50 protein-coding genes, 1 tRNA gene and 2 riboswitches (1 of these 53 cut by a window edge) are annotated in these 57,671 nt (G+C 45.2%); of the genes, 3 read left to right on the plus strand and 48 right to left on the minus strand.

Features of this window, described 5'->3' with window-relative positions; translation table 11 throughout:
• Nucleotides 1-219: 219 nt before the first annotated feature.
• The 11 genes from CCC70_RS09345 to CCC70_RS09395 all read right to left on the minus strand — a co-directional run bounded on the left by CCC70_RS09345 (nucleotide 220) and on the right by CCC70_RS09395 (nucleotide 9,682).
• Nucleotides 220-307, minus strand: a tRNA-Ser gene (locus tag CCC70_RS09345).
• 798 nt (nucleotides 308-1,105) lie between these two features.
• Complete coding sequence (locus tag CCC70_RS09350) at nucleotides 1,106-2,791, minus strand: sulfate adenylyltransferase subunit 1 (RefSeq protein WP_287084719.1); 1,686 nt, start codon at nucleotides 2,789-2,791, stop codon at nucleotides 1,106-1,108.
• Between the two features lies 1 nt (nucleotide 2,792).
• The gene (gene cysD, locus CCC70_RS09355; protein ID WP_173738052.1) at nucleotides 2,793-3,695 is read right to left on the minus strand and encodes a sulfate adenylyltransferase subunit CysD; all 903 of its coding nucleotides are present in this window, start codon (nucleotides 3,693-3,695) and stop codon (nucleotides 2,793-2,795) included.
• Between the two features lie 56 nt (nucleotides 3,696-3,751).
• Nucleotides 3,752-4,063 (minus strand): 4Fe-4S dicluster domain-containing protein, encoded by a 312-nt coding sequence (locus CCC70_RS09360; RefSeq protein ID WP_015526617.1) that lies wholly within the window; start codon nucleotides 4,061-4,063, stop codon nucleotides 3,752-3,754.
• Nucleotides 4,047-5,753: an adenylyl-sulfate reductase subunit alpha gene (locus tag CCC70_RS09365; protein ID WP_330577168.1), complete on the minus strand. Its 1,707-nt coding sequence runs from the start codon at nucleotides 5,751-5,753 to the stop codon at nucleotides 4,047-4,049. The genes CCC70_RS09360 and CCC70_RS09365 overlap by 17 nt, the downstream gene beginning before the upstream one ends.
• 5 nt (nucleotides 5,754-5,758) lie before the next feature.
• Nucleotides 5,759-6,175 carry a M67 family metallopeptidase gene (locus CCC70_RS09370; protein ID WP_059086473.1) on the minus strand — a complete coding sequence of 139 codons (417 nt, stop codon included), beginning with the start codon at nucleotides 6,173-6,175 and terminating at the stop codon, nucleotides 5,759-5,761.
• A 76-nt stretch (nucleotides 6,176-6,251) separates the two neighbouring features.
• Complete coding sequence (gene thiF, locus CCC70_RS09375; RefSeq protein WP_015526615.1) at nucleotides 6,252-7,058, minus strand: thiazole biosynthesis adenylyltransferase ThiF; 807 nt, start codon at nucleotides 7,056-7,058, stop codon at nucleotides 6,252-6,254.
• The gene (gene thiS / locus CCC70_RS09380; RefSeq protein WP_021650460.1) at nucleotides 7,058-7,267 is read right to left on the minus strand and encodes a sulfur carrier protein ThiS; all 210 of its coding nucleotides are present in this window, start codon (nucleotides 7,265-7,267) and stop codon (nucleotides 7,058-7,060) included. The genes thiF and thiS (CCC70_RS09380) overlap by 1 nt, the downstream gene beginning before the upstream one ends.
• 12 nt (nucleotides 7,268-7,279) lie before the next feature.
• Nucleotides 7,280-7,525: a sulfurtransferase TusA family protein gene (locus CCC70_RS09385; RefSeq protein ID WP_015526613.1), complete on the minus strand. Its 246-nt coding sequence runs from the start codon at nucleotides 7,523-7,525 to the stop codon at nucleotides 7,280-7,282.
• Nucleotides 7,518-8,381 carry a 4Fe-4S binding protein gene (locus CCC70_RS09390; RefSeq protein ID WP_287084721.1) on the minus strand — a complete coding sequence of 288 codons (864 nt, stop codon included), beginning with the start codon at nucleotides 8,379-8,381 and terminating at the stop codon, nucleotides 7,518-7,520. Before CCC70_RS09390 ends, CCC70_RS09385 begins: the two co-directional genes overlap by 8 nt.
• A 62-nt stretch (nucleotides 8,382-8,443) precedes the next feature.
• Entirely contained in the window at nucleotides 8,444-9,682 is a 1,239-nt protein-coding gene (locus CCC70_RS09395; protein ID WP_287084749.1) for an O-acetylhomoserine aminocarboxypropyltransferase/cysteine synthase family protein, read from the minus strand.
• Nucleotides 9,683-9,986: 304 nt separating this feature from the next.
• Here CCC70_RS09395 and CCC70_RS09400 point away from each other — a divergent pair, with 304 nt between their 5' ends.
• From CCC70_RS09400 to CCC70_RS09410, 3 genes are all read left to right on the plus strand, one after another.
• Nucleotides 9,987-11,177, plus strand: a complete 1,191-nt coding sequence (locus CCC70_RS09400) for a sensor histidine kinase (protein ID WP_278604016.1) — start codon at nucleotides 9,987-9,989, stop codon at nucleotides 11,175-11,177.
• Complete coding sequence (locus tag CCC70_RS09405; RefSeq protein ID WP_278604015.1) at nucleotides 11,178-11,891, plus strand: response regulator transcription factor; 714 nt, start codon at nucleotides 11,178-11,180, stop codon at nucleotides 11,889-11,891.
• Between the two features lie 199 nt (nucleotides 11,892-12,090).
• Nucleotides 12,091-13,401 (plus strand): hypothetical protein, encoded by a 1,311-nt coding sequence (locus tag CCC70_RS09410; protein ID WP_287084722.1) that lies wholly within the window; start codon nucleotides 12,091-12,093, stop codon nucleotides 13,399-13,401.
• A gap of 104 nt (nucleotides 13,402-13,505) precedes the next feature.
• On the opposite strand, the gene CCC70_RS09415 is transcribed toward CCC70_RS09410, so the two are convergent.
• The 37 genes from CCC70_RS09415 to CCC70_RS09595 form a co-directional block, all read right to left on the minus strand.
• A complete protein-coding gene (locus CCC70_RS09415) occupies nucleotides 13,506-14,522 on the minus strand; it encodes a sulfate ABC transporter substrate-binding protein (RefSeq protein ID WP_287084723.1) in 1,017 nt (338 codons plus the stop codon).
• A 232-nt stretch (nucleotides 14,523-14,754) separates the two neighbouring features.
• Nucleotides 14,755-14,964 (minus strand): hypothetical protein, encoded by a 210-nt coding sequence (locus CCC70_RS09420; protein WP_278604013.1) that lies wholly within the window; start codon nucleotides 14,962-14,964, stop codon nucleotides 14,755-14,757.
• 55 nt (nucleotides 14,965-15,019) lie between these two features.
• Nucleotides 15,020-16,261, minus strand: coding sequence for a 2-iminoacetate synthase ThiH (gene thiH, locus CCC70_RS09425; RefSeq protein WP_118515990.1), 1,242 nt, complete (start codon nucleotides 16,259-16,261; stop codon nucleotides 15,020-15,022).
• Between the two features lie 166 nt (nucleotides 16,262-16,427).
• On the minus strand, nucleotides 16,428-17,213 hold the full coding sequence (locus tag CCC70_RS09430; protein WP_015526604.1) for a thiazole synthase: 786 nt from the start codon (nucleotides 17,211-17,213) through the stop codon (nucleotides 16,428-16,430).
• A 179-nt stretch (nucleotides 17,214-17,392) separates the two neighbouring features.
• On the minus strand, nucleotides 17,393-17,596 hold the full coding sequence (gene thiS / locus CCC70_RS09435; RefSeq protein ID WP_118515991.1) for a sulfur carrier protein ThiS: 204 nt from the start codon (nucleotides 17,594-17,596) through the stop codon (nucleotides 17,393-17,395).
• A 263-nt stretch (nucleotides 17,597-17,859) separates the two neighbouring features.
• Nucleotides 17,860-17,967: riboswitch (TPP riboswitch) on the minus strand.
• A gap of 207 nt (nucleotides 17,968-18,174) precedes the next feature.
• Nucleotides 18,175-19,293, minus strand: coding sequence for an Ig-like domain-containing protein (locus CCC70_RS09440; protein ID WP_287084724.1), 1,119 nt, complete (start codon nucleotides 19,291-19,293; stop codon nucleotides 18,175-18,177).
• A 230-nt stretch (nucleotides 19,294-19,523) separates the two neighbouring features.
• Nucleotides 19,524-20,582, minus strand: coding sequence for an ABC transporter ATP-binding protein (locus CCC70_RS09445; RefSeq protein WP_021651677.1), 1,059 nt, complete (start codon nucleotides 20,580-20,582; stop codon nucleotides 19,524-19,526).
• The gene (gene cysW / locus CCC70_RS09450) at nucleotides 20,572-21,408 is read right to left on the minus strand and encodes a sulfate ABC transporter permease subunit CysW (RefSeq protein ID WP_287084725.1); all 837 of its coding nucleotides are present in this window, start codon (nucleotides 21,406-21,408) and stop codon (nucleotides 20,572-20,574) included. Before cysW ends, CCC70_RS09445 begins: the two co-directional genes overlap by 11 nt.
• Nucleotides 21,408-22,247: a sulfate ABC transporter permease subunit CysT gene (gene cysT, locus CCC70_RS09455; RefSeq protein WP_144092220.1), complete on the minus strand. Its 840-nt coding sequence runs from the start codon at nucleotides 22,245-22,247 to the stop codon at nucleotides 21,408-21,410. The genes cysW and cysT overlap by 1 nt, the downstream gene beginning before the upstream one ends.
• A gap of 95 nt (nucleotides 22,248-22,342) precedes the next feature.
• A complete protein-coding gene (locus CCC70_RS09460; RefSeq protein WP_287084726.1) occupies nucleotides 22,343-23,368 on the minus strand; it encodes a sulfate ABC transporter substrate-binding protein in 1,026 nt (341 codons plus the stop codon).
• Nucleotides 23,369-23,623: 255 nt separating this feature from the next.
• A complete protein-coding gene (locus CCC70_RS09465) occupies nucleotides 23,624-24,808 on the minus strand; it encodes a LacI family DNA-binding transcriptional regulator (protein WP_287084727.1) in 1,185 nt (394 codons plus the stop codon).
• 222 nt (nucleotides 24,809-25,030) lie between these two features.
• Nucleotides 25,031-25,405 (minus strand): HEPN domain-containing protein, encoded by a 375-nt coding sequence (locus CCC70_RS09470; RefSeq protein ID WP_287084750.1) that lies wholly within the window; start codon nucleotides 25,403-25,405, stop codon nucleotides 25,031-25,033.
• Nucleotides 25,406-25,442: 37 nt separating this feature from the next.
• Nucleotides 25,443-25,784 carry a nucleotidyltransferase domain-containing protein gene (locus CCC70_RS09475; protein ID WP_287084728.1) on the minus strand — a complete coding sequence of 114 codons (342 nt, stop codon included), beginning with the start codon at nucleotides 25,782-25,784 and terminating at the stop codon, nucleotides 25,443-25,445.
• Nucleotides 25,785-26,028: 244 nt separating this feature from the next.
• Nucleotides 26,029-29,214 carry a leucine-rich repeat protein gene (locus tag CCC70_RS09480; RefSeq protein WP_287084729.1) on the minus strand — a complete coding sequence of 1,062 codons (3,186 nt, stop codon included), beginning with the start codon at nucleotides 29,212-29,214 and terminating at the stop codon, nucleotides 26,029-26,031.
• Nucleotides 29,215-29,724: 510 nt separating this feature from the next.
• The gene (locus CCC70_RS09485; protein ID WP_287084730.1) at nucleotides 29,725-31,023 is read right to left on the minus strand and encodes a leucine-rich repeat protein; all 1,299 of its coding nucleotides are present in this window, start codon (nucleotides 31,021-31,023) and stop codon (nucleotides 29,725-29,727) included.
• 95 nt (nucleotides 31,024-31,118) lie between these two features.
• Nucleotides 31,119-32,441: an alpha-L-fucosidase gene (locus tag CCC70_RS09490; protein WP_015526585.1), complete on the minus strand. Its 1,323-nt coding sequence runs from the start codon at nucleotides 32,439-32,441 to the stop codon at nucleotides 31,119-31,121.
• A gap of 67 nt (nucleotides 32,442-32,508) precedes the next feature.
• On the minus strand, nucleotides 32,509-33,975 hold the full coding sequence (locus CCC70_RS09495; protein WP_287084731.1) for an alpha-L-fucosidase: 1,467 nt from the start codon (nucleotides 33,973-33,975) through the stop codon (nucleotides 32,509-32,511).
• A gap of 182 nt (nucleotides 33,976-34,157) precedes the next feature.
• Nucleotides 34,158-34,871: a lysophospholipid acyltransferase family protein gene (locus tag CCC70_RS09500; protein WP_015526583.1), complete on the minus strand. Its 714-nt coding sequence runs from the start codon at nucleotides 34,869-34,871 to the stop codon at nucleotides 34,158-34,160.
• A gap of 23 nt (nucleotides 34,872-34,894) precedes the next feature.
• Nucleotides 34,895-35,524 carry a hypothetical protein gene (locus tag CCC70_RS09505; protein WP_270390068.1) on the minus strand — a complete coding sequence of 210 codons (630 nt, stop codon included), beginning with the start codon at nucleotides 35,522-35,524 and terminating at the stop codon, nucleotides 34,895-34,897.
• A 15-nt stretch (nucleotides 35,525-35,539) separates the two neighbouring features.
• Complete coding sequence (gyrA, locus tag CCC70_RS09510; protein ID WP_287084732.1) at nucleotides 35,540-38,092, minus strand: DNA gyrase subunit A; 2,553 nt, start codon at nucleotides 38,090-38,092, stop codon at nucleotides 35,540-35,542.
• A gap of 14 nt (nucleotides 38,093-38,106) precedes the next feature.
• Nucleotides 38,107-40,032 carry a DNA topoisomerase (ATP-hydrolyzing) subunit B gene (gyrB, locus tag CCC70_RS09515; RefSeq protein ID WP_015526581.1) on the minus strand — a complete coding sequence of 642 codons (1,926 nt, stop codon included), beginning with the start codon at nucleotides 40,030-40,032 and terminating at the stop codon, nucleotides 38,107-38,109.
• A gap of 348 nt (nucleotides 40,033-40,380) precedes the next feature.
• Entirely contained in the window at nucleotides 40,381-41,382 is a 1,002-nt protein-coding gene (locus tag CCC70_RS09520) for a hypothetical protein (RefSeq protein WP_287084733.1), read from the minus strand.
• A gap of 442 nt (nucleotides 41,383-41,824) precedes the next feature.
• Entirely contained in the window at nucleotides 41,825-42,688 is an 864-nt protein-coding gene (gene rsmI, locus CCC70_RS09525) for a 16S rRNA (cytidine(1402)-2'-O)-methyltransferase (protein ID WP_044962018.1), read from the minus strand.
• Nucleotides 42,689-43,430: 742 nt separating this feature from the next.
• Nucleotides 43,431-44,171 carry a tRNA1(Val) (adenine(37)-N6)-methyltransferase gene (locus CCC70_RS09530; protein ID WP_059086497.1) on the minus strand — a complete coding sequence of 247 codons (741 nt, stop codon included), beginning with the start codon at nucleotides 44,169-44,171 and terminating at the stop codon, nucleotides 43,431-43,433.
• The gene (locus CCC70_RS09535; RefSeq protein ID WP_287084734.1) at nucleotides 44,161-45,054 is read right to left on the minus strand and encodes a PSP1 domain-containing protein; all 894 of its coding nucleotides are present in this window, start codon (nucleotides 45,052-45,054) and stop codon (nucleotides 44,161-44,163) included. The genes CCC70_RS09530 and CCC70_RS09535 overlap by 11 nt, the downstream gene beginning before the upstream one ends.
• Before the next feature lies 1 nt (nucleotide 45,055).
• The gene (gene holB, locus CCC70_RS09540; RefSeq protein ID WP_015526578.1) at nucleotides 45,056-46,045 is read right to left on the minus strand and encodes a DNA polymerase III subunit delta'; all 990 of its coding nucleotides are present in this window, start codon (nucleotides 46,043-46,045) and stop codon (nucleotides 45,056-45,058) included.
• Nucleotides 46,046-46,146: 101 nt separating this feature from the next.
• Nucleotides 46,147-46,734, minus strand: a complete 588-nt coding sequence (locus CCC70_RS09545; protein ID WP_287084735.1) for a guanylate kinase — start codon at nucleotides 46,732-46,734, stop codon at nucleotides 46,147-46,149.
• A gap of 76 nt (nucleotides 46,735-46,810) precedes the next feature.
• Entirely contained in the window at nucleotides 46,811-48,250 is a 1,440-nt protein-coding gene (locus CCC70_RS09550; RefSeq protein ID WP_287084736.1) for an aminotransferase class I/II-fold pyridoxal phosphate-dependent enzyme, read from the minus strand.
• A gap of 66 nt (nucleotides 48,251-48,316) precedes the next feature.
• On the minus strand, nucleotides 48,317-48,853 hold the full coding sequence (locus CCC70_RS09555; protein WP_278604054.1) for a Uma2 family endonuclease: 537 nt from the start codon (nucleotides 48,851-48,853) through the stop codon (nucleotides 48,317-48,319).
• Nucleotides 48,854-48,953: 100 nt separating this feature from the next.
• Entirely contained in the window at nucleotides 48,954-49,643 is a 690-nt protein-coding gene (locus tag CCC70_RS09560; RefSeq protein WP_015526575.1) for a response regulator transcription factor, read from the minus strand.
• Nucleotides 49,636-50,793 carry a sensor histidine kinase gene (locus CCC70_RS09565; protein WP_287084737.1) on the minus strand — a complete coding sequence of 386 codons (1,158 nt, stop codon included), beginning with the start codon at nucleotides 50,791-50,793 and terminating at the stop codon, nucleotides 49,636-49,638. Before CCC70_RS09565 ends, CCC70_RS09560 begins: the two co-directional genes overlap by 8 nt.
• A 474-nt stretch (nucleotides 50,794-51,267) precedes the next feature.
• Nucleotides 51,268-52,455: a methionine adenosyltransferase gene (gene metK / locus CCC70_RS09570; RefSeq protein ID WP_173754324.1), complete on the minus strand. Its 1,188-nt coding sequence runs from the start codon at nucleotides 52,453-52,455 to the stop codon at nucleotides 51,268-51,270.
• A gap of 86 nt (nucleotides 52,456-52,541) precedes the next feature.
• Nucleotides 52,542-52,643: riboswitch (SAM riboswitch) on the minus strand.
• An 89-nt stretch (nucleotides 52,644-52,732) separates the two neighbouring features.
• Nucleotides 52,733-53,953, minus strand: a complete 1,221-nt coding sequence (locus CCC70_RS09575) for a Fic family protein (protein ID WP_278604053.1) — start codon at nucleotides 53,951-53,953, stop codon at nucleotides 52,733-52,735.
• A 171-nt stretch (nucleotides 53,954-54,124) separates the two neighbouring features.
• Nucleotides 54,125-55,714 carry a pilin N-terminal domain-containing protein gene (locus tag CCC70_RS09580; protein WP_278604049.1) on the minus strand — a complete coding sequence of 530 codons (1,590 nt, stop codon included), beginning with the start codon at nucleotides 55,712-55,714 and terminating at the stop codon, nucleotides 54,125-54,127.
• The gene (locus CCC70_RS09585; protein ID WP_118608770.1) at nucleotides 55,704-56,621 is read right to left on the minus strand and encodes a class C sortase; all 918 of its coding nucleotides are present in this window, start codon (nucleotides 56,619-56,621) and stop codon (nucleotides 55,704-55,706) included. The genes CCC70_RS09580 and CCC70_RS09585 overlap by 11 nt, the downstream gene beginning before the upstream one ends.
• Nucleotides 56,622-56,624: 3 nt before the next feature.
• Entirely contained in the window at nucleotides 56,625-57,485 is an 861-nt protein-coding gene (locus CCC70_RS09590; RefSeq protein WP_278604048.1) for a class C sortase, read from the minus strand.
• 141 nt (nucleotides 57,486-57,626) lie between these two features.
• On the minus strand, nucleotides 57,627-57,671 hold the final stretch of the coding sequence (locus CCC70_RS09595) for a SpaH/EbpB family LPXTG-anchored major pilin (protein WP_287084738.1). The gene runs 1,449 nt beyond the window's last position; 45 of the gene's 1,494 nt are visible here — the last part of the coding sequence; the start codon falls outside the window, past its right edge — the gene reads right to left on this strand; its stop codon occupies nucleotides 57,627-57,629.

The following is a 57,671-nucleotide window of genomic DNA, read 5'->3' on the forward strand; positions in this document are numbered from 1 at the left end:
CACTGTTTAGTTATCAAGGTTTGTTGTGTCTGTCTCTCAGACAGCTCGTTTATTTTATCTCATCTCAAATCGTTTGTCAAGTACTTTTTTCAACTTTTTTCAAACTCTTTTTTGATGAATCTCTGTCTCGCTGACAGCTTGTTTACTTTATCACATCCACAAGCGTTTGTCAACAAGTTTTTCATTTTTTTGAAAAATTTATTTTTTTCAAAAAAATAACGGAGAAGGAGGGATTTGAACCCTCGCGCCGCGTTAGCGACCTATACCCTTAGCAGGGGCACCTCTTCGGCCTCTTGAGTACTTCTCCAGACTCCGAACTTATAATTTCTTATTAAATTGGAGTGCATTTCTTCTGTGTTTTCATCCGAAACGCATGGTTAATTATATCCGAAAGATATAAGTTTTGTCAACACCTTTTTTTCATTTTTTTTACATTAATTTTATCTTAGCGCGATTGACCAATCATATTATCCCCTTAGACAGGTGGCTACGCACGACACGCTGTCCGTGTGGACAGCGCAGGGGAAGTCCATCTCAGAGTTCCGAAGTCCGAGGGCTTCCCTGCCCCCCACCCTCTTGGGCACGGAACAAGCGCTACATCTTCGATATATAATGCGACTGACTTTTATTGTGGAATCTTATGCCAAGCTGATTACTGTCTGAGCCGATATTATTCCGGAACGTTGTGCCGAGCTGATTCTTAGATACAACATTCCTCCTGAACAATTTCTGTATGACACTCTACTGCCATGCATCATTGAATACTATCTCGAACTGTTCACTTTCCGCAACCGGCCTGTATGCACAGCCGAGGAGCTGGCATATGAGCGGGGCGCTCTGCAGGAGGTGTGACAACTACTTAGGCTCTGGAAGGTGGCGTTGTTTTTCAAAAGTTCGCTGTCTGAGCGCAGCGAGTTCGGACTTTTGGAAAACGCTTTTAGCCACCTTTCAGAGTCTTAGTAGTTTCCACCGACGAAGCCTGTCCCGCCCATATGCCAGCTCCTCGGCGTCCGTCAAACCACGAAATCCCGCAACCCCCAAAGAAAAGAGGCCGCACATGCAGCCTCTTACACACATAACTATAGAAACTATAAGTAACCCAACATCAGATCATCCAGAAATTATCCGTGCAGACAATCCTCCTGTAAGTCTCAAACTTAAACCACTTATTATGAAACTCCGACTTATTATCAGCAGCCTCAAACTCCCTCAAAAACATCTGATAATCATCATTACTGCGGATCTCCAGGGCAAAACCTCTCTCATCCACAACAGGAAGCCCCATAAACACATACTCATCCAGCGGAATAATATCCTGCACCCTCTTATCACGGATCAGAACAGCCGCGCTATCCTCCAGAGAAACAATATCAAAATAGCCCGGATACTCAAAGCTGTCACCCTCAACAGGCACCACATCCCCTACATAATAAGTCTTAACCTCTTTATCCGCCTTGGAAAGCAGCGCATTCTCAAGGTTAAAATAAAACTCCTCAAAAACATAACCGCCAACCTTCACATCATCCTTCTGGAAATAAGGCTTCTCCCCCTCAGTATCAACCGCTTCCACAACACCACATGCAGAAGTCATATGACTCACACGGTCGATCAGGATCAGCTCACCAAGAGTCTTATTCCTCTTAAACTCATCCAGCACAACCTTATCAGAAAGACCGATTTTGCAAAGAGCGATCTCATTCTTCTCGATCGTATCCGCATGCAGATGCTCCCCGGTATTTACATCCGTCTTAAACTCAATACTCTTAACCACACCTGCGATCTTCTTGGTACCAAGCTTCACAAGATACTCCTTGCCCACTTCAAGCCTGGAATCATCCATCCATAGAAGCGTAGCCTCAAAGCCCTTTGCAACAGGGATCTCATTATTATTGGTAAGAACACATCCACGGCTTACATCCACCTCTTTATCCAACTGTATCGTAACAGCCTGGCCGGCAACAGCCTCTTCACGATCGTCACTGCCCACCAGGATCGTCTTAACAGCCGCTGTCTCGTTGCTTGGAAGCGTTGTGATGATATCGCCTACATGAACCCGGCCACTCTCGATCTGGCCCTGGAAACCGCGAAATTCATGGTTTGGACGAGAAACACGCTGAACAGGCAGATAAAACTCGCTGACATTCTCAGCCTCTGAAACATCCACAGTCTCAAGATGCTCCAGAAGAGCTTTCCCCGTATACCAGGGCATATTCGGAGACTTCTTCGTTACGTTATCACCCTCTGTAGCACTGACAGGAATGATCACAACATCCTGAAGCCCCAGAGTCTCAGAAAGCTCATTGATATCCTTTACGATCTCATTAAAACGACTCTCACTGTAATCAACAAGATCCATTTTGTTAACAGCAAATACAAAATGATGGATACCCATCAGAGCGCAGATACGTGCATGACGCCTTGTCTGCACCAGAACCCCCTGCTTCGCATCCACAAGAATAATGGAAAGCTGAGCAAAGGAAGCTCCAACCGCCATGTTCCTTGTATACTCCTCATGTCCGGGAGTATCCGCAACGATAAAGCTTCTTTTATCGGTTGTAAAATAACGATACGCAACATCAATGGTGATTCCCTGCTCACGTTCTGCCATCAGGCCATCCAGAAGAAGAGAATAATCAATGGCACCACCTCTGGAACCTACCTTGCTGTCCAGAAGAAGGGCTTTTTCCTGGTCCGCATATAAAAGCTTGGAATCATAAAGAATATGACCGATCAGTGTAGATTTTCCATCATCTACACTTCCGCAAGTGATAAATTTCAGTAATCCGCTCATCCTAGAAGTACCCCTCTCTCTTTCTTTTTTCCATACTTGCAGCTCCTCCGTCGGAATCAATAACACGTGTGGTTCTCTCAGATTCCACAGAGCTTAAGGTCTCGTCAATGATCTCGTCCAGTGTCTCCGCGTCAGACTCGATACCACCTGTCAGAGGATAGCATCCGAGAGTACGGAAACGGACCTTTTTCATCTGCGGCTCCTCACCCGGGTTCAGGCGCATCCTGTCGTCATCCACCATGATAATATTTCCGTCTCTGTATACAATCGGACGCTCTTTTGCAAAATAAAGAGGAACGATCGGGATATTTTCTCTCTTAATGTACTGCCAGATATCCGTCTCAGTCCAGTTGGAGATCGGAAAAACACGGATGCTTTCGCCTTTATTGATCTCCGTATTATAAAGCTTCCACATCTCCGGACGCTGGTTCTTCGGATCCCAGGCCTGCTCTGCATTACGGAAGGAGAAGATACGCTCTTTTGCACGGCTTTTCTCCTCGTCACGACGACCGCCGCCAAAAGCAGCTGTGAAACCATATTTCTTAAGAGCCTGCTTCAGTGCTTGCGTTTTCATGATATCTGTGTATGCGGAGCCGCTGTCAAAAGGATTGATACCCTGCTTCACACCATCCTGATTAATGTACTCAAGCATTTCGATTCCCAAATCCTTCGCGGTTTTGTCACGAAACTCTATCATCTCTTTAAATTTCCATGTTGTATTTACGTGAAGAAACGGAAATGGCGGTTTCTCCGGATAAAAAGCCTTCATTGCAAGATGAAGCATTACAGAACTGTCTTTTCCTATAGAATAAAGCATTACCGGCTTCTCGCACTCTGCTGCAACTTCACGGATGATATAAATTGCCTCTGCTTCCAGCTCATCCAAATGTGATAATCCACTCATATCTGATCTCATCCTCCTGTTCCGGCCGCCAGAACCGGCAGCACTTATCTTCTGGTCTAATATTTATTCGAATTCCGTCGATCCACATCGATCACGGATGTAGAACCGTCCGTTTTTGTAATGATCCAATGAAGGATATCCCCTTCGCTTTTTACATTCATGATACTTCCGTTCCCGCCGATATCCGCACCAAGGAAAAAGTCGATGGCACCGGCTTTACATTCCTTTACACAGGAAACGCAGCCCCAGCAGTTTTTCGGATATTTCATCACGGCTTTTTTGTCTTCCATGACGATCAGGGTTCCCGGACATACTTCACTGCATTTTCTGCAGCCAACACATTTTTTCTGATCAATTCGTATGCTCATATGTGTCCTCCTTTACAATGTCGCGAAAAATCATCCTGATCTCGCCGTTTTCCAGTTTCGAATTTACATATTTATAAAATTTCTCATCTGTTTCCGGATGATCCAGATTTTCGTTAAAAGAATGCCATCTGGTCTCTTTGCGGTTTTTCAGATGAGCGATCAGTGAACGGCACACAATGAGACGCTCACGAAGTTCATATGCAAACATCAGCTCATGCATATCTGCTGCCGCTGTTTTTTCGGCAAGAGCCTGAAGCTGAAGGATTTTTTCATCTGCAAGAGCAAGCTGCTTCTCATTAAACTGATAATTAGAAGCAATTCCTCCCGCATATTCATCCATGACTTTCTGCATGGCTTCTTCCAGCTCTTCCACGGAAAATGCCGGTGCGTCTTCATTTCGGAACTTTTCGTACTGGGAAAGAATCTCCTCTTCCTGAACCTTGATCTCGGTCTCAGTCTGAACATCTGCTTCCTTCAGAGTTCCGGCCTTAAACTGTTTCACCATATCCAATGCTGCAAGCTTTCCTTCTGCAAGAGCTCCTGTTACATATTTCTGCGGACATCCACCTGCAACATCACCAGCTGCATAAAGACCTTTCACCGTGGTTTCACGGCCTGTATTTACCCAGTAGCCGCTGGCTGTATGACCGCCTACGATATACGGCTCTGTTCCCTGGATCTCCACATCCTGCTCGCTGGGGCTCTTTCCGCTTTCGATCCATTTCAGAGTCTGGCTCGGTGCCATGTTGAGATAAGCCTTCAGAAGATCTTCATCCTGTTCCTTCGTGATCCCTGTAGTCTTCAGGTAACACGGGCCGTGGCCAAGCTGATTTTCCCGAACTGTTCCGTAAACTCTCTCGCTTGTGGTCAGTCCGTATTTTGTCTCATAGATCTCGCCAGCTGCATTGATCTGTTTTGCGCCGACACCCTGTGCGATGGTTCCCGTAGGAGCAATGGTATCCTTGCAGCGAAGTGCGATAAAACGCATCTCAAAGGACGTCATCTCCGCACCTGCCAGGATTCCCATTGCGTATCCGGCACCTGTGTTAAACGGCGGATACCACATCTTATGTCTGGAAAATCCCGGATTGTTCGGCTTATAAAGTCCGGCCGCTCCGCCTGTTGCAGCAAGAACTGCCTTTGCCCGGATAATGTATGCGGTTTCTTCCATAATAGAGAAACCAACCGCTCCGTAAACCTGTCCGTCTTTTACAAGAAGGTCTGTGATATTTACATAATTCAGAACGTCTACGTTCTCAGCTTTATGAACTGCATTAGCAAGAAGTGGTTTAAAATTTTCACCGTTGATCTTGATGTTACGGTTTCCTCTGGCTACATAATCACCATTTTCATCCTTCAGGATCACAAGCCCAAGCTTTTCCATCTTTGCAGTAACTTCGTTGAAATTCTCCGCTGCTGTAAGAAGAAGGTCCTGCCTTACGATACCGGCAGCATCTTTTGTGGCATAATCTACATAATCCTGCGGCTTGCGGCCTTTTACGATGTAGGCATTGATGGCATTAACACCTGCTGCCAGACAGCCGCTTCGTCTGATATTTGCTTTTTCTGCGATCAGTACCTTGCCGGCTTTCTGTTCTGAGAGAACCAGCGCCGCATAGCAGCCTGCGGTACCTCCGCCTATGATCAGCACATCTGTTGTAATTTCCTTTGTGTTTAATCTGTTTTTCATACTCATCACTCTGTTATCTGAAGCTCATGTACAGTTACATTTTTCTCTTTATCTACGCCAAAGGCCTTCAACACCGGATTTTCTGCATCCATAAGGGAGAGGATCAGATATTCGATATTCGGGTCAAATGCAAGTCGTTTATCTTCTTCAGAAGGCCTTGACGGAGACTCCGGATGAGAATGAAAGTTTCCGATCATCTGATATCCGTTCTGACGGATATCCTTGATCGCGCTCAGCTGTTCCTTCGGGTCCATGGAAAAGTGTTCGTTGCTTTCATCGATATTTGTCAGCAGATACACCTTCTCGATGGTTTTTACATCGTCCTCAATGGTCCCGCCCAGAAGGCCGCAGGACTCATTGGGAAGTCCTTTTCTGCAGTGGTCTAATATTTTCTCGTAATCTTCTTTTTTTAATTTCAGCATTTCTTCGCAGCCTCCAATGGGTTTCTATACTTATTTATACTGCCTGCACCAGCAGACACTTTTGCCTTCTATATTATCAGTGTTTCAGCTCACACACAGCCTGCTCATAATCGATCAGCTCTGTGATCGTCGGATCATCGCCGCATACCGGGCAATGATGATTCTTCGGAAGCTTCACGGTACGGAATGTCATCTTCAGCGCATCGTAGGTAAGAAGTCTTCCTGTAAGAAGATCACCCTGTCCGATGATGTACTTGATCGCTTCCATTGCCTGAAGGCTTCCGATCACTCCGCCCATGGCTCCGATCACGCCAGCCTGCTTACAGGTCGGTACGGCATCCTTTGGCGGCGGGCTCTGGAACGCACATCGGTAGCATGGGCCCTGTCCCGGAACGTAAGTCATCAGCTGTCCCTGGAAACGGATGATCCCTGCATGTGAAAACGGTTTCTCAGCCATTACACAGGCATCGTTGATCAGGAATTTTGCAGGAAAGTTGTCTGTTCCGTCAAGAATGAAATCGTAATCTTTGATCAGATCCATGATGTTGCTGGAATCTACAAAGGTATGATATGTATTTACAGTAACGTCCGGGTTGATTGCTTTCATGGTCTCAGCCGCAGACTCTACCTTCAGTTTGCCGACATCTGCAGTTGTGTGGATGACCTGTCGCTGAAGATTGGAAAGATCTACCTCATCTGCATCCGCGATCCCGATGGTTCCCACACCTGCTGCTGCAAGGTAAAGGGCTGCCGGTGCTCCAAGTCCGCCGGCTCCGATGATCAGAACCTTGGCATTCAGAAGCTTTTTCTGACCTTTTACTCCAACCTCTTTCAGGATGATATGGCGGGAGTACCGCTCAAGCTGCTCATTTGTAAAAGCCATTATCTTGCGCCTCCTCCCATGTAGTACAGGAACTCAACAACGTCGCCGTCCTTTACCTCTGTTTCCGGAACGTCTGCCTTGCTGATGAATTCATCGTTGATAGTTACGGTTACATACTCAGGACTTTCAATATCCTCTTTCTCAATAAGCTCTGTAAGCTTCAGTCCGTCTTCGTACTCTTTTTTATTTCCTGCAACTGTGATTGTCATTTCTCTGTTCTCCTATTCTTCAACTTTTCTTACGATCAGTGTATAAGTTCCGTCTTCGTTGTCCTCGAGCTTCAGGATCTGATGTCCTTCTTCCTTCACGCTTCTCGGCACATTCTGTACCGGCTCGCCATCGTTCATTTTGATCGCCAGGATCTGTCCGTCATCCAGCTCCTCAAGTGCTACCTTTGCTTTTACAAAGGTTACCGGGCAGACCACATCGGTAATATCTACTGTATCATCAATTTTAATATCAGCCATTGTATGCTCCTTTCAAAACTTCCTGAAGTTTTTCAGCGCCTACCCGGTCGATGGTAAATTTAAAACGCTCTCCCGGATTTACATGATCATCAAAGAACTGGATTGCTGCATCGGTCACTCTGAAAAGTTGCTCCTCAGAGGTGATCAGCGGAAGAAATTCCTGTCCCTTGCTGATGTGATTTCCAAACGTTCCGCCAAAGGAAACGATATATGCTTCGTTTACATCCCATGCATCCACAGGACAGGATTTTGCACACCTGCCACAGTAGTTACATTTCTCTGTATCGATCACCAGCTTGTCATCCTCAAAAGAGATGGCGTTTTCTCTGCAGGCTTTTTCACAGACTCCACAGTGGATACATGTATCTTCTTTCCAGCTGACCTGTGCTGCTCCTTTGATTCCTACATCGTTCTCCTCTGCTTTCAGACAGTTGTTCTGACATCCGGTAACACCGAATTTGAATTTATGAGGAAGCTCTCTTCCAAAATATCTCTCATTTAATTTCACCGCAATGTCATAGCTGTTGATGTTTCCGCTTGGACAGACTGCGTTACCCTGGCAGGCTGTAACTGTACGGACTCTCGGTCCGCAGACACCAGGTTTGCATCCGCCTTTCGCAAGATCATCTTTTACATCATCAATATCATCTAATTTAATGAATGGGATCTCAACTCCCTGTCTGGAAGTAAGATGTACATATCCGTCACCATATTTCTCAGCTACTTCTGCGATTTTCTTAAGGTTTTCTGCTGTAAGCGTACCGCCTACACAGGCAAGACGAAGAGAAAAATTATTTTTCTGCTTCTGTCTCATGAAACCACCTTTTTTTAATGTAGCGTAATCTACTTTTGCCATAACGAACTCTCCATTTCTCTGCTGGTGCAGCTCTTAGTACATCGTTTTCGGTGTACCAGATTTTATCGGTTATTTTCTATCGCTTGTTTGAAATCTTCTTTTAAATCTTCAACATCTTCAATTCCCACACTGATACGGATCAGATCCTCGAATACTCCGGACTGCAGCTTCTCTTCGTCGGAGATGTGTGCCGCGATGGTGGATTCCGGATGGATCACCAATGTCTTCGTATCTCCGATATTGGAGATGATCAGCGGGATCTTCAATGAATTAATAATGGAAAAAGCCTTCTCCTTGCTTCCGGTTCTTACGGTTACGATAGCTCCGTAGCCATTCCTGAACTGCTTTTCCGCAATTTCGTGATAAGGACTTTTTTCTAGTCCCGGATAATTTACTTCAATATCACCACCCAGGCCCTGTAAAAATCTCGCAAGCTCCAGTGCATTGTCACACTGTCTATGCATTCGAAGTCCCAGGGTTTCCAGTCCCAGATTATTAAGGAAAGCATTCTGCGGAGCAAGACACGCGCCAGTGTTCCGGAAAAGTCCGTTTCTAAGCTTGGCGATGTATGCAAATGGTCCGAATTTCCGGTATGGAGCAAGTCCCGGATATCGGTCAGGGTCCCATTTCAGACCCTTACCACAGACAAGAATACCGCTGATGGCATCGCTGCTTCCATTGATATATTTGGAAGAGGAATGAACCACAATGTCAGCTCCAAGCTTCAATGGCTGGATCAGATACGGGGTTGCCACCGTGTTGTCTACGATCAGCGGTACGTCATGCTTATGTGCCACTTCCGCAACTGCCTGGATATCGGTAACATCCAGCTTTGGGTTGCCAATGGTCTCCGCAAAAACAAGTCGCGTCTTCTCTGTGATCTCTGCCTCAAAAGCTTCCGGCTTATTCTCTTTCACATATTTTACGGAAATCCCGAAAGGCTTCAGATCATCGAACAGTTCCACGGTTCCGCCGTACAGTCCGCAGGCTGCCACGATCTCGTCTCCCGCCTGAAGAATGTTCAGAAACGCATTGGTCAACGCTGCCATTCCGGATGCACAGGCCACACTGCCGATCCCATCCTCCAGCATGGTCACTCTTTTCTCAAAGGACTCTACCGTAGGATTGTTGATCCTTGTATAGGAGAAGCCCATTTTTTTATTGTCAAAAATTTTCTCCAGGTCTTCCGCGCTGTCATGTCGGAATGCGCTGCTCTGATAGATTGGAACCTGTGTTGCACCCTGTGGATATTTCTCGTTGGTGCCGTGGAGCAGTCCTGTATTAAAGCCGTATTCGTTCATAGCCTCTTCCCTTTCTTTTGTTGACACTTATATTAACCTACTATTCATAGTATGTCAATAGGAAAAAGGGATTAAATGTATTTTTTTGTGTACACAACTATACGACAGCATGATACAATTATAACAGTTACGATAATTACAGCACCAAAAGAAAGATGCCCGCAGGCATACAAACCTACATTAAGAACAGGAGGTGATCCCTATCAATATAAACCCGAAGCTCCGGAATATTTTTCACTCTTTATTCAGTCCCACCCTTGATTTCCGCGTCCGGCTGTTCAACATCCTCGCCTTGGGAGGTACTGTGATCAGCCTGATCATGGCCTTTCTCAGTCTCGGGACCGGTTCCTGGGGAAATGTACTGATCAATTTTGCGCTGGTTGCAATCTCCGGAGGGCTTTTTCTTTATTCCTATTACAGTGGAAAATATCAGCGCTGCTACCTGATCACCATTGTCGTGATCTTTCTGCTCGTTTTTCCGGTGATGTTTTTTACCAGCGGCGGTTATCGTGGCGGCATGCCGGCATTCTTTGTGTTTGCTATTATTTTTACCGTGCTGATGCTAGAAAAAAGACGCGCTCTGATCGTTTCCCTGCTGGAGATCCTCCTTTATATGGGACTGTGTCTGGTTGCATACCATTTCCCGGACACTGTAACTCCTTTTGCCACGGAAACAGACCGGCTGGCAGATATCCTTCTGGCGTTTGTCTCTGTAAGTATTGTCTGCGGCAGTGTTCTCTATTTTCATCTGAAGGAATATAACCAGCAGCAGCTCCTTCTGGAGGAACAGAATCTGCGACTGCGCTCCCTTGATAATGCCAAGTCCACCTTCCTGACCACCGTTGCCCATGAGATTAAAAATCCTCTGAGTTCCATTTCCCTCCACGCGCGGGACACCTCCGAGCTCCTTGAGGAAGAGCCTCTGGATTTCTCTCTTATGCAGGAAAATCTCCGCACCATTGAACAGTCGGTAATGCGGATCGACCGGATCGTGCTGGATCTGATGGATACAGTTTCCATTGAACAGGGACGGCTTGCCCTTTCCCTTGTCCCATCAGATCTGTCCTGTCTTTTGTATTCTGTAAAAAAAGACTACTGCAGTCATCCAAGCTTAAAGAACAATCAGCTGGTCCTTACGACACAATCCGGACTCCCGAAAATCTCTGCTGATCCGGAACGGCTGATCCAGGTTGTCACCAATCTGATCTCCAATGCAGAGCGTCACACCCAAAACGGAACCATCACCATTTCTCTTACCGGCGAACCGGGCTGGCAGACCATCTGCGTCTCTGACACCGGAACCGGCATGTCAGAAGAAATGCGAAAAAACGCACTCAGGGGTTATGTTTCCGCTGATAAGGATTACTGGCGGCACGGCATAGGCCTCTATGTCTGTCATCAGATCATCACTGCCCATGGAGGCAAAATATGGCTGAAAAGTAAAGAAGGCGAGGGAACTCAGGTGTTCTTCTCACTTCCGGAGGAGGAATCATAAATGAATGAAAATAAATCACTTATCCTTATGGTCGAAGATGAAGAACAGGTGCTGAATACCAACTGCCGGATGCTGCGGCGCCGTGGCTACGATGTCCGCACTGCACAGACAGCCGCCGAAGCCTGTCATCAGCTTGAAGAACAGCTGCCGGATCTTATGATCCTGGACATTATGCTCCCGGACGGAAACGGTCTGGATATCTGCCGCCTCTTCCGCGAAAAAACCATGAATCCGGTTCTTTTTCTCACCGGAAAAAGTGATATCCGGGATCGGGTAGAAGGACTTCAACAGGGAGGCGACTATTATCTCACCAAACCTTATAATTTCGATGAATTTCTGGCCGTGATCCAGATGCTTCTGGAACGCCAGAAACGAATGGAAGAAAAAATAAAAGAAAAATTTCAGTCCTCCCGTCAGATCACCATCGGCAGCCTGCGGCTGGATCTTTCGGACGGCCATGCATATCTCAATAATGCCGACACAGGCCTTACCCGGACCGAATTCTCTCTGCTACGTCTCCTTGCAGAAAACCAGGAGAAGATTTTTTCTGCAAAGGAGCTCTACGAAGCGGTATGGGGCAGCTGTGCAGGAACAGATACCAGCACGGTACGGCGGCATATCTTTAACCTCCGGACCAAGATCGGTGCCGAAGATACCGATGAGTATGACATTGTCTCGGTTTATGGAAAGGGATATCTTTTTACCTGCCGGTAAGCCGGCCTTTTCACGATCGGATAACATATTTCCAGACCTGTACGCAGCTTTCCGTAAATGTCTCTTTTTCTTCACATTTCCGGATATCGGGATCTGTCTGTTACAATGTACTTAACAGACAGATCTTTTTTATTTGTAAAAATTTATGATCAAAGAATAGTAAGCAGCTAACTGCTGCGCAATTTATCAGGAGGTGCCTATGCATAAAAAAATTTTAGTTCTTTTAACCGGCGCGATCGCTCTTTCCATATCTGCAGTCCCGGTCCTCGCTTCTGACCCTCCAACCGATGACGGTCAGTACATCTGGCAGGATGAAAACGGAGATTACTGGTACCGCAATGGTTCCGAGGATGAATATATCGGGGAAGGTAATTATGCCCCTGACCCGGATTCCGGTGAACTGATGGAAGGCAACGATGCCGGCTGGACCGAACAGGACGGTTATTTTGAGCCTCATTATTATTATGAGGACGGCAGTGTGTGGCTGGAAGATGCCACCGGAACCACATATATTGGCTCCAGAGATAAATATTATATTGATGACTACGGCAATCTTCAGGAATATTCCGATTCTGAAACTGATTCCTCCTCCGGAGATTCTTCAGAAGAATCCTCCGATACCAGTGGAAACTCCTCCTCGCAGGATTCCGATTCTTCATACCCAAATTCCTCTTCCGATACAAACACGGAAGATTCCTCTGAATCGGAAAAGTGCGGCGAGCTTCATATGCGGGTTGGATTCCCTGCCGATGATACGATCAGAGAATCCATGCCCGAAAAAGAAGGTTATTTCGAGCAGCGTTCCGTAAATGGCGGAAAAAGCACTGCCTTTGTTTTAAAAGTACCGAATTCCTCTCTGGAGGATTCTTCCCTAAAGGGTTTTCTGGCAGAATACTATCCGGTAAAGGGTGAGATCATCACCAAAAAGGATCTTACCTTTGAATCTTATCCTGCCACGAAATATCAATACTTAACCGAAGTCAACGAAGAAGAAAAAAATGTAGATGCTCTTGTATGCCAGACTGACGATTATACATTCGGACTTTTTGTCCTGACTCCGTCAGACACCTATGATAAAGCCGCCGAAAAGGAAGCCACAGAGCTGATCAAATCCATAGATTTCGTTTACGCAGAGCGTGTGGATATGGCCATGACGGATTACTTCCAGGTCCTCACTCCGGAGCGCTGGAAATATCTCTGCCATTATGAAACAACCGAAACCGAAAATGGTGGATATAAACTGACTTATTACAATGAGGATGTTCCTGTACTGACTCTGGAAGCCAGATATTACGATGGCGAAGACCAGCCTCTGGACAGTGTATGGCAGGGCTATCTCGGCCGTATCGAAACCGTCGACGGCAAAAAATACGATCTTCTGTCCACCATCAGCCAGTACTCCAAGGACGCCTCTGATGAATGGAAGGAAATGTATGACACTTATCTGGATGTCATAAACGGGATCCGTATAATGGACGGCTGTTCCCTGACCGAAGGAAGCCATGCCTGATCCCTTGTGATTCACAATATTTACATAAAAGAAGCTGCAGACTCTGTTTTTTCACTGTTCTGCAGCTTCTTTGTGTTATTGTGTCCAACTGTATCTTCTGCTGTCTATCCTTCATAAATCTGATCAAAAATTCCTCCATCTGAGAAATGCGTTTCCTGTGCCTTTTTCCATCCACCGAAATCATCAATGGTAACAAGATTGATGTCCAGGTCAAACACATCAGAGTATTCCTTCAGAATATCCTGGTTTGACGGACGGTAATAATTATCACCGGCGATCCGCTGTGCTTCATCGGAATAGAGATAATTCAGATATTCCTCTGCCACATCTCTGGTGCCTCTTTTGTCTACGACTTTATCGACTACTGCTACAGATGGCTGTGCAAGGATGCTGATGCTTGGTGTTACGATCTCGTAGTCGTCCGGATAATCTTTTACGGAAAGATAGGCTTCATTTTCCCAGGCGATCAGTACATCACCCTGTCCGTTTTCCACGAAAGATGTCGTTGCGCCTCTGGCTCCGGTGTCCAGGACAAGTACGTTTTTGTAAAGATCTCCGATGAATTCTTTAATTTTGTCCTCGTCTCCGTTATATTTATCTTTTGCATAGGCCCAGGCTGCCAGATAGTTCCATCTTGCTCCGTCGGAGGTTTTCGGGTTTGGTGTGATCACACCTACGTCTTTTTTTACCAGATCATCCCAGTCTTTGATGTTCTTGGGATTTCCTTTTCTTACAAGGAATACGATGGTTGAAGTATAGGGAGAACTGTCTTCCGGAAATTCATCTACCCATCCGTCATCGATAAGCCCTGCATCCTGGATCGCGTCCACATCATATTCCAGTGCCAGTGTTACCACATCTGCTTCCAGTCCGTTGGCAACTTCAAGTGCCTGTTTGCCGGAGCCTCCATGGGACTGCGTGATATCCACGTCCTGGCCTGTTTTTTCCTTCCAGTGTTCCTGGAAGCTCTTGTTGTACTGTTCGTAAAGCTCTCTGGTCGGATCATAAGATATATTGGTGATGCTGACACTGTCCGCCGCATAGGTGGTTACGCCTGTAAGGCTTCCAATTGTTGCTATTGCTGCAAGAGCTGCTACTGCTAATTTCCATCTTCTTTTCATAATACTTACCTCCTGTGTTTTGCCTCGTGTTTTGTTGTTGGGGCTATTATAAACATGAGTAAGTACATATGAAAACTATTAGATTGGAAACCGTTTTCAGTAGTTTTCGGAATCAGGGATAATTTGGCGGATTTTACAGGTTTTTATGTCTGATTTTTAGCTGTTATCCATAGATTTCGCACTCTTTTTTGCATATTCTTCATCACCGTTGAAAGATTTTGTGAAAACGCAATCAACCTTGTGAATTCAGCTCTTCCAGGAGTTTTTTGCGGTAAGCTTCATCTTTGACAGCACGTTTGAGATCTTCTTTGGTCAGTTCTTCTCCATGCAGCTGCTTTTCTTTCATTCTGACAAAAACCTCATCTGCATCATTCATTCTTCCGAAACAGTTATCCACACTCACCCTGAAAAATCGCTCTTTCGGACGGATGGTTTTCCACATATTCCACAGAAGTTATCCTCGGTAGTCTGTACGATCCGATTTCGCCGCCTTCATCTCACAGATAAATATAATCATTCATCACCGGCTGCAGGCCGTGGTCTTTCAGGGCGTTGAAAACTTCGTCCACAGACCTTCCGTCGGAAATCTCAAACTGATCATCACCTTTATCCTCAATATCATCCACATGGCTTCCGATTCCTGTGCTGACACCTGCAGAGATCTTGGTTGCTGCGATATTTACCAGGTTGTCACGGACACGCTCACATTCTCTGGTGGATACGGTAATGCTTGCAAATGGCATAAACAGACGATATGCACAAACTACCTGCAAAAGCTGCGGTTCGTGTACATCCTTCGGGTTGATCCTGTCGTTGTTGATGATCGGACGAAGTCTCGGGCAGGAAAAAGCGATCTCTGCGTGTGGATATTTTCTCTGCAGAAGATATGCGTGATATCCCGTTGCAAAAGCATCCTTGCGGAAATCATCCAGTCCCAGAAGTGCCGCAAAGCCAACACCTCGCATGCCGCCTTTTAACGCACGCTCCTGTGTATTTAACCTGTATGGAAAAATCCTCTTGTGGCCTGCCAGATGCAGAGTTTCGTATTTATCAGAATTATAAGTCTCCTGGAAAACTGTCACATAATCTGCGCCGCATTTGTGAAGATATGCGTACTCATCAGAATTCATCGGATACACCTCAAGACCGACTACCTTGAAATATTTCCGGGCGATCTCACAAGCCTTTCCGATATATTCCACATTAGATTTCGTTTTGCTCTCTCCGGTAAGGATCAAGATCTCCTGGAGTCCGGTTTCTGCAATGGCTGCCATCTCTTTCTCGATCTCATCTGCATTCAGCTGTGCGCGGCGGATCTTGTTGTGGCAGTTAAATCCACAGTAAATACAGTAGTTCTCACAGTAGTTTGCAATGTAGATTGGTGTAAACATGCAGATACTGTTTCCAAAATGTTTCCTTGTTTCGATCCGTGCAGCCTGTGCGATTTCTTCCAAAAGAGGCAGCGCTGCCGGTGAAAGCAGTGCTTTAAAATCCTCCGGTGTACGGTTGTCATGAGCAAGCGCTCTCCGTACATCCGCTTCTGTGTACTTATCATAATCATATGCGTTCATTGCGGAAATAACCTGATCCATTACATCAGATTCTTCCAGTTGTTCCATATCCGGAAGGTACTTCATGTGATCGATACGGTTCTTTTTCATATCTTCCAGAATTTCTTCATTTACGATACTTTCATTAAAATGGCCGTCCTGCTGACTGGCCTGTACTGTCTCTGCCATTACTCTTATGTCGCTCCTCTCATATATTGCAGCAATACTCTGGTCCTCACTGCTGCATATCTGTAAACTCAATTTCGATTGAAACCAGACAATACCTGTGTTTCACTACACAGGCAGTGCCTGTCCCCCGCTTAGTGTTCTGCGTTCAATCATTCATTTATCAATTTTACTCATGAAGAAATCCGGTCAGTGGTGAGGATGCACTTGCACCTCTCTCCAGAGTTCTTCCCATACCGGAAAGATATGCACTTCTTCCTGCCTCAATAGCTTTCTTAAAGGCTTCCGCCATAACACGGACGTCTCCTGCAGTTGCAATGGCTGTATTTGCCATAACTGCTGCAGCACCCATTTCCATAGCCTCACATGCCTGTGACGGGCGGCCGATTCCTGCGTCCACGATGATCGGAAGGTCGATCTCGTCGATAAGGATCTGGATGAATTCTTTTGTACAGATTCCTTTGTTAGAACCGATCGGAGAGCCAAGTGGCATTACACAGGCGGCTCCTGCATTCACCAGATCTCTGGCTGCATTCAGATCCGGATACATGTATGGCATAACTACAAAGCCCTCTTTTGCAAGGATCTCTGTTGCCTTGATGGTCTCATAGTTATCCGGAAGAAGATATTTGGAATCATGGATAACTTCGATCTTTACAAAATCTCCACAGCCAAGCTCGCGGGAAAGTCTTGCAATACGGACTGCTTCCTCTGCATTTCTGGCTCCTGATGTATTCGGAAGAAGAGTAACATCCTTCGGCACATAGTCAAGAATATTGGCAAGCCCACCCTCATTTGCACGGCGCAGGGCAAGTGTTACGATCTGAGTTCCTGCTTTTTCAATACATGCTTTTACAAGCTCCAGGGAAAATTTTCCGGAACCAAGAATAAAACGGGAAGTAAACTCATGGCCTCCCAGGATCAGTTTGTCTTCATTTGTGTTTGCTGTTGTCATTTTTTATGTCCACCTTTCTGTTATTTATCTACATTGTATTTCAGCTGCAATAACTGCTCAGTTATTCAAATTTCAAGTCAGCAGTTATCTGCGATTCTGCCCATCCCACAGCCGGATATTCCTGCCCATCTTCAGACTTCTGAACAGGATTTTCTGTATCCATTCTTATTCTTTCTGTCTCAGCAGCTTCCGCCGCCCATAAACTGCAGGATTTCCACAACATCGCCATCTTTCAGTACTGTTGTATCGTAAGTCTCTCTCTTGATGATCTCTTCATTCAGCTCTACTACCACCTGCACCGGAACATAATTACATGCTTCCAGATATTCCGTTACGGTCACCGGAGCTTCCAGGGTTCTGCTTTCACCATTTACTGTGATCATAATCTCTCCTTTCCGGAAATTTCGCCAAGTTAGAAGTAATTCGCAATCTCTTCCGGTCAATCGGATATTCGCGATCCGTAAAAAAAGAGTTCACAAAGAAATACACCCGCGGTGGTGCACCCCTTCATGAACTCTGTTCACTCTCAAAATTTCCCATGTTTAATTGTAAAATATTTCTCTGTAAATCCTGATCTTACGTATATTCAGTCGGATAAAACATCCGCATTCAATAAAAAAAAGGAGATACACCAAAGTATCTCCCGTAAATTCATCTTATACGTTCCTACGTTGGCATTATCCAAATCAGGTATAAGGGTCGAAGTTGAAGACTTCCTCTCAGCCTGCCGTCACAAGCTCCCCTGTCATTTACATGATTTAGTATAATTCCGATTCTGCTTCATGTCAAGAATAATAAATTTTGGTTTTATTTGGTTACTGTTCACTGGTAATATTCCGCGAGGTGTTTTTTGTGAGCGAAGGTCACAGAAAACCCGAGACATACCGCGCGGATTTATGCGATTAGCATAAATCCTGTGCATCGCGAAGCGTGTTGCTGAGAACGGAGTGAACAGTAACTTTTATTTATAAGCAGTGAATCCCAGATCATTCATTGTCAGGTTTAAATTCCTTTTCAGATAAGCATTTGCTGCTATCATTGTCGCTTTCATCATAATGTTGGAAGTATCCTGCAGATCTGTCATCGCTTTTTTTCCGTTTGTATACAGGAAAGTCAGATTCTGACCTTTATAAGCAGATGCTTTTGTGGAAGAAGTCAGCAGCACAAAGACTCCATCCGAAGACAGGGCGGACTTCACACTGACCGTATCAGATTTCACACAGTTTCCGATAATATCCAGTCCGGCAAGGACTCCATCTGAAGGCACAGAAATCAGCATTCCAACATCTATCTTATCTTCTTTCTTCAGATAACCGATCATCAGAGTACTTTCTTCATTTACTTTGACATTTATAAACTGACTTCCGTCTTCGGTATATCTGCCTTTCTGACTGATATATTTTTTCAGTTTGGCATAATTCTGCGTCATTTTTGCGTTAGCCGATGCAGGATTCTTTACAGTAATCTTACAGGTGAATTTTCTGCCGCCAAGGATCGCTGTGATATTCGCTGTCCCTGTTTTTACTGCGGTGACCTTTCCGGCTGAAGTTACCTTGACAACATTTGTGTTGCTGCTCTTCCATGACGGTTTCAGACTGGTGCCGTTGATCTTCAGTGTATAAGTTTTTTTCGGTGTCAGTGTCAGGCTGGTCTTATTTAGGGTGAGATAATTCAGACCTGCGATCGCTGTCAGACCTTTTTTATTATAGCTACTCCAGATCGTATTTTTTCCGGATTTCCGGTAAGCTTTTACCGTATAAGTATAACGTGCTCCGGTGCTTACTTTTGTGTCGGTAAATGTAACATTCTTACTTCCTGTGATGGTTTTTACTGCTTTCCATCCGCTGTTTCCGGTCTTGCGGTATACACGGTATCCGGCTACTCCTTTTACCTGTTTCCAGCTGAAAATGATCTTATTCCTGCCGGAGATCTTAATAGAAGACATGGCCGGCGCTGCTACAGTTACTGCCGCCTGTACTTCTGCCACGCTGATCAGCTCCGGAACCGTAGCTGGTGCCGCCGTTGCAAGCATAAAACCTGTCAAAATGCCACATAAAGCTTTTTTCCAATTTCTTCTCATACGCTTTTTTCCTTTCTGCTTTGTGGTATATCTGGATTTCCTAACAAATATAGTATACATTATAAAAATTATTCCTGCTATGATATTTTTCGCCGAATCAGGGCTTTTGGTGAAATTCGGCAGTTTCTACAATGACATAAAAAATGCCGCTCCCTCGGCCACATCATATGATATTCGCAATCCGCTAACGCTACTTGCTCATAAAAAAATGCCGCTCCCGCGGCATTTTTTTATATAACAAGCCAATCCTCAACCATAGCTGTATTATGTAGCAGTACTGCCTCATTTCCCTTCGTTACAAAAATCCTCTGCACAAACACATCCACAACTTCACCTTCCCGGACGGGTTCTTCGTCAAGGCTTCTTCTGGCGCTGAGTGTGGTGTTTCCTACACGGACTTTCAGTTCCAGGCTGCTGCCGCGGAATGCTACTCGTTCTACGATGCCCTCTGTTGCAGAGCTTTTATATTTCTGTTCCTCGTTCTTCTTTGTCACTTTCACAAACTCCGGACGGACAATGGCTTTTTCACCTCCCGGAACTTCCTCGAAATGATTGAACACCTGGTAATCATCGATCACGGAAGTCTGCCCGAAAAATCCCGCCGTAAACGCAGTATCCGGATTCTGGTAAACCTCCAGTGGAGTTCCTTTCTGTTCAATGCGACCACGATTGGTGATGATGATCTCATCTGCCACCTCAATAGCCTCATCCTGATCATGGGTAACAAAAATGCTGGTGATCCCCAGCTTCTCGATCATATCCTTCAGCCAGCTTCGAAGCTCCGTACGGATCTTCGCATCAATAGCCGCAAAAGGCTCATCCAAAAGAAGCAGCTGTGGATTTGGAGCCAGCGCCCGGGCAAAAGCAACTCGCTGTCTCTGACCACCGGACAGCTGACTCGGATATCTTTTCTCCAGGCCCTTCAGCCCGATCAGCTCTACCAGTTCCATAACCCTCTGCTTAATATACTTCTTGTCCGCCTTCTGTACCTTCAGGCCAAATGCAATATTATCATACACAGTCATATACCGGAAAAGGGCATAATTCTGGAACACAAATCCAATGCCTCGCTCGCTGGCAGGAACATCATTGACCACTCTTCCGTCAATGATGATCTCACCGCTGTCCGGCTGCTCCAGACCGGCGATCATACGGAGGATCGTTGTCTTTCCGCTTCCGCTTGGGCCTAAGAGACCGATCAGCTTACCTTTTTCGATGCCAAAACTTACATTATCAGATGCCTTGTAATCCCCATATGTTTTATTGATATTTTTTAACTCAACGTACATCGCCTTTTTCCCCCTTTCCTTTATACTCCAGAACATTTCTTGCGATCAGAAGGATCACCGCCAGGATCACCAGGATCGAAGAAACCGCAAATGCCGGAACATACTGGAATTCGTTATAAAGAATTTCCACATGAAGCGGAAGTGTATTTGTTTTTCCACGGAGATGTCCGGACAGTACGGACACAGCTCCAAACTCTCCCATGGCTCTGGCTGTACACAGCACAACACCATAGAGAAATGCCCACTTGATATGCGGAAATGTCACCTTGGTAAAAATCGTCCAGCCTTTTGCTCCCATCAGTGCTGCCGCCTCTTCCTCATCGGACCCTATGGATTCCAGAACCGGTATGATCTCTCTGGACACAAATGGAAATGTGACAAAGATCGTTGCCAGGACAATTCCAGGAACTGCAAACACGATCTGTATCCCTGCACTTTCAAGAACAGAATAAAGAGGACTCTGCTTTCCAAAAACCAGGATATAGATAAGACCTGCGATAACCGGTGATACCGTAACCGGAACATCGATCAAAGTGGTAAGGAGCTTTTTTCCCCGAAAATGAAATCTGGTCATTGCCCATGCCGCACACAGACCAAAGATCGTGTTGCATACAACAGCCGCAGCCGTCGCCTCAATGGTCAGCTTCAGCGCTTTCAGCGTGTACTCATCTGTCACCGCCTGCACGTAGCACTGCCAGCCCTTGCTCAGCGCCTGGGTTACAACAACCACCAGAGGCAGTACCAGCATCACAAAAAGAAAGATCACGGAAATCCCGATAAGGATCCATTTCACCGGCCCGGAAGCCTGCTTCTTTTTTTCATCCATTATGCATCCCTCCCTCTGATACGTTTCGTATTTCTTGCCTGCACCAGATTCACACCAAACAGGATCAGAAATGATACTGCCAGTGTAACCAGTGCGATAGCTGTTGCGCTTTCATAGTCAAACTCCTGAAGCTTTGACATGATGATCAGCGGCGTGATCTCTGTATAGTAAGGTTTGTTTCCTGCGATAAAAACAACACTTCCGTATTCTCCTAGGCAGCGTCCGAAGGCAAGTCCCGCCCCGGAAAGCATTGCCGGCAGAAGCTCCGGAAGAATAACCCTGCGAAAAACGGTGAATGGCTTTGCACCCATGACACGAGCCGCCTCCTCATAAGAACCGTCCAGCTTCTCCAGAACCGGCTGAATGGCCCTGACTACAAAAGGGATTCCCACAAAGATCAATGCCACCGTGATACCGATCCTGGTATATGCGATCTTAATACCGAAATTTGCAAAAAAGCTTCCCACCAGACCTTTATCGGATGTCAGGGATGTCAGTGAGATACCGGCAACTGCAGTCGGCAGTGCGAAAGGCAGCTCGATCATTCCATCCATGATCCTTTTTCCCGGAAAATCATATCTTACCAGCACCCACGCAAGGACCAGTCCCATAATAGCATTGATCACTGTGGCCGCAAATGCAGTAATAAAGCTTACATAGAATCCGGACAAAACCCTCGGCCGTGTGATCACCTCAATAAATTCCCGAAGCCCCAGCCGCGCCGAGTATACTGCCAGAGACGCAAGAGGGATCAGAACTACGATACTCAGCATCGCCAAAGTCACTCCCATTGTCAGTCCAAAGCCTGGTATCACACGTTTACTCTGTTGTTTCTTCATTTCTGTCTCCCCTCTTTTCTATTCTAAGTTTCTGATCTGTTGCAAATTCCCGGTCTGTTGCAAATCTCTGGTCTGTTACAAAATCTCAGGCTCTTCTACTCTTCATAGATCTCATCAAACACTCCGCCGTCTGCGAAATGCTTTTTCTGAACTGCATCCCAGCCGCCGAAATCTTTGATCGTTGTCAGCTTCACCTTCAGGTTAAAAGTATCTGCATGCTTTTTCAGGATCGTCTGATCAACCGGCCTATAGTAATTCTCCGCGATCAGCTCCTGAGCTTCATCGGAATACAGATATTTCAGATATGCTTTCGCAGCTTCTGCATTATCATGCTTTTTCACATTTTCATCTACAACAGCAACGGATGGCTGTGCCAGGATACTGATGCCCGGCGTTACGATCTCGTAATCATCCGGATTATCCCTTACAGAAAAAAACGCTTCATTTTCCCAAGCGATCAGCACATCACCCTGCCCGTTTTCCACGAAAGAGGTTGTGGCACCTCTTGCTCCGGAATCCAGAACCAGGACATTTTTGTAAAGCTTCTTGATAAAGGCTTTCATCTCTGTCTCGTTGCCGTTATATTTCTCATTGGCATAAGCCCAGGCTGCCATGTAATTCCAGCGGGCACCACCGGAGGTTTTCGGATTGGGAGTGATCACCCCCACACCATCCTTTGTCAGATCATCCCAGTCGTGGATATTCTTCGGATTTCCCTTCCGAACAAGAAATACAATGGTGGAAGTATAAGGAGCACTGTCATCCGGATATTCATCGATCCATCCCTTGTCGATCAGACCGGCATTCCGGATCGCATCGATGTCATATTCCAGTGCAAGTGTCGCCACATCTGCAGGAAGTCCGTTGGAAATCTCAAGGGCTTGCTTTCCGGAACCGCCATGAGACTGGATCACATCCACACTCTGACCTGTTTCCTCTTTCCAATATTTTGAAAAAATCTTATTATATGCTTCATAAAATTCTCTGGTCGGATCATAGGACACATTGATGATCTCCACATGATTTTTATCCTTTGTATTGTTTCCCGATACTGCAAAAGTTCCTGCCAGTACCACTGCTACCAGTGTGATACAGACACCTGCGATGCGTTTTCTTTTCATGATCTGTGTACTCCTTTACAACCACATTTTTATTTAAAAATCTTTTCCCACCAATGTAACTGCTTCATTTCGCTGTCAAATCATACCTGTTCTTTCCGTTTACTGTGGTTCTGTAATTTTTTTATTTGAATTGAATACATTAAACCATATTATTCCCATTAATTAAATAGGAATATCTGAAAACGTTTTCACGAAATACTCTGGTCATAGCGCAACTGCATCCTGTCTGTCACTATATCTGCGCATCCGCAACACTCAGATACAATAATCGCTCCACATACTGTCCTCCACACTGCTGCAGCTGTTCCGTATCATCAGTCTGCCTTCCAGTTCCATTCGCACAATACCGGAATGCCCGCCCTTCAGCCGGTCCAGCAGCAGGTATAATGCAAATTTTCCCATATCCTCCTTGGGCAGGCTCACCGTTGTCAGCATCGGTCTGGTAAACTGTGCCTCCTGTATATCATCGCTGGATATGATCGAAGGCATATAATACCGGTTCCGAAATTTATTCAGGCACTTCAGCATTCCGATCGCCGAAATATCATTGGCACAGTAGATTCCGGTTGGCATGTCGTCCGACTGAAAGAACTTTTCCATGGCCTCGTAGCCCTCGGCTTCAGTCTGCTTTGTTTCGATAACATACTCCGGTATCACATCCAGATCATGCTTCTTCAGTGTTTCCAGATACCCGTTATACCGGTCCTCGCTGTGACACTGGCCAATATAACCGATATTTTTGTGTCCCAGGGAGATCAGATATTCCACTGCCGCTGCTGCGATCTTTTTCCCATCACAAAGGATCTCATCCACTTCATAATTGGTAGAATTCCGGTTCACCGATACCACACTCTTATACTTCTTATTCAGCTTCTTCAAAGCCTCTTTATTACATCTGCCGATGATGATCAGTCCGTCCCTTTTCCCTTCCACCTCATCATACATTCCGTCGATCAGCCGGTCCAGATTCTCCCTTCGGCACTTCCGGTCATCGGAAAACACAGACATATACCATACTTTGGAAAGAATGCAGTTTTTATCATGGATCTCACTTTCGATCACCCGAAGGAGCTCCGCAAAAAACGGATCCGTTGTGGAAGAATCGGTTCTTGTCATCAGGATATTGATGTACCAGGTTTTCTCCTGCTTTGCGGAAACGCCTTTTTTCAGATTCCTGGCCGCCTCGTTAGGCACATAATTCATCTCGATAGCTGTTTTCCATATCTTATCCCTGAGTCCGGAAACAGAACATTTATAATTGGGATTATTCAAAACTCTGGAAACCGTCGCCGGTGAAACCCCTGCCTTTTCTGCGATCTTCTTGATGGACATGTACCCGTCCCCTCCCTCTGAAAAAAGTCTGCCCGCTGCCAGTCCTGTAAGCTGCTCAACGTCATCTGTGTAACTCAGCATCATCGGTGTAACAGAACTTTTTATCATTCCTTATTTCATAGTAATTAAATATGTTTTATATGATAATGAGAGTTTTGAAAAAAGTCAATCTTATTTTGTGAAAACGTGTTCTTTTTTTTGCTGCATCTTCCAGTAGACCACCCGGATTCTGCGCCTTGCCCATCTCATTTAGCATTACATTACCAAGCAAGGCACACTACAAAAAAATACCTTACACAGAGTTACTGTGGAAGGTATTTTTTGCGATCATCACTTATTATTGTCCTTTAATTTTCTTTTGATATATTCTTCTATCAATTCCAATAATTGTTTACCCGTTTCTATCTGTTCTTCTGCTTCTTCTCTTGTTGCAATATAAAAATCATCATAATCGCTGGCATGTCTGATTTCTTCTGCTTCTACGATTTTTCGTCCAAGTTTTCTGGGAAAAATCTCTGTTTTAATATAATTCTTATTGAAATTTGCTAATGCATCTTTATGACGTTTATATGCATTTCCATCTAGTGCATGTATTGCTGAAATTGCATGATAAATACCATAATATGCCCGATTATTAGCACCTCGAAATTCTTTTGCATTCAAAAGAATTTCCGCAGCTTTAATATCACTTTGGGCAGTTTCAATCCGCTAAAAAATAAGATCTTTCTGCGTTCCTTTTTCATCAGGCTGCATCAAATAATTTTACCCCCTCTTTCTTTACATTTGCATAAAATGGATAAACATCAACCCAATTCAGAAAATGTTTTTCACTTTTTGCAATTGGCTTAATATCAAGATCATGATCCATATTAAAATCAAAAGTTTCTCCTGCCAATCCATGACGATACTGCTTAATATCTATATCAGACAGATCAAGGAGAATCATAATATCGATATCAGAATCTTCTCTATAATCTCCTCTGGCATATGAGCCGTATAAAATAACACTTTTCAAATGTTTCCCATATATTTTCTGTAATATTTTTGTGTATTGTTCCAACAATGTCTTCATCGATACCGGCATAATCCCGCCCCCTTCTATCTGATAAAACATCTTTATTCGATAACCACTATTTCTTCCATTTAATTATACGCTTTTATATCATTATTCTTCAATGAAATTTTTTCGACATAATTCTCCAGACATACAAAAACAGACTGAGAACCTGATATATATTCTTATCAAGCTCCAGTCTGTTTTGCGTGCTCAAATATATAAGATATAACTATGAGCAAATAACAAATGCGGATTGCTAATATCCCTTGAATTATTTAACCGTTACCTTACAGGTCAGTTTTTTAGAACCACTCTGAACGGTGATAGTTGCAGTTCCTTTTCGGATGCCTTTTACAACACCTTTGGATGTGACAGTTGCGATTTTTTTGTTGGATGATCTGTAAGTGACCTTCTCATCAGTATTTCTTGGTGTTGCAACGGCTTTGATGGTGAAGGTTTTTCCTCTGTTCACGGTCTTTGTTTTTGGTACACCGGTGAGTTTTGTTGTTTTGATCTTTGTGACCTTAACAGTGACAATAACTTTTTTACTTCCGGCTTTTACTGTGATCTTTGCAGTGCCGACTTTCTTTCCTGTGATAACACCCTTGGAATTTACTGCTGCGATCTTACTGTTGGAGGAACTGTATGTAATCTTATCCTTGCTTGTAACCGGCTTCAAAACAGGTTTCAGAGTTACTTTTTTTCCTTTGACTACACTGACTGTGGACTTCATGTTTGTAATCGCCTGTGTAGTGACTCTGACTGTAACCAGTATATTGGTCTTCACGCCACTATTCAATGTGATCGTCACCCATGTTGAACCGTTTTTATTTTTTGCGGTAAGTTTAAATGTGCCGTTCTTATTCACATTGGAAACGGTTACAAGGCCGGTGTCCTTCGGTGTTACACTCTTCAGATAATCGCCGTTGGCAAAATCAGATACCCGGATAGCTGTAGTAGACTGTCCATTTTTTAATGTAACCTGATCCGTATTTACACTCATATTGTAGGTCCGAGTTTCTCCCCAGTCCTGAAAACCACACCGTTCACATTTAAAATGCTGCTGGTAATCCGCTGTAAAAAATATCGGAGTTGGATTTCCTTTGCTGACAGTGTGTTTGCTTGAACCATGATTTACCCATTGCTCGTCCGTAAATTTATGTCCCAGTTCCGGAATGAGCACATCGCTGTCCTGCTGCATTTCTTCTTTTCCATCTTTATCCAAAAAATGTTTCCCGCAGGATGTACAACGATAGGTATCTTTCATTCCCGGATTCAGACACTCCGCCGGATATCCCTTTTCTAATTCCAGAATGTGCTCATTCGTCATCGGTATTATCAGCTCACTATCTTCCGTAACCTTCTCGGTTCCCTTTTCATCAAAGAACATCTGCTGACAGTAATCACAAATATAGTAACTTTTTCTTCCCTCATTTGTACAGGTTGCTTCATATCCCTCAATATATCTCATTGTATGATTCTGAGGTTCTGTCGGAATCATCAAATCTGCTTCTTCTACTATCTGAGTTCCTTCCTGATCAAGGAAATATTGATAACAATTATTGCAGTAATAATAAGCTTCCATACCTCCATATATACAATTCGGCTCATTTTTCTCATGGTATTCCATCTGATGCCCCAATGCCGGAATCATGATATCCTTCTCTGAAATCTCCGTTTCACCATTCCAGTCAGAAAAATTTTTGCCGCAGGTTTCACAATGATAATATGACTGATTGCCTGACTGTGTACAGGTTGCGCTTTTTCCTGCATAATAGGTCAGATTATGACCCAGTTTACTGATAGTCAGACCGCCCCATACTACACTTGAACCTTCTGCATTACAAAAATCCCTGCCACATACTTCGCAGTGCCAATATTGATAGTTTCCATCACTTGTACAGGTTGGCTTAGATTCTTTATGAAAGGTAAGTGGATCCTTTATGTTATGGAACGAAAAACTGTTTTCCGTAGCATATGTTTCCGCCGTAGAACCTTTATGTCCCATAATAAGAATATTCTGCTTTGTACCATCTGCATTATAACCAAATGCCTTTTTTTCTATCACTGTGGATGCATTCGCAATGTAAACACTTCTCAGATATGTACAATTAAAAAATGCATTGGTATCAACATGTGTTATATTGTCCGAAAGAATGATCTCTGTCAGACTGGTACAGTTGGAAAATGCTCCATATGGAATTTCTGTAAGATTCTTTGAAAATTTGATTCGATTTAAACCACAATTCTCAAACGCAGACTCTTCAATCGTTGTTACGCTGTCTGGTAAAGTTACTTCTCCCAAAATCGTGTCAGTGAATGCATTCTTTCCAATCTTTGTCACCCCATCTGGAAGTATGATATTTTGTAAGGAGCTACATTCCCAAAATGTACCCTTTTTTATCTCAGTTATATTCTTTGGAATATTTATTGATTGAAGATTAAAATTCCAGTTAAATGCACTTTCTCCGATATCTGTTACTGTATCTGGAAGTTCAATACTTCTAAATTTACAATAAGAAAAAGCCGCATTTCCTATCGTTTTCAGACCTTCTGGAAAATAGATCTTTAATATTTCACTATTAAAAAATGCACTGTTTCCTATACTCGTTATATCTTTTGGTAACTTAATTTCTGTTAAACCACATTGCCAAAATGCCCTATTGCCAATCTCTGTAATGCTATCCGGCAAAACAATATTCTCTAATCGTCCACATCCAAAAAACATCTCTTCGCCTATACGTTTCATGTTTTCAGGTAATTTCACACTTCTTAAATCCCAACATCCATAAAATAACCCATCACCCACATCTATTACTGTTTCTGGTAATACAAAATTTTTTAATGCACAGCCACTAAACGCATAGTTACCTATTTCCGTTATATTGTCTGATAATTTAATACTACTATCCTTTAAACTACTACATCCTCTAAATGCATTTTCTTTTATACTTGTCACGTTATCCGGAATATTAATATTTTCCAAACTACTACATCCACTAAAAACATTACTTTCTATAGTTGTTATTCCCTGAGGAATATTAATACTCTTCAAGCTACTACACTCTTCAAATGCACCATATCCTAGATTAACAATTCCATCCGGCAAAGTAATTTCTTTTAAATTACTGCATCCTGAAAATGTATAGTTTCCCAAACTTGTTAAACTTTTTGGCAATGTTACACTGGTTAAATTCTTACAACCTGCAAATACACCATTCCATGACCTATATTCAAGTAATGTAATTCCCTCTCCAATTTCTACTCTTTTAACCCTTTGATCACTAATGAATCGATCCGAAGATAGCTCTCCACTCCCCTCAATCACAAGTCGTCCATCCTCATAAAGTTCATAAGTAGCATTATTTCCATTTCCAAAACTTCCACAACTAACAACTTCCGAACTTTCGCCCGCACCGACAACTGCTGCTTCTCCGTCTGAAAAGTCGTCTTTCACATCTGCCTGTAATTCTTCTGTATCAAAATTATCTGCTTCCGCGTCCTTCTCCAGTTCTTCGGTGCTGTCCTCAAATAGTTCAAGGTTACTGGTGTCATTATCCTGCGAATCCTCTGAAGCTATTTCCGTTCCTTCTGCTTCATCTGTCTCCGCCTGGAATTCCTCAGCCGCATACACAGACACTGTCTCCACCGGAGCCGCCGCTGTTGTCAGGATCATAGCCGCAGACAGCAGCCATGCAATATTCTTTTTCTTCATAGATTTCCCCCATTTTCAAATTCACATTTATAATAAAATTATAAATTTCCCATCACATTTAATCAAGCTTTGTTTAGAATATTTTTGTCATATTTTGTCTGTTTACAGACATTTTTTAACATTTTTTCTACTATAAAAACCCGGCAGCTGCACATGTGAAAACTCTCCATGTTTCATCTGCCGGGCTTCTGTTTTTATTTTCTTTTGTATTCTTTCACTGTTATGGCTATTTTACGTACGCCTGCTTCATCGTTACTTCACCGTTATCTTACAGTTCAGTTTTTTCGCTCCGCTCTGCACGGTGATCACGGCCGTCCCTTTTCGGATTCCCTTTACAACACCTTTGGAATTTACCGTAGCGATCCTGCGATCCGAGGAACGGAAAAGAATCTTTTCGTCGCTGTAATACGGCACAGTCACTGCCTGGATCGTGTATGTTTTTCCACGAAGTATGGTTTTTGTTTTGGGCACGCCGGTCATCTTTGCGGTCCTTACTGCGGCAGTATTGTTCAGAAAACGGAACCCATTTTTCTTTGCGTAAGTCTGAGCAGTAGAACCCTTTTTTCCGGCAATGACAAAAGTTTTATTTTTTCCACTATTGAAATTATAGCCGATCGCTTCTTTTTCTATCACTGTTTTACTGTTGAGGATCGTAATCTTTTTCATTGCCAGGCAATCATAAAAAGCATGGCTTCTGATCTTTTTCACACTGGCAGGTACTGTAATATTCCCCAGTTTTCGACAATTACTGAATACACCGTTCCCGATCTCTGTAAGCTTCTTCGGCAACGACACCTTTCTGAGATCTGTACAAAAAGAAAACGCACCTTCCCCAATAACCGTAACACTGTCCGGAAAGCTTACTCCTGTCAAACCGCAATGCCGAAAGGCCGCTCTTTCTATCCTGGAAACGCCCTGTCCAAGCGTAACCTTTTTCAGCTTCATATCCGCCTCAAATAACGATTCCGGTAATATTTTCACACTTCCCGGAATGCTGACAGATTCCAGACTGTTACAGTAACTGAAAGCATATTCATCAATTTTTGTTACAGTTTTCGGTACATCCAGACTCGTAAGTTTACTCTGGTAAAAAGCATATGCACCAATGCTTTTCAGTCCATCAGGAAGCTTGATCCTGGTGATCGCAGTATCTCCAAATGCTCTTACTCCAATACTCCGCAGAGTTCCCGGCAACGTAATCCTCTTCATATTTCTGCAGCCTGAAAAGGTTCTGTCACCGATTCCCGTGATCCCAGATGCAACGGTTACTGTTTTTATCATTGCTGATCTGTATGAAAAATCATCGGTAACCTTAACCTCCCCTTTTCCCTGTATCTGCAGGTTTCCATTGGAGTACAACCGGTAAACAGCTTTGCTTCCACAGGAGCCCTTCGCAACAAGCTTTGCAGTGCTCTGCACACCTGCTGCCGATGCTTCCTGTGCATATTCAGCCGCATAACCAGTCTGTGCATGTACAGCCACAGAAGATACACAGGACCCTGTCAGGATCATTGCCGTTGATAACAGTATTGCGATTTTTTTCCCAAACATAAAAGCTCCCTCCCTGAGAATCGATCGGATATCCACGATCTTCTCCCATGCAGCAACAAAAGGACCGACATACATCCGGTCCTCATGTTCATCATTTAGAATCTGTTGGTTAATCCAACCACATACATATCTTCTTTATATTCCGGGATCTTCACAAGAAGTCCCTCTGCAGTATCCTCAGTTTCTACCTTCACTGCCGGGTCAAATGGCCTCAGCGCTCCGTGATAGCCCTTGATCAGGAATTCATTGGCGCCTTCCTTCAGATGATCTGCAAACACATTCAGATTTCCGTCTTTCTGTGTATAATGGAGCTCGATTCCACTCTCAAGCAGCTCAGATTCACGGTCACTGCAGCGTGTTCCGTAAATACCGTCATGGTTTACCTTCAGCCATGCACCCAGGATCTTCAGTCTTCTTACCTGCTCCTCCGGGATAGTTCCGTCTGCCTTCGGGCCGATGTTCAGGAGAAGATTTCCGTTATTTGCCACTGTTCCGACAAGAAGTGAGATCAGATCCGGAACAGAGATCAGCTTGTCATCGCCTTCGTTGGCATTATAACCGAAGGATAAGCCCATTCCACGGCACATCTCCCATTTCTCATTTCTGTTTACAGAACCGGCTTTATATTCCTTAGTAAGGAAATCGTGATAACGTCCGTTGAAACGGTCATTTACCACACCCTCCGGAACCTTATTGTAATAATGTGCAAAGAAATACGGCATCATCTCTTCACTCTGTGTCGGCCATCCGATATCATTCCAGAACACACTCGGTGCATAATCATCTACAAGCTCTTTCATCTGATTATAGGAATAATCTGCATATGCAAATGTCGGGCTGGCTGTTCCAAACAGATCATCATCCTCAAAAATAGGATCGTTTGCATACTGCCAGTCGATCAGTCCGGAATAATACAGGCCCATGCGGATTCCTGCGTCACGGACAGCTTCTGTCAGCTCACCGGTGATATTTCTCTTCGGTCCCATTTCTACGGAATTGAAATGTGTATATTTACTTGGGAACAGGCAGAATCCGTCATGATGCTTGGTTGTCAGAACAACATACTCCGCACCTGCTTCTTTGAAGATCTCTGCCCACTGCTTCGGATCCCAGTTTTCAGCTTTCCACATAGGAATAAAATCTTCGTATTTGAAATCTTTTCCGTATTTTTCTATATGATGCTTATATGTAGGGCCTTTTCCAATGTTCAGAGAATTGTAATACCATTCTGCATACGGATTATCCGCAAACCATTCCTTGGAATCAACCTCTCCCAGCTCCCATGTATGCGGTGCAAATGCCGGCACGGAATAAATTCCCCAATGGATAAAAATTCCAAATTTACAATCCTCATACCATTTTGGAACTGTGTGTGCATTTACAGAGTTCCAGTTTCCTGTGAATCTTACATCTCCCATAATTAAAATACCTTATCCTTTCTGTCCTTTCAAAAAGACATTATAATTTACTCGCTTCCCCCAACAGCTATTCTACTGTGATCTTCAATACCACCGGCATATCTCCCGCCTCAATAACCCCTCTTCCGCAGGAAATATCCAGTTCTTTATTTCTCGCAAATGCCGGATGCAGATCTGTTCCGAGGATCTCAATATCCCGGATCGTGGATTTCAAAAGCTTCATATCATTGCCAAGAGCTTTGATATGGATTTCTCCATCCTCCGGCCAGTGCAGAACAGTCGCATAAATATGATTGCTCTTACTTGTAAAACGGATATCCTCAGAAGTAAAGTGCTTATCATAGGTATCCGTGAAATGTCCCTCCGGAACCACCGTCGGTCCCTCTCCGAATATCTTCCAGTATCTGGTTCCGTATATCGCCTCTCCGTTTACCTTCAGCCATTTTCCCATTTCTCTCAGGATATGTGCATCCTCTTCCGGAATTGTTCCATCCGGCTTCGGTCCGATATTAAGAAGCAGTGCACCATTTTTGCTGACTACATCGATCAGATCCAGCACTACATCGGAAGGCTTCTTATAATCATTTCCAATGGTATAGCCCCAGGAGTTCTTAGCTACAGACGTATCATTCTGCCACAGATCCGGCGTGATATGGTCTAACTGACCTCTTTCCAGATCATTGACTGCGCTGCCATAAACATATGCGTCAAATTTGGCATCAATAGCTGTTTCTTTTCCCCACTGTGCAGAACAGTTGTAATAATATGCTGCAAATTTACGAAGATACGGTTTCCATGCATACTGCTGGATCCACCAGTCAAAATACACGATGGATGGCTGATATTTATCCACGATCTCGCAGGTGCGGACAAGCCAGTCCTGCATATGCTCCTCTGTCGGAGGATTGTCATAAATATCACTCATATCTCTGGTGATTCCTGCTGCCGGCCCATAAAGATCCGCATATTCCGGATCATTGACATCAGCCTCCGGGATCTGACGACCTCCATTAAAGAACCAGTAATGCTCTGCTCTGTGAGAAGAAGCACCGAGAACCATTCCCTCTTTCTCAACCTCTGTCTTCAGCTCTCCGAGAATATCTCTTTTCGGTCCCATCTCAGCAGCGTTCCAGCGACAAAGGTCACTGGCATACATCTGAAATCCATCGTGATGCTCCGCTACCGGAACTACGAATTTCGCCCCCGCCTCTTTAAATAAGGCCGCCCATTCCTTCGGATCAAACTTCTCAGCCTTAAACTGAGGAATAAAATCCTTGTAGCCGAATTTATCCAGAGTTCCGTATTTCTCTGTATGATGCAGGTTCTCCTTAGAGCCTTTCACATACATATTTCTGGGATACCATTCGTTTCCGAAAGCAGGAACACTGTAAACACCCCAGTGGATAAAAATTCCGAATTTATCTCTTGCATACCACTTCGGCGTAGGATGCTCACAGAGAGAATCCCAGGTATCCGTGTACGGTCCCTGTGCGATCACCTCATCGATCCGAGAAAGGTATTCTTCTTTTTTCATCTGTTCGTCCTCTTTCCATCTTTTATTTATATTGTATGGATGTCTCTATGTTATCATCAAACCTTTTGGTTGTATATGCCCAACAATTCACAAATAAAACGTTTCGTTTTTATATAAAACATACAACAAAAAAAAGACCTTGATGATGTTTTTGTTCCAACTTCATCAAAGTCTTTTCTTTTTTACATAATATTCTCTTCGATCACCTTTTCGATCCGTCTCTTCACTTCTTCTGCGAGCTCTGTGGTATGCATATCTTTGTATTCCTCATAATACATCGGAGGAAGGATATGCACCTGTACGGTGATCCTCTCTGTAGAGCCGGTATCAAAAGCCTTAAAGGAATCGATCAGTGCAACCGGAACGATCGGGCATTTCGTCTTGGTGGCAGTCTTGAAGCTGCCGCCCTTGAACGGCCCCGGATGATTTCCGTTTTTACTTCTGGTTCCCTCCGGAAAGATCAGATAATTACGACCAGCCCTCACTTCCCGTATTACATTGACAATGACCTGCATGGACTGCTTCAGGTCTTCCCTGTCAATGATAAAAGCCTTCATACAGGCAAAAACCTGCTTCAGAAAAGGAATCTCTCCAACTTCCTTCTTGGCAACTACCGAAAAAGGAACCGGGCATGCCCGGATGATCGCCAGCACATCAAACAGTCCCTGGTGATTCGGAAAAAACATAAATCCCTTTTCTTTTGGGATATTTTCAGCTCCATGCACATCAATATGGATATTTCCGCCTTCAATGGCATGCTCATCTACCAGTCTCAGGAATGCGTATTTCTTCTCTTCCGGATAATCATCTGTATGCGCTGCATACCAGCAAAGCTTGATCCACCAGTAAGGAACAAAGACTATATTTCTGAGCACCATCAGCAAAATCCGCTTCATTCTTACATCCTCCCGCCTCTGCTTTATCCGTTCAGTTTCCCTGCGATCTTATCCTCGTATCCCGGATTCTTTTTCAGAAAAACCTCATAAGCCTTTGTATAATCTGTATAGGTTTTCGTAGTCATAAATTTCTGATAATCCTTGGCAGCCTGCTGGCTGATCTTATCTGAAATCTCAGAAGGCGCATACAGATAATACTTTTTGTCCTGGACCTTTACAAGATAGGTACTGATACATGGATATTCCTGCTCGTTCTCCAGAACAAGATTATAGCGGATATAAACATAAGAATAATTTTTGTTTTCAGAAATGGAGCCACAGCTGTCGATATTTACATCCTTTACTCCATGGGCCTGAAAATATTTTATCGTGGAGGAAATCTCTGTTTTCGCCTCATCCGATAACTTATCCGCACTGTAACAGCCCTGCATCTTTTTATTCTTGCCTGCTGCTGCCGCTTTGATGTAGCCTTCCACAACCCCCTCCGGAGTTCTGTGGCTGATCTTTCCGCAGCCTCTGGCCGCCAGAACGATCACCAGCAGGATCAAAATGATCCCCGCCAGTGTCGCAATGTGGACAAAATTCAGTTTTTTATTAGAGTATTTCAGCTTCTTTACTGATTTTTTTCTGCGTTTTTTCTTTGTCGTCGTCATGACTTATCCTCGACCTTATTCCTCTTCACTGCCTGTGACAGCTTCCTCTGCAGAGCCTTCTTCGTTATCGCCGGTTTCTCCGTCAGCTTTTTCGGCATTTGTATCTGCTTCCGGATCTTTATCTCTTACCTTGGCGATACTTGCAACGGTTACACCCTCTGTAAGATTGATCATCTTCACACCGGAGGTGATCCTTCCAAGAACAGAGATATCTGCACACTGCAGACGGATAATGATACCCTCTGTAGTGATCATCATGATCTCGTTCTCTTCGTTGACAGCCTTGGCGCCGACAACATTTCCGGTCTTCTCGGTGATCTTGTAGCACTTCACACCCTTACCGCCACGGTTCTGGACAACGAACTCACTCATAGCTGTACGTTTGCCCATTCCGTTCTCGGAAACTACAAGCAGATAATCTCCCTGAGTGTTCAGCTGCATGGCAACAACTTCATCACCGTCAGTAAGATTCATACCTCTTACTCCCATGGACGCACGGCCTGTGCTGCGGACATCTGTTTCCTTAAAGCGGATACACTGTCCGTCCCTGGTCACAAGAATAATATCTTTGTTATTATCAGTAGCCTTAACCTCGATCAGCTCGTCATCATCACGGAGAACGATTGCTGTAAGACCTGTCTTACGGACATTCTCGTAATCCTTGATCGGAGTTTTCTTCACAAGGCCTTTCTTGGTGGCCATCATCAGATAACGACCCTCTTCATATTTACGAAGCGGGATCACAGCTGTGATCTTTTCTCCCGGTGCAAGCTGCAGAAGATTGATGATCGCAGTTCCTCTGGCTGTACGACCGGCCTCCGGGATCTCATATACCTTCAGTCTGTATACACGTCCTGTATTGGTAAAGAACATGAGATAATGGTGCGTTGTCGTCATCAGAAGCTCTTCGATATAGTCATCCTCAATCGTCTGCATACCCTTGATTCCTCTGCCGCCACGGTTCTGGCTGCGGAAGTTGTCAACGGTCATACGCTTGATATAACCAAGCTTTGTCATTGCGATCACTGTATTTTCTCTCGGGATCAGATCCTCTGTAGAGATATCATATACATCGTATCCGATGGAAGTCTTTCTGTCATCGCCGTATTTCTCTGCAATGGCAAGGATCTCCTCTCGGATCACCCGGAGAAGGAGCTTGCGGTCAGCAAGGATTGCCTGGAACTTGCGGATCTTCTCCATAAGCTCTGCATACTCAGCCTCCAGCTTCTCTCTTTCCAGACCTGTCAGTGCACGAAGACGCATATCCACGATCGCCTGTGCCTGCACATCTGTCAGCTCAAAACGGTCGATCAGCTCCTGCTTGGCAATCTGTACGTTGCGGGAACCACGGATGATGCGGATCACTTCGTCAATATTATCAAGTGCCTTCAGAAGACCCTCCAAAATATGGGCTCTCTCCTGTGCCTTATTAAGATCATACTGTGTTCTTCTGCGAACTACATTCTCCTGATGCTCCAGATAGTACTCCAACATCTCTTTCAGATTCAGAACCTTCGGTTCCATACTTCCATGATTTGGAACAAGAGAAAGCATGATCACACCAAAAGTATCCTGCAGCTGTGTATGCTTGTAAAGCAGATTCAGGATCACGTTGGCATTGGCATCCTTACGAAGATCAATACAGATTCGCATACCCTCACGACTGGAATGGTCGTTCAGGTCTGTGATCCCGTCGATCTTTTTGTCACGGACAAGCTCTGCGATCTTCTCGATCAGACGTGCCTTGTTTACAAGGTACGGGAGCTCGGTAACTACGATACGGGATTTACCGTTTGGCAAAGTCTCGATATTCGTCACCGCACGGACACGGATCTTGCCACGTCCGGTACGGTAAGCTTCCTCGATCCCTCTCGTTCCGAGGATGGTCGCTCCTGTAGGGAAATCCGGTCCCTTTACGATCTCAAGAAGCTCCTCCATAGCTGTTTCTCTGTCTTCTTCTACAATGTTGTCAATGATCTTAACAACTGCATTGATAGTTTCACGAAGGTTATGCGGCGGAATATTGGTTGCCATACCTACCGCAATACCTGTAGTACCGTTTACCAAAAGGTTCGGAAAACGTGCCGGAAGCACAACCGGCTCACGCTCTGTCTCATCAAAGTTCGGCTGAAAATCAACCGTATCCTTGTTGATGTCAGCAAGCATCTCCATGGATATCTTGCTGAGACGTGCCTCTGTATATCGCATGGCAGCCGCACCGTCACCATCCACGGAACCAAAGTTTCCATGCCCGTCAACCAGCGGATATCTTGTGGACCATTCCTGAGCCATATTGACCAGCGCACCATAGATGGAGCTGTCACCGTGCGGATGATATTTACCCATGGTATCACCGACAATACGCGCACATTTTCTGTGTGGCTTGTCAGGACCATTATTCAGCTCGATCATGGAGTACAGAACTCGGCGCTGTACCGGCTTCAGACCGTCTCTTACATCAGGCAAGGCTCGTGAGGCGATAACACTCATGGCATAGTCGATGTAAGATTCCTTCATCGTTTTTTCCAGATCCACTTCGTGGACTTTGTCAAAAATATTATCTTCCATTCTTCTTTATTCTCCTAGATATCAAGATTCTTAACGAATCTTGCATTTTCTTCGATAAATTCACGTCTTGGCTCTACCTTGTCTCCCATAAGAGTGGTAAATGTCAGATCGATCTCAGATGTGGCAGCTTCGTCCATGGTCACACGGAGAAGGATTCTCTTCTCAGGGTCCATAGTAGTCTCCCAGAGCTGCTCGGCATCCATCTCACCCAGACCTTTATAACGCTGGATCTTATTGTTTCCGTCACGTCCGATCTCGGTAAGGATATTGTTCAGCTCATCATCGTCATATGCATACCATACCTTTTTGTTCTTCTCCACTTTATAGAGAGGAGGCTGCGCCAGGTATACATATCCCTGCTTAATCAGCTCCGGCATGAAACGATACAGGAAGGTCAGAAGCAGTGTTGCGATATGCGCACCGTCAACATCGGCATCGGTCATAATGATGATCTTGTGATAACGAAGCTTGGAAATATCAAAATCCTCATGGATTCCGGTTCCGAAGGCAGTGATCATTGCCTTGATCTCTTTGTTTCCGTAAATCTTATCCAGACGTGCCTTCTCAACATTCAGGATCTTACCACGCAGTGGAAGGATTGCCTGTGTGGCACGGTTTCTCGCTGTCTTGGCAGAACCGCCCGCGGAATCTCCCTCTACGATATAGATCTCACAGTTCTCCGGATTCTTGTCAGAACAGTCTGCAAGCTTTCCCGGAAGAGACATGCTGTCCAGTGCGGATTTTCTTCTTGTAAGGTCACGTGCCTTTCTGGCTGCCTCTCTGGCTCTCTGTGCAAGAACAGATTTCTCAACGGTAGCCTTGGCAACTGCAGGATTCTGCTCCAGGAAAATCTCCAGCTGTTTACTTACAACACTGTCTACCGCACCTCTTGCCTCACTGTTTCCAAGCTTCTGCTTGGTCTGACCCTCAAACTGCGGATTCTCGATCTTAACACTGACGATCGCAGTCAGGCCCTCACGGATATCATCACCGCTTAAGTTCGGCTCACTGTCCTTGAGAAGCTTGTTCTTACGTGCATAATCATTAAATGTATTGGTGATCGCATTACGGAAACCGGTAATATGTGTACCACCCTCCGGTGTATTGATATTGTTTACAAAGCCATAGGTGTTCTCTGTATAGGAGTCATTATGCTGCAGCGCAACCTCTACAGACACGCCGTCCTTCTCACCCTCACAGTAAATGATCTCCGGGTAAAGAGCCTCCTTGCTTCTATTCAGATAACTTACAAACTCACGGATACCACCCTCATAGTGGAATACCTTCTCGCGCTCCTGTCCCTCTCTCTTATCCTCCAGAACGATACGAAGACCCTTAGTCAGGAAAGCCATCTCACGAAGTCTCTGTTTCAGGATATCATAATCATAAACAGTCTCCTCAAAGATCTCCTTGTCCGGAAGGAAATAAACCTTCGTACCGGAAAGCCCCGGATCACAGTCACCTACCACCTTCAGCGGGTACATAGTTTTGCCACGCTCATATCTCTGTTTGTATTCCTTACCCTCTCGGTAGATGGTAACCTCCAGCCATTCGGAAAGTGCATTTACAACAGATGCACCAACACCGTGAAGACCACCGGAGACCTTATATCCTCCACCGCCGAACTTACCGCCTGCGTGAAGAATGGTAAATACAACCTCAACTGCCGGAATACCAGCCTTATGATTGATACCAACCGGAATACCACGACCATTATCTGTAACTGTAATGGAATTATCCGGATTGATATCTACATGGATCTCCGTACAAAAACCAGCCAGTGCTTCATCGACTGCGTTATCCACGATCTCATATACGAGATGATGAAGTCCACGGCTGGAGGTACTTCCGATATACATTCCAGGCCTCTTACGTACGGCTTCCAGTCCTTCCAGGATCTGGATCTGATCCGCGCCGTATTCTGTATTCTCTGCGCCCATGTCATTCCTCCTGTTCTTGTCGTCCGGACGTGTTTGAAAATTCATTTCTGCAGAACCATAGCAGCTTCAGAAATCATTACATCAAATCCTGAACAAGATAAACTGATCTTTTAATTTCAGGAAATACTGTATTTTCATTTTGCAGAAAGCAATTCTCAAACCCGCTCCGGAAGTGTCATTTATACCTGTAAAATAAATATTTTTTACATACGAATACAGAGTTTATTATAGCACAAAAAAGCCTGTATTTCCACGCAAAATCATAGGAAATACAGGCAAAAAAGTATCTTATTAAATGCAATCCCAAAACACAGCACAATATGCTCTTAAAACATATGGAATATTCAGCTACTCCAGTAAAAGCCCAAATTCTTTTAACAATTTCTTCTGGTATTCCGGATCTGATGCCGATTTTATAATATCAGACGTCCTGCCAAGCTCAGCAAGGCAGAGGATCAAACTGTTAATACTATGTTCTCCCTGCTGCATCCCCTGCTGTATCCCCTGTTGCATCCCCTGCTGTATCCCCTGTTGCATCCCCTGCTGCATTCCCTGCTGCATCCCATCCTTTATTCCATCCTGCATTCCAATTCCATAACCTTCATCATAGCCAGCCTGTAAACTTTTTCTTATCTTTTCCTCGATCTGATCCTGTATGATCCGATTTAATGCTTCACACATACAATCCGCCTCCCTGAATTTTTCTTCATTAGCCCTTACGATCATCTGCATGACTGATTCGTACAAAGGATTTTTCTGCTTTTCTCTGTATTCATTGAGAAGTCGTTTCATATCTTCCTTATCTTTTATTCTATCAGTCAGACTTCTCAGCCACAGATTTTTCTTCTTCGACAACTGTTCCGTTACAATAACCTGGATTGGGATCTTAGATCCTGTTACGTAATAAATTCCTTCTTCTATCTTTTTTATCCGGCATTTCCAAAACTCCCTCAAATGCCGAAGCATCTTCCGGGGATATGCCCTGCTTACCAAAGAGATCGTAATCTGCTCAATTGGGATTTCATCCTCAGTTACCGTATCCGCTTTATAAAAAAATGCATATCCACACACCTTATAAAAATCATTGATGCTTATATAATCCGTCGGACTCTTATATTCAATGATATTATATTTTCGGAAGATCCTTCCTATGTTTTTATTAATGGGGATATCTGATTTCTTTTTGATCACAAGCGCATCGATCTCCATTGGTTTCGTCCCAAGCTGATGCTCATTCTCAAAAATCAGATTCTCCCTTTCTGCCTCCAGTTCTATCTGGATATCAGCAAAAAATGCAGGATGCCACTGCCGAAGATTAGAGCTGTTTGTTCTGTTTTTGTTTACGATCATACACGACTCCTCTGTTTTGATCTCAAGGAGCCTCATCTGAAAACTCCTGCTGAAAAATGGAAAAAAGCATGAATTTTCTGAGATGACAGGCAATCTGCCTGATATATGAAATGTAATAGAAAAATAAGATTATTTTTAGAAAATATGCTTTTACAGCATTTCCATAGAATCCCGGAACTGCTTTTTATTTTTGATAAGATCAGCTTACCACAATATGGTCTATACTGCAAGCAAATCATTTCGACAAAATCCGCACAGTACTTTTTATATTACTGTTCACTCCGTTCTCAGCAACACGCTTCGCGATGCCGGTGAACAGTAACCTTTTTATTACTACAAAAAAAGCCACATACGCTCCCAAAAAAATCCTTGGTCACAGTATGCAGCTTATTCAATCATCCACGATCACGTTACCTACGATCCGTACCACAATTACACCTGATCATTCAGCAGAACCTTCTCCATCCAGAAGCGCCTTATAAATATCCCGCTTGGAAACACCACGATCCTTGGCAGCAAGCTTCATGGCATCCTTCCTGGAATTCCCCTGCTGCTCATACATCGCCACATGCTCCGCAATGGAAATCTCCTCCCAGGAAGCACGTTTCTCCGCCTCCATCTCACTGCGGCTCCTGCCCTCGATCACAAGAACACACTCACCCAGCGGCTTCTCATCTTTATAAAAATCCATCAGATCATCGATCGTAGTCCGGAATGCCGTCTCATGCTTCTTGGTCAGCTCTCTGCAAAGAGTCATCCGGCGGTTGCCAAGCGCCTCTCTGAGCTCACCAAGAGTCCGTACAAGTCTGTGAGGTGCCTCATACAGGATAATAGTCCTGGTTTCACAGGAAAGCTCCTCCAGGATCGTTTTTCGTTCTTTCTTATCCGCCGGAAGAAAAGCCTCGAAAGCAAAACGCCTGGTATGCAGGCCTGACAAAGTCAGAGCAGTGATGCAGGCAGCAGGACCCGGAAGTGAAGTCACTTCAATTCCGGCTTCATAGCACATGGCGGCAAGCTCCTCCCCGGGGTCTGAGATACCCGGAGTACCTGCATCTGTGATCAACGCAATGTTTGTACCCGCCAGCAGCTTTTCCACAAGGACATGGCCCTTATCGATCTTATTGTATTCGTGGTAGCTGGTCATGGGGGTTTTTATATCAAAATGATTTAGAAGTTTTATGCTGTTGCGGGTATCCTCCGCAGCGATTAAGTCCACTTCCCGAAGGGTTCTTAGTACTCGAAGGGTGATGTCTTCGAGGTTTCCTATGGGGGTGGCACATAAGTATAGTTTTCCGTTTTGTTTCATATTTGCCTCTTTTCTCGCTTGACCGCGGGGAGTTGTTTTGCTTGACCGCGGGGGATGTTCCGCTTAACCGCGGGGTTTGTTTAAGTTTGGGAACTTTGAAAACCGCAAAGGGGCCGCAAAGCCGCGCCCCCTCTGCACACCCCTTGGGCTTTTTTTAAGTAGTGCAAGGGATTCGCTGTTCTTATTTGTTGACTTGTGTCTGTATGCTTCGGTATTCAGCGCGCTACGCTGTGCCGATGTTGTTTTATTTCTTCACTTTCTCTGTGGTTCACTTCCGGCAAGGCGTCTGTATGCTTCGCTACTCAGCGCGCTACGCTGTGCCGATGTTGTTTTATTTCTTCACTTTCTCAGTGATTCACTTCCGGCAAGGTCCCTGTATTCTTCGATATTCAGCGCGCTACGCGCTGCGATCTCTCGCTTTGAATCTCAGGCGAGGGGAGGCAGGCTGCTGGTGGTGACGTTAGCGGAGCCCCCGTCAGCGAGGTGAGGATAGCTGCTGCCACCGAGCGCACTGTTTGAGCGAAGCGAGTTTGCGCGAATGGCAGCAAACCGGCGCCGCAGCCGAGCAGGGGGCGCAGCGTGTCACCACCAGCAGCCTGCCTCCCCTCGCCGTCCCTTCACCAACCGAAGTACCACAGCCACCACTACCACCCAGCCATCCAGCGCAGCGCCGATGGCCCAAAACCTCCCGAGCAGCCACCCCAATCTCTCACAACCAGGCAACCACCCTAAGCCACAACATTCACACCATCCGATACAACTCCAAAACATCCTCCGTATAAACCCCAGGCCGCTCATAAACCACCAGCGGCCGCTCAACCCGGATCCTGGAATTCCCGCCTTTACAAGCCTCGATCAACACCATATTCGGCTCCTTATCAATAAAAGGATACACCAGCTGCATCCTCTTAGGCTCCAGCTTATACTTCGTCAAAGTCGCCATCAGCTCCACCAGCCGAAACGGCCTGTGCACCAGAAAAAAACGCCCCCTGTCCTTCAGGACCCGGGCAGCCTGACAAGCCACATCATCAAACGAACACAAAATCTCATGCCTCGCGATCGCCTTCGGAAGATGCGGATTCGTCAACCCATGCTGCCCGATCATATACGGCGGATTACACGTCACCACATCAAAAGAAGCCGCCCCAAAAATCCCGGCAGCCTCCCTGATATCACCCTCAACGATCCGAACCCTGTCCTCAAGACCATTATACCTCACACTACGGTCAGCCATCTCCGCACACTCATGCTGGATCTCCAGCCCCGTGAAATGCTCCCCATCCGTACGATCAGAAAGCAAGATCGGAATGATCCCCGTACCGGTCCCCATATCCAGAGCAACCTCACCCCTCTTCACCCGGGCAAAGCCAGACAACAGAACCGCATCCATCCCAAAGCAAAACTTCTTCGGATCCTGAATCACAAACAACCCATTCTGAAGATCATCCACACGCTCACCGCAATAAACCAGATCACTTCTCATTCGGCTTCGAATCTCCCTTTTTAACCTCTTTCTCCTCGTGGTCAGCAGAACCACCCTTACCCTTTTTTCTCTTAGGGCGGAACCTCAGATCACGGACCGGAAACTCCTGGATCTCCTTCTCGTCATTCACCTCAACCACGATCTTAACCATCTGCCGGAGAACATTCACACTCTGGACCGTACCCGAAACACCCTGCGGCGTCGTTACCATATCACCGATACCCGGAAGATTCCGGTTCAGCTCCTCATAAGTCTCCTGCTCATTCTTCAGACAGCACATCAGACGACCACAGACACCAGAAATCTTCGTCTGGTTCAGAGAAAGATTCTGCTCCTTCGCCATCTTGATGGAAACCGGCGCAAACTCCGAAAGATACGTATGACAGCAAAGCGTCCTTCCACAGATACCAATACCGCCAAGGATCTTCGTCTCATCACGGACACCGATCTGACGAAGCTCGATCCTGGTCTTAAACACAGACGCCAGATCCTTAACCAGCTGCCGGAAATCAATACGGCCATCCGCTGTAAAATAAAACAGCACCTTGTTATTATCAAAGGTATACTCCGCATCGATCAGCTTCATCTCAAGCCCATGCTCACGGATCTTCTTCTTACAGATCTTAAAAGCCTCTTTCTCCTTCTGGCGGTTCTCAGCCTCATGCTCCTCGTCCTCCTTCGTTGCAACACGGAGAACCTCCTTCAGCGGATGGACCACCTCGTCCTCCTTCACGCTGCGCGGCTCCAGGACAACACGGCCATACTCCACACCACGGGCAGTCTCCACGATCACATGATCGCCGACCTTTACCTTATAATTCTTAGGATTAAAATAATAAATCTTACCAACGTTACGAAATCTGACTCCAACTACCTTTTCCATTCTATTTCTCCCTAATTGTCAGGAACAGGAGCTCCAGGGCAAGTTCGAGATTAACATTGGCACGGAGACGCACCTTCGTCTTCTCCAGTGCCTCAAGGATTTTTTCGATATTCTCATAAGAACGCTCGCTGGCCTGCTCTCTGATAAAATTAATCTCCTGTTTAAAAACCAGGTTGTCAATTTCCCTTGTTGCCTTAAACATCAGAACATCGCGGAACCAGAACTGGAAAATATCCAGATAATCATTGATATTATTCTTATCAGCAGTCAAAGTCTTGATCGCCTCTGTCAGCTCATAAACCTCCATGGAATTGGCATATTTCAAAATCTTCAGGGCATTGGCAGTCATATCTGCAAACTCCTGAGAAGTCGCAGCCTCCTTCGCCTTGCCGATACTGCCCTGCGCATAAGACGCATCGATCTCAGCCTGATAATCCGGCACCTGAAGATGCTCCATCAGATATTCCTTCACAAGACTGTCATCCACCACCTTCAGATCTAGACGCACACATCTGGAACGGATCGTAGGAAGAAGACTGTCGATATTGCTTGTCAGCAGCATGATCACCGCATATTCCGGCGGTTCCTCGATAGTTTTCAAAATGGCATTCTGCGCCTGCACCGTCATCATCTCCGCATCCGGAATGATATAGATCTTATACGGACTGCAGTACGGCTTGATATCCACATCACGCACAACCTGGTCACGCACCTCGTCAATGCTGATGCTTCCAGGTTTCTCATGAGTTACTGTAATGATATCCGGATGATTCTTGCCGATCACCTTCTTACAGGAATCACAAGTCATACACGGTTCAGACTCTCCCGATTCACACTGCAGCGCTGCCGCAAAAGTCCCCGCAAGAAGCTTCTTGCCGGATCCCGGTTCCCCTGTAAAAATATAAGAGTGGGATACCTTCCCTGTCTCTATCGCATTCTTCAAATGCCTGATTATATCGTCATGGCCGATGATGTCATGAAATCCTGCCATAAGAATCACCTCTTTCTGCCTTTTGTGTCCTCCGTTATACCCGGCGGACATCTTTCAACTAATTATAACATAATCTTCTGTATAAAAAAAACTATTTTTCCTTATTGCACAGATTTTATATAATTTACGATCTCCTTCACACATTCATCCAGATTATGATTCTCAAAACGCTTCCATATACCTGCTTTAAGAATATTTTCCTCGGAAAAATCATTCTGATCTGCCAGAAAACGCCTGCACATCTCCTCGTACTTCGGCACCTCCTGAGTCTTCTCCCTGGCAAGCGCACGCTCCAGACGCTCTCCGTCTTCCACCTCTATATAAATAGGCCACATCACTTCATTGCCGTAATACTCCCGGAGCCTCACAAAAGACTCCAGTGTACCGATCCCCAGATAGCTGTCATTTCCCACAGACACCTGCCCGTCATCCGCAGTAAAATATGTCCACGGCCCGTAAACCGTCTGATAAGTACGCGCCTCGATCAGCTTCCCGTTTCTTCGGAACTCCTTCAGTTTATTCTCATCTGCAAAAAAATATTCTCTTCCGTTCTCCTCTCCATCCCGGATCGGACGGGTGGTATAGATCACAAGCCGCTTAAGCCCCAGCTCCTGATCCCCCTCCAGCTGTCTGTAAATACTGTCCTTACCGGAAGAGCTTTTTCCCATAATGTAAAAAATCTTTCCCATATGTCTCCTCTGCTGCATATGCATTACTATACACGCTCTGCTCCGTAATACACAGAGCAGTCTGCTGCCACGCACCTCACATATCATTTCTCACAACACACACCGTCTCACTGGTCTGGTCGCTCAGGCCCTGGACCTCAAAGCCCTGTTCCAGGTATCTTCTCACATTTTTTACGAAATGTCCAGAAATCTGTTCCCCCGGAACGATCAGCGGGATCCCCGGCGGATAAAGATACGCAAACTCCCCGGACGTCCGTCCGATACACTCATCCAGCGGACACCGCTCACTCTCCGCATCCATAGCCTGGGATATCCGCATGACCTGCTTCATTTTTCCGTTTTTCAAGGGTGCCCTCTCCACAGCCTCTTCTCTGTATTTTAACGATTCACGACGGTCGATCTCTTCAATAGCATCACAAAGCCGCTCAAAACCCTCCGCAGTATCACCCACAGCCGCCAGCGCCAGCACATAATTCTCCGCCTCCATCTCCATTTCCAGATGAAACTCCCTCCGGAGGATCTGATGCAGCTCCCGGCCGTTCAGCGAACTGTTCACAGTAGAAAGCAATATCTTGGATCTGTCAAAATCAAAAACTCTCTGGCACTCACAGGCCTGCGGCGTTACCAGCCGGATATACTTACACTCGGAAAGACGCCTGCGTGCTTTTTCCAGATTCTCCGTAAACACACGGAACATCTCATCCCCCTCACGCTCCAGCTTATCCATGCACGCATCAATGCTGCTCATAAGAATATAAGAAGGACTGCTGCTCTGATAGATTCCCAGAAAACGCTTCAGTTTTTCCCGGCTCACACGATCACTGCACAGGTGGATCACCCCCGTCTGGGTCAGACAGGGCAGCGTCTTATGCACACTGTTGATCACCACATCCGCACCAAGCTGCGCCGCAGACACTGGAAAATAATCCGAAAACCGAAAATGCGCCCCGTGAGCCTCATCAACGATCAACGGCACACCATAGTGATGCGCGATCTCCGCAATCCTCGCCACATCCGACACGATCCCGTCATAAGTCGGCGAAGTGATCAGCACCGCCTGGATCTCCGGATTTTCCGCCAGATACATTTCCACACGGCCGGGTGAAATCCCTCCGTTTATCCCCAATTTCGGATCCTCATGTGGATAAATATACGTGGCACTCAGCTCCCGCAGATAAATCGCATGGTAAACCGCCTTATGGCAGTTCCTCGCCACCAGGATCTGTCCCCCCTTATCCACAGCCGCAGACACCGCCGCCAGGATCGCCCCGGAGCTTCCATTAATACTGTAAAAACTCTCCGGCACACCATAAAGCCGTGCGACATCCTCCTGAGCCCTTTTCAGAATATCCTCAGCATGATGCAGGTTATCAAATCCGTCAATCTCCGTAATATCCCTCTCCACCGGAAAATCCCCCTCCACAGCCAGCGGATTCCTCTTATGCCCCGGCATATGAAACGGATAAAAATCACTCTTACCATACGCTTCCAGTTTCTTATATAATCTGTCTTCCATAGTTCGTCCTTTTCATCTTAAAAACAAGGAGGGGCTATCACCAGACGATATTCCCCTCCATTTTTATCACATCTCAGCAAAATCGATCCTCAGATCCTCATAGATCCCCACCTTGATCGAATCCTGAAATGTATACTGCTCCGTATCCTCATTTTCAAAATCATACACCATTACCAGCTTCTTCACAGGATCCACGATCCAGTACTCTCTCACACCGGCAGTCCTGTATTTAAACAGCTTGGTATAATAATCCATACGCCTGCTCGCCGGAGAAACGATCTCGATGATCCAGTCCGGAGCCCCCTTACATCCCCTGTCATCCAACTTATCCGGATCACAGATAACAGAAACATCCGGTTCCACATAAGTATTCGTCTTCTCATCCAGATACACAGCAAACGGTGCGGCAAACACCTCACATTTCCCCTTATTAGCCTCTATATAGTTACCTATCTTTCTGGACAAGATACTTGAGATCCTCTGATGCATCGTATTCGGCGGCGCCATATAATAAATATGTCCATCGATCAGTTCCGCTCTTTCACCCTCCGGCAAAGCATAAATATCCTCTATCGTATAAATTCTTTCCCTCGACAGCGGCATATCTCCACTCCTCTCAAAAGCACCCGGCAGATCATACACCATCATTCCGATCTGCACTCATACACCTGCAGCAGCCCCATCCGAAGCCTTTCCCGAAGGCTCACACCTTAAACCGGTACCCCACACCCCAGATCGTCTCAATATACTGCGGCTTGGCCGTATTAAACTCGATCTTTTCACGGATCTTCTTGATATGCACCGTAACCGTAGCGATATCACCCACAGACTCCATATCCCAGATCTCCCGGAAAAGCTCCTCCTTTGTAAAAACCCTGTTCGGATTCTCAGCCAGAAAAGTCAAAAGATCAAACTCCTTGGTAGTAAACGTAGTCTCCTCACCATTGACCCACACACGCCTGGCCGTCTTATCGATCTTAATACCACGGATCTCGATCACATCATTCTTATGCACATTGGAACCAACCAGCCGGTTATAACGCTCCATATGCGCCTTCACACGTGCAACCAGCTCACTTGGGCTGAACGGCTTGGTCATATAATCATCCGCACCAAGACCCAGTCCGCGGATCTTATCGATATCATCCTTCTTGGCAGAAACCATAATGATCGGCGTATTCTTCTCCTCACGGACCTGCCGGCAGATATCGAAGCCATCCACCTCCGGAAGCATCAGATCCAGGATGATCAGATCAAACTCCTCCTTCATGGCACGTACAAGCCCCGTATCACCACGGTTCTCGATCTCCACCTCAAAACCCGAAAGCTCCAGGTAATCCTTCTCCAGATCCGCGATCGCTTCCTCATCCTCTATGATCAAAATCCTACTCATTCATCGGTACCTCCTGATATTTTCTGAGAACAAAATACATGATCGTTCCGATTCCCAGCCGGCTTGTGGCCCAGACCTTTCCACCATGATCCTCCATGATCTTCTTTACGATGGAAAGTCCGATACCGCTTCCTCCCTTGGAAGAATTCCTGGAAACATCGGTACGGTAAAAACGGTCAAAAATATACGGCAGATCCTTGGCGGCAATACCCTTGCCGTTATCCTCGATCTCCACCTGGATAAAATCACCCACATCCTTCACCCGGAGCTGGATGATCCCCCTTGGCTTCTCCATATACTTAATGGCATTACTCACAATATTATGGATCACTCGGCGGATCTGCTCACCATCCGCAATAACCTGCACACCCTTCTCCACATAATTGGCATACACAAGCTCGATCCCCCTGGTCTCCATCTCAAGCCCAAGCTCCTCCGCACAATCCGAAAAATAATCCTCCACATTCAGCTTGCTGAACGTATACGGAATACGGTTGGTATCAATCTTGGAATAAAAAGTCAGCTCATTGATCAGATGATCCATCTCATTGGTCTTATTATAAATGGTACGCACATACCGGTCCATCTTCTCCGGCGTATCCGCCACACCATCCATGATTCCCTCCACATAACCCTTCACCGCAGTGATCGGCGTCTTCAGATCATGGGAAATATTGCTGATCAGCTCCTTATTCTCCTTATCCATCAGGATCTTCTCTTCCGTGGACTCCTTCAGACGCTTACGCATCTCCTCAAAATCCTGGCAAAGCTGGGAAAATTCATCATTCCCCTCAACCTCCAGCACAAAATCCAGATTCCCCTCCTTGATGTTCTTGGTAGCCTTCTTAAGCTTCACCAGCGGAACCGCAATGCTCCTGTAGATCCACAGCCCCACGGACAAAGCAGTAAAAACAAGGATGATCGTTGCGGTCAGGATCATATCCTTGGCCATCAGCTTCACCTGGCTGCTGGAAGACTGCGGCAGCGAAATATCATAGACCATCTGGCTGGAATCCGAAGCCTGGCTGCTGCTCTCCTGCACATACTTCGCCTGCGTCTGGCTGAACCCGTACAGACTTGCGGAAAAAAGAAGCAGCGGCAGCAGGATGATCGCAACGAAGCCCACAATAATACGTGTTTTTAACTTCATCTGTATCTCCGTCCTTTATAAATTCACACATTCACATACACGTATTATAACATAAACTATATTCCCTATCTCTAAATTTTCTATAAAAAACCCCATCTTCCAGCATCAGTATTATTCCATTTTGTTCTAAACTATGCTATCATATTTTTGTTGTCCACCCGATACCCGGCAACGGGAGGAGGTGAGTTCTTTTGGAAATTATTATCTCTTTTCTTGTTTCCTGCATGGCAAACATAACTGCCTATTACGTTTGCAAATGGCTAGACGGCAACAAGTAGGACAACGCTAACCTAGTGGTTTCTTGTCCACTATAAAAAATTAGAAGAAGCCCCCGGTATTGGCACTACCGGGGGCTTCACTCTTTGTTCTTTTGGAACTATTACTATCTCTTTTGCCTAATGGCATTATATCATATGCAGTTCTTAAAATCAATATTCCTGCCAAAAGGATATATAAATATTTTTTTTGACTCTCTTACAGATACTTCTTCAGAGTCTCAACCTTGTCCAGATGCTCCCATGGAAGATCAACATCTGTACGGCCGAAATGACCATAAGCAGCAGTCTGCTTGTAGATCGGACGGCGAAGGTCAAGCATCTTGATGATACCAGCCGGACGAAGATCAAAATTCTCACGAACGATCTCAACAAGTCTGGTCTCAGAAAGCTTACCTGTTCCGAAGGTATTCACACTGACAGAAGTCGGATGAGCAACACCGATCGCATAGGAAAGCTGGATCTCACACTTGTCAGCAAGACCAGCTGCAACAATATTCTTTGCAACATAACGTGCAGCATAAGCAGCAGAACGGTCAACCTTTGTGCAGTCCTTACCGGAGAAAGCACCGCCGCCGTGACGTCCTGTTCCGCCGTAGGTATCAACGATGATCTTACGTCCTGTCAGACCACTGTCACCGTGAGGTCCGCCGATAACAAAACGACCTGTCGGATTGATGAAATACTTAGTATCAGCATCAACCATATCAGCCGGAATGATCGCATCAAAAACATACTTCTTAATATCCTCATGGATCTGCTCCTGAGTAACATCCGGATCATGCTGTGTAGAGCATACGACAGCATCGATTCTCTTCGGCTTGCCGGCCTCATCATACTCAACAGTAACCTGAGTCTTTCCATCCGGTCTTAAATATTTCAGAGTGCCGTCCTTACGAACCTTTGTCAGCTGCTGAGCAAGCTTGTGAGCCATGTTGATGGCATATGGCATATACTCCTCAGTCTCATTGGAAGCATAACCAAACTGAAGACCCTGGTCACCGGCACCGATGGAATCCAGCTCGTCCTCATTCATATCGTCCTCTTTCTGCTCAAGAGCCTTGTCAACACCCATAGCGATATCTGTGGACTGCTTGTCAAGTGATGTGATAACCGCACAGGTATCTGCGTCAAAACCATAATCCGCATTGTCATATCCGATCTCACGGATAGTATCACGAACGATCTTCTGGATATCAACATTAGCCTTGGTTGTGATCTCACCCATAACAAGTACAAGACCTGTTGTAGTAGCAGTCTCGCAGGCAACACGGCTCATCGGATCCTGTGCCATCATAGCATCAAGGATCGCATCAGAAATAGAGTCGCAGACCTTGTCAGGATGACCCTCAGTTACAGATTCAGACGTAAATAAAATTTTCTCCATGATCTTCTCCTTTTGTAATAAAACAATGGTTATATACATAAAAAACAGCCCGTACAATCCGGACTGTTTAAGTTCTGTAAACAATCCTCTTATTGTTCGATTGCTCGCTCAGGTTGGCACCTTCCTGGATTCTCCGGGGTTGCCGTGGCTTCACAGATCCTTTGTATCTCCACCACTCTGAATAAAAGGCTATCTTTTATGAAATTTACTGCAACACATACAATATACTTATCATACCAAAATGTCAAGAGCAATTTTTGATAAAAAATATCACCCGTTACTTTTTGAACCGGTATTTTCCCTTTCCATAGCCAGGGACTGTTCCAATAACATCTGCATGTACCAATTTGGAAAGAAACTTTGAAGCACCGGAATCCTTCAGTCCGATCAGTTCTTTAACCACAGTCTTATTAAAAATCCTGTCATACCCGACCACCTCAAACAATCTGAGAATATGCCCTGTAGTTTTTGCAGAAAAAGCTATCCCCTTTTCCAAAAAAAGCTTCTCTATCTCTGCATTCGGACCGCCCATATATCCGCTTTCACATCCAACCTCTGCTTTTCCATCTCCAATATCTACTTTTCCATCCTCAATATCTACTTTTTCATCCCCAATATCTACTTTCTCATCCCCAATATCCACTTTTTCATCCTCAATATCCACTTTTCCAGTATTCAGTACTCCACTGATATGCAGATTTCGATTATGAAGCTCATTTCTCTCGCCCAAAAGCAGATTTCTCAGAAAAGCTTCCAGATATTCTGTTGTCTCATAGATCCCTTTCTGCAGATTCGTATAATTGGCACGAACAAGCGCATTTCGGAAATACCATGCATTCTCCGCAAAAATATCATTAGTTGCCGTAAAACCAAGCATTCGCAGATACTTGATAAAAAATACTGCCGTGGTTCTCGTATTTCCCTCTTCAAAAATATGGATCTGCCACAATCTTGAAATAAAAACAGCAAGATGATGAATGATCTCCTCCATGGAAAGCCCCTTATAGCTGAACGCCTTCTCCTGAGAAAAATCATATTCCAGCGTGGCTATCAGTTCTGAAGCACTGCCATACATAACCGTTGCACCATCCAGCACCCATTCCTTTTTCGTAATATTATAATCTCTGATCTTCCCTGCATGACTGTAAATCCCCATAAAAAGCTTTCTGTGGATTGAAATATATTCATTAGGTGAAAATGAAAATGCTGTCTCAGAAAGCAGTCCTGCGATCCGCGAAGATACCTTATCTGCTTCCTCCGTCCGTTCCTCATCAGAAAAATGTGCCGGACGTTCTTCATAGTAACTGTTGATAAGCTCCTGCGCTTCTCTCATTGTGATCTTACCTTCGATATTCTGAATAGCAGTATCGATCAGATATTCCGATGTTTTAAGACCATCAACAGCCTGAAGACCGATTGCAGTACTCCACGCATACCCCTTATTTGCCTTATCCGGTTCCGATTCTTTCAGATACTCTTCAAACGGGTCCCTTTTCATATCATCCACCTCTCTTACATTATCACTCACTATCAGTTCTGCGATTTGCATAAAAAAAATTATTAACCATTATAACATTTTACAGTCCCAACAGAACGTAAATATTCCAAAAAAAGAACCGGGCATCCACATCGCCCGGTTCTTCCATCGATCATCCTTCAGAACGATCCGTTATTTATTTTTCTTCTTTCTCTTAACTCCATAAGCTGCACCACCGCCAACAATGATCGCTGCTGCAAGGATTCCAACCCATACGCCGATCGGTGTATCATCGCCGGTCTTTACAGAACGTCTTGCTGTACCGCTGGTATCGTTCGGAGCAGTTCCGCCCGCTGTGCCGTTATTCGGGATCGGAGTGATCCGATCATTTCCACCATGAGTTGCTCCAGGTGTAGCAGTCGGAATCGGTGTCGGCTCGGAAGAAAGACTGTTGGTGATCTCCTTTGTTACAGTATATCGGTTATCATTATTCAGTGTAACCTCACCCTGACCGGTAACTGTATACTTAAAGGTATCATCATCAACCGGATTTCCATCCTTATCCGTCTCCAGAACAGTATAAGTAACACTGTTGATCTCCTGATCTGTTGGAAGCTCCATTGTTACCTGAACACTACCATTCTGTTTCAGAGTCACTACCTTCTCAAGCGTCAGCTCACCGTTACTCTCAGTGGAGAACACACCTGCATAGAACGTATCATCCACAGAAGAAGCAACACCATCGATCATCACATTCTTCTTAATGTTGATATATCCGTTACGGCTAAATACATCGGAAATCTTTGTATAATAGTTATTTACATAAGCCGCAGCCTCAGTAACACCACTATCTCCACCGATCACAACCTGATTGGACTTCTCTTCACTCTCACCATTCGGCTTCGTTACATTGTAGTAGTAAAGATTCTCTTCATCCACCTTGATCTTCGTATTCTGCTGAAGAGGATTTCCATCCTCATCCAGCTCAAATACATAATAGGTGCCATCCGGAACATCCGTCCATGTAGCTGTACCACTGGAAGCATTCTGGATATGGATATCCTGTAAATAATCATCACGGAACGGGATCGTACCTTCCTGATCCGAAAAAACGCCAACCTTATAAGTTACATCCTCCTTCGTTTCCAGAGGAATCACATTGTCGTTCTCATCAACATTATAGATCCTCTTCGTAACCTGGATCTGTGTATGCTTCTGCGGATTACTTACAGACTTCGGATAAGCCTGTACATCGTACATCCAGCCCTGCTCCTGATCTGCAAAAGGAACGGAGATCAGCATCGGTGAAACCATAACACTGCTGTTTCCATCTGTCTGCACCACCAGATACATACCCTCAACCAGATCAGCGAAAGTCATATTCCCCTCTGCATCAGAGGACTTGGACATACCCCACACATCCACGTTTCCGCTGACGATCATAGCCGCCAGCTTCTCTGCCGCTTCATACCAGCCGTCAGCCGTTGTGATGGAATCAAAATCGATTGCTGCGGCAGCCAGTGCCTCATCCAGCACGAAATGCACATTGCCATCAAAATTCACACTGCCAACCTTGTAGATCGTCAACCCTACATCCGGCAGCGGAGTCTGGTTTCCCTCCTCATCCGCCTGCTGAACCGTCAACGTCAGATTACCTGTTTTTCCAGCTTCATAATCCCCGGCGAAAACCGGCTGCAAAACACTCGTGACCAGCATAGCCGTCAGCATCAGAACAGCCAGAAGGCTCCGGAATATTTTCCCTTGCTTTCTTCTATTTTTCATCGCTCTCTGCCTCCTCTTTCCTTTCTGAAAGCTGCTTCTTTTTCCGTTTTTTGTCCCTATGACGGACGATCAGATAAATCAGCAGGATCAGAACAACAAGCACTGCAGCGCCGCCGGCCAGAACCCTCTTCGGATCCACAACAGCAAGCTTCTGCGGTATCGTTTCGTCATTCTTTGTATCTTCCACCACATATTTCGTCCGCACTCCCCGGACAAGAAGCCTGTGGGTGTTAACTCCATAAGGGGTACACGTGATCAGAGTCACATGATCTTCACCCTCGATAATATCCAGGTCACTGGTCTCATCCGGAAGCACCGTCTTGATCTGATCCACCTTGTAGGCCAGATGCTTGCCAAGAATATGCAGGATAAAAATATCTCCCTTTTCCATCTGATCCAGATCTGTAAAAAGCTTTGCGTTAGGAAGACCTCGATGCGCCGCCAGAACCGCATGGGTGCTCTTGCCTCCAATGGGAAGGCTGGTACCCTCCACATGACCGACACCCTTTTCTAGGACCGTTTTGCTCAGTCCGTGATAAATCGCCAGTCTGGCTTTGATCTTCGGGATCTCGATACTCCCCATCAGACCATCACCGTTCGGATCCAGAACCCTGTCATAAGGATGACTCAGCTCATAAGTATCCTCTTCCTCAAAAGCATCTACAATGGCATTCACCGGATGCTCGGCATTATACTCCTTCGCCTCTTTCCACAGCCTGTCATAGTCGTTGTCCGAAAGCTCTGTTACCGCTTCCTCGTACTTACTGACCAGCTGGGCATTTCGATACTGGTTCCACATATCACTGATCGTGGGATAAAGGAACACACCCGCCCCCGCCAGAAACACCAGGGCAATAATGATGTTCAGGACAACATTACTCTTTTTCTTTTTTTTCTTTTTAGCCATAAACTATTTCCTGCGTCGTTTTTTGTTCTGAACAGAATTGATACCGGCAACCAGGATTACCGCGATCACAATTCCGATCACAACACAGAGAACAAGCATCGGAAGCGTCGGATTGGTGATTCCGGTAACCTTCTTCTCTGCTTTCTGAACCGCCTTCGCAGCCTTCATCGGAACTCTGTGTCCCCTCACCAGAAGTCTGTGCGTATTCACCGCATAAGGCGTACACGTAACCAGCGTTACATAATCATCCCCATCCGTGATACCCAGAGACTCTGTCTGCTCCGGAAGAACGGTAAGAATCTGATCCACCTCGTAGGCAAGCGTCTTACCCAGCACATGCAGGTAAAAAACATCTCCCTCTTCCACAAGATTCAGATCTGTAAAAAGTTTCGCACTTGGAAGTCCTCTGTGTGCCGACAAAATACAATGAGTACTCTTGCCGCCAACCGGAAGACTGCTGCCGAACAAATGACCGGCACCCTTCTCCAGAGACTCATCTGTCGTGTAATGATAGATTGGAATGCTCACATCGATCACAGGAATCTCCACATACCCCATCATTCCATCACCATTCAGGTTCAGAAGAGACTCATATGTACTGTCCGTCTGGCCATCCCTCACGGAAAAAGCATCCGGCACACTTTCCTGCTTGATCTGTTCGTTATACTCCTGAGCTGCCTTCCACATACTGTCAATCTTCTCCGAATTATCATTCGAAGAAACACTGCTGCTATAATTACTGATCAGCAGGCTGTCCCTGTACCGGTTCCAGGCATCACTGACCATTGGATACAGCAGTATGGACAACCCTATCAGAAACAGCAAACCAAGTCCAATATAATTTTTCTTCTTATTCTTTCTCATAGGTTTCTCCATACTGTTGTATTTACCACTCCCGGCCCCCGAAAGGGCCGGGCGGTAAAAGATTTACTACTTTATTTTAATACTTGCTTTGTCGTTGCTTATAAATAATTTTTGAATTGAATCGATCCGGCAATCAAACGATTACTCCTCAGATCCTTTTCTGCGGCTGATGAAGAAAGCACCAGC

The organism is Blautia sp. LMAG:89 (assembly GCF_008679485.1).
GTDB lineage: Bacteria > Bacillota > Clostridia > Lachnospirales > Lachnospiraceae > Blautia_A > Blautia_A fusiformis.

Excerpts from the sequence above, each read along its gene's own strand:
- cysT (WP_144092220.1), bottom strand. The coding sequence starts at position 22,247 with ATGAAGAAACAACAGAGTAAACGTGTGATACCAGGCTTTGGACTGACA.
- CCC70_RS09530 (WP_059086497.1), bottom strand. The coding sequence starts at position 44,171 with ATGAGAAGTGATCTGGTTTATTGCGGTGAGCGTGTGGATGATCTTCAG.
- CCC70_RS09460 (WP_287084726.1), bottom strand. The coding sequence starts at position 23,368 with ATGAAAAGAAAACGCATCGCAGGTGTCTGTATCACACTGGTAGCAGTG.
- CCC70_RS09485 (WP_287084730.1), bottom strand. The coding sequence starts at position 31,023 with ATGTTTGGGAAAAAAATCGCAATACTGTTATCAACGGCAATGATCCTG.
- CCC70_RS09445 (WP_021651677.1), bottom strand. The coding sequence starts at position 20,582 with ATGTACGTTGAGTTAAAAAATATCAATAAAACATATGGGGATTACAAG.
- CCC70_RS09415 (WP_287084723.1), bottom strand. The coding sequence starts at position 14,522 with ATGAAAAGAAGATGGAAATTAGCAGTAGCAGCTCTTGCAGCAATAGCA.
- thiS (WP_118515991.1), bottom strand. The coding sequence starts at position 17,596 with ATGATCACAGTAAATGGTGAAAGCAGAACCCTGGAAGCTCCGGTGACC.
- CCC70_RS09360 (WP_015526617.1), bottom strand. The coding sequence starts at position 4,063 with ATGAGCATACGAATTGATCAGAAAAAATGTGTTGGCTGCAGAAAATGC.
- CCC70_RS09350 (WP_287084719.1), bottom strand. The coding sequence starts at position 2,791 with ATGAGCGGATTACTGAAATTTATCACTTGCGGAAGTGTAGATGATGGA.
- CCC70_RS09550 (WP_287084736.1), bottom strand. The coding sequence starts at position 48,250 with ATGGAAGACAGATTATATAAGAAACTGGAAGCGTATGGTAAGAGTGAT.
- CCC70_RS09505 (WP_270390068.1), bottom strand. The coding sequence starts at position 35,524 with ATGACGACGACAAAGAAAAAACGCAGAAAAAAATCAGTAAAGAAGCTG.
- CCC70_RS09465 (WP_287084727.1), bottom strand. The coding sequence starts at position 24,808 with ATGATAAAAAGTTCTGTTACACCGATGATGCTGAGTTACACAGATGAC.
- gyrA (WP_287084732.1), bottom strand. The coding sequence starts at position 38,092 with ATGGAAGATAATATTTTTGACAAAGTCCACGAAGTGGATCTGGAAAAA.
- CCC70_RS09590 (WP_278604048.1), bottom strand. The coding sequence starts at position 57,485 with ATGAGAAAGAATAAGAAGAAAAATTATATTGGACTTGGTTTGCTGTTT.
- CCC70_RS09495 (WP_287084731.1), bottom strand. The coding sequence starts at position 33,975 with ATGAAAAAAGAAGAATACCTTTCTCGGATCGATGAGGTGATCGCACAG.
- CCC70_RS09370 (WP_059086473.1), bottom strand. The coding sequence starts at position 6,175 with ATGCTGAAATTAAAAAAAGAAGATTACGAGAAAATATTAGACCACTGC.
- CCC70_RS09385 (WP_015526613.1), bottom strand. The coding sequence starts at position 7,525 with ATGGCTGATATTAAAATTGATGATACAGTAGATATTACCGATGTGGTC.
- CCC70_RS09520 (WP_287084733.1), bottom strand. The coding sequence starts at position 41,382 with ATGATCGTAAACAAAAACAGAACAAACAGCTCTAATCTTCGGCAGTGG.
- gyrB (WP_015526581.1), bottom strand. The coding sequence starts at position 40,032 with ATGGGCGCAGAGAATACAGAATACGGCGCGGATCAGATCCAGATCCTG.
- CCC70_RS09420 (WP_278604013.1), bottom strand. The coding sequence starts at position 14,964 with ATGTGGAAAACCATCCGTCCGAAAGAGCGATTTTTCAGGGTGAGTGTG.
- rsmI (WP_044962018.1), bottom strand. The coding sequence starts at position 42,688 with ATGAAACAAAACGGAAAACTATACTTATGTGCCACCCCCATAGGAAAC.
- CCC70_RS09560 (WP_015526575.1), bottom strand. The coding sequence starts at position 49,643 with ATGAGTAGGATTTTGATCATAGAGGATGAGGAAGCGATCGCGGATCTG.
- thiF (WP_015526615.1), bottom strand. The coding sequence starts at position 7,058 with ATGGCTTTTACAAATGAGCAGCTTGAGCGGTACTCCCGCCATATCATC.
- CCC70_RS09430 (WP_015526604.1), bottom strand. The coding sequence starts at position 17,213 with ATGACAACAGCAAACACAAATGAAGACAAACTGATCCTGGGAGGCCAT.
- CCC70_RS09490 (WP_015526585.1), bottom strand. The coding sequence starts at position 32,441 with ATGGGAGATGTAAGATTCACAGGAAACTGGAACTCTGTAAATGCACAC.
- cysW (WP_287084725.1), bottom strand. The coding sequence starts at position 21,408 with ATGGATGAAAAAAAGAAGCAGGCTTCCGGGCCGGTGAAATGGATCCTT.
- CCC70_RS09475 (WP_287084728.1), bottom strand. The coding sequence starts at position 25,784 with ATGCCGGTATCGATGAAGACATTGTTGGAACAATACACAAAAATATTA.
- CCC70_RS09390 (WP_287084721.1), bottom strand. The coding sequence starts at position 8,381 with ATGGCAAAAGTAGATTACGCTACATTAAAAAAAGGTGGTTTCATGAGA.
- CCC70_RS09500 (WP_015526583.1), bottom strand. The coding sequence starts at position 34,871 with ATGAAGCGGATTTTGCTGATGGTGCTCAGAAATATAGTCTTTGTTCCT.
- CCC70_RS09585 (WP_118608770.1), bottom strand. The coding sequence starts at position 56,621 with ATGGCTAAAAAGAAAAAAAAGAAAAAGAGTAATGTTGTCCTGAACATC.
- CCC70_RS09365 (WP_330577168.1), bottom strand. The coding sequence starts at position 5,753 with ATGAAAAACAGATTAAACACAAAGGAAATTACAACAGATGTGCTGATC.
- CCC70_RS09395 (WP_287084749.1), bottom strand. The coding sequence starts at position 9,682 with ATGAACGAATACGGCTTTAATACAGGACTGCTCCACGGCACCAACGAG.
- CCC70_RS09580 (WP_278604049.1), bottom strand. The coding sequence starts at position 55,714 with ATGAAAAATAGAAGAAAGCAAGGGAAAATATTCCGGAGCCTTCTGGCT.
- CCC70_RS09405 (WP_278604015.1), top strand. The coding sequence starts at position 11,178 with ATGAATGAAAATAAATCACTTATCCTTATGGTCGAAGATGAAGAACAG.
- cysD (WP_173738052.1), bottom strand. The coding sequence starts at position 3,695 with ATGAGTGGATTATCACATTTGGATGAGCTGGAAGCAGAGGCAATTTAT.
- CCC70_RS09535 (WP_287084734.1), bottom strand. The coding sequence starts at position 45,054 with ATGGAAAAGGTAGTTGGAGTCAGATTTCGTAACGTTGGTAAGATTTAT.
- CCC70_RS09575 (WP_278604053.1), bottom strand. The coding sequence starts at position 53,953 with ATGAAAAGGGACCCGTTTGAAGAGTATCTGAAAGAATCGGAACCGGAT.
- thiS (WP_021650460.1), bottom strand. The coding sequence starts at position 7,267 with ATGACAATCACAGTTGCAGGAAATAAAAAAGAGTACGAAGACGGACTG.
- CCC70_RS09440 (WP_287084724.1), bottom strand. The coding sequence starts at position 19,293 with ATGAGAAGAAATTGGAAAAAAGCTTTATGTGGCATTTTGACAGGTTTT.
- thiH (WP_118515990.1), bottom strand. The coding sequence starts at position 16,261 with ATGGCAGAGACAGTACAGGCCAGTCAGCAGGACGGCCATTTTAATGAA.
- metK (WP_173754324.1), bottom strand. The coding sequence starts at position 52,455 with ATGGAGAAAATTTTATTTACGTCTGAATCTGTAACTGAGGGTCATCCT.
- CCC70_RS09545 (WP_287084735.1), bottom strand. The coding sequence starts at position 46,734 with ATGGGAAAGATTTTTTACATTATGGGAAAAAGCTCTTCCGGTAAGGAC.
- CCC70_RS09410 (WP_287084722.1), top strand. The coding sequence starts at position 12,091 with ATGCATAAAAAAATTTTAGTTCTTTTAACCGGCGCGATCGCTCTTTCC.
- CCC70_RS09555 (WP_278604054.1), bottom strand. The coding sequence starts at position 48,853 with ATGCCGCTGTCGAGGGAAAGAATTTATACGATAGAGGATATTTATGCT.
- holB (WP_015526578.1), bottom strand. The coding sequence starts at position 46,045 with ATGGCAGGATTTCATGACATCATCGGCCATGACGATATAATCAGGCAT.
- CCC70_RS09565 (WP_287084737.1), bottom strand. The coding sequence starts at position 50,793 with ATGAAGTTAAAAACACGTATTATTGTGGGCTTCGTTGCGATCATCCTG.